Origin of the sequence: Cellulomonas sp. Root485, from assembly GCF_001426705.1 — a bacterium.
Taxonomy (GTDB): domain Bacteria; phylum Actinomycetota; class Actinomycetes; order Actinomycetales; family Cellulomonadaceae; genus Cellulomonas.
Map to the genome: position 1 here is coordinate 112,383 of NZ_LMFC01000003.1, position 57,671 is coordinate 170,053.

Below are 57,671 nucleotides of genomic sequence, written 5' to 3' on the forward strand. Positions count from 1 at the left end.
CGCCCACCTGGGGCGTGACATCGCGCGACGCTGATCCTGCGTTCTGTCGCGCCCTCAGGACACGGCGAGCGACACCGGCGCCGGCGCGGACTCGCGGACCACCAGACGGGTGGGCAGCAGCAGAGGGCTGGGCTTCTCGCCGTCGACGACCGCCAGCAGCACCCGGGCCATCTCGTACCCGAGCGAGCGGATCGGTTGCTGGATCGTCGTCAGGGACGGCTGCGTCAGGTGCCCGATCGGGAGGTCGTCGAAGCCGACGACGGCGACGTCCTCCGGCACCCTGCGACCGTGCTGCAGCAGCGTCTGCAGAGCGCCCGCGGCCATGTTGTCGGAGGCCACCGACACGGCGTCGAGCCCGGGTTCGCGCTGCAGCAGACGCTCCATCGCCGCGGCGCCGCCCTCGCGCGTGAAGTCGGCGTGCTCGACGAGCGTGTGGTCGAGCTGCGCGACCGAGAGCGCGTCGGCGAAGCCGTCCAGCCGGGCGACGGCGACGTGCGTGTCGGCAGGACCGGCGATGGTGGCGATCCTGCGGCGCCCCAGGCTGACGAGGTGCTCGGCGGCGACCCGGCCGCCTCCCCGGTTGTCGACGTCCACGAACCACTCGGGCCGCCCGTGCAACGGGAGCCCTCCGTAGACGGTCGGCAGGCCGGACTTCTCGACCATGCGCTGCAGGGGGTCGTCGCCCCGCAGAGCCATCACCATGATGCCGTCGGCGCGGGGTGGGCGGAGCATGCGCCGCACCCGGTCGTGGCCGCGCTCGGGGTGGCAGAGGAGGAGCTTGAGGTCGAGGTCGGTGTCCTCGAGCGCCGCCGTGACGCCCGCGATGATCCGCCCGAAGAACGGGTCCCCGAAGAGCTCCTCGTTGTGGTCGGACACCGCGAGCACGACCGCGCCGACCTTCTGCCGCGCCAGTGCCTGAGCCGTCACGTTCGGCACGTAGCCGAGCTCGCGCACGGCGCGCTCGACGGCGAGGCGGTTGGCCGCACTGACGTGGGCCGCGTTGTTGATGGCACGCGAGGCCGCGGACCGCGAGACGCCCGCGAGCTTGGCCACCTCGTCGAGGGTGGGCTGTCTGCCGGTCGGCGATGTCATCGATGCCTCCCGCCGGCTCGCTCCGGCGTGAGATTACCGGCTGCAGGGCGTTCCTGTGAACCGCCGCCTGGTTGAGCCTGGAACCGGGAGCGCTTCCGGTCCGCTTCACCCGACTGGGCGACGGCCGCCGGGTGGCATCCGCATGACGCCCTGATCAGCCCTTTCCTGTACACGCGTCCAGTGCTAGCGTCCCTGCTTCCAGGGACTGGAAGCGCTCCCGGTTTCTGGCCATCACCCCGGGCGCGACCCTCTTCTCCAGGAGACACTGTGGTTTCCTCTCACGTCGCGCGGCCCCGACGCCGCGCCGGATGGGTGGCCGGCGCCACGGCGTCCGCCCTCGTCGTCCTCTCCGCCTTCGCATCGTCGGCGACCGGCGCACCGGTCACCGACGAGCACGACTTCCCGGGCGGCGACCCGCAGGGATGGTTCTCCTACGCGAACGCCGGCACGGTGTCCTCCAGCGCCGCCACCGGCGAGCTGTGCGCACAGGTCGACGGTGGCGCGAACCCCTGGGACATCGCGCTGCAGCACGACGGGGTGACGTACGACCGCGACCTCACCTACACGGTCGCGTTCGACGCGCACGCGACCGCTGCGGTCACGGTGCAGATCCAGGGCGGTCCGGCCTACCCCGCCGCGTTCGGCCACCCCGTGGTCCTCGACGGCACGGCGACGCCCCAGCACGTCGAGTTCACCTTCTCCCCGGCGGACTGGCCGACGGCCCCCGGCGAACCGGGATCGCCGGTCGGCGCCGACTGGACCACGACGACGGGTCCGACCTCGTTCCAGCTCGGCGGGCAGTCCTCCGCCTACACGTTCTGCGTCGACAACTTCTCCATGACGTCGGGCTCCGGCACGCCCGACCCCGGCACGCCGGGCACAGTCGTCGACCACGACTTCGCGGACGGCGACCTGGGCGGCTTCAACCTCTACGACTCGGCAGGAGGCGGCACGGCGCGAGCAGGCGCGGACGGCCTGAGCGCCTGCATCGACCTCCAGGGCGGGTACGCGAACCCCTACGAGGCCGGCCTGGAGTACCCGCACATCGACATCGTCGAGGGCACCAACTACGTCCTGGCGTTCACCGCGTACGCCAGCAGCGCGGCGAACATCAACGTCCTCGTCGGTCAGTACGGCGACCCGTGGCACCGGGTGCTCGACACCGCGGCCGCCCTGACGTCCACCCCGACGACGTTCACGTACCCGTTCACCGCCGACGCGTCCTTCAGCTCGGACCCCGCGACCGCGTTCGGACGCATCCAGCTCGAGCTCGGCCGCCGGGCGTCGCCCTACACCTTCTGCATCACGGAGCTGTCCCTCGTCGAGTCGACTGAGGCACCACCGGCGTACGAGCCCGACACGGGCCCCCGCGTCCGGGTCAACCAGGTGGGCTACCTGCCACAGGGTCCCAAGCAGGCGACGCTCGTCACGACGGAGACGGAACCCGTCACGTGGCAGCTCGTGTCCGGCGGCACCTCGGTGGCGTCCGGCACCACCACCCCGCGCGGCGTCGACCCGACCGCGGGCCGGAACGTGCACGAGATCGACTTCAGCAGCGTGGCGACGCCGGGCACGTACGTGCTGACGGCGGACGGCGAGACGAGCCACCCGTTCGACATCGGCGCAGGCATCTACCAGCAGCTGCGGTACGACGCCCTGAACTACTTCTACCCCGTGCGCAGCGGCATCGCGATCGACGGGTCGATCATGGGCGACCCCGAGTACACGCGGGCCGCGGGCCACGTGGGCGTCGCGCCCAACAAGGGCGACACGGCGGTGCCGTGCATCTCGCCGGCCGAGGCGCTGAACCTCTACGGCGACTGGACGTGCGACTACACGCTCGACGTCACGGGCGGCTGGTACGACGCCGGCGACCACGGCAAGTACGTGGTCAACGGCGGCATCGCGGTGGCGCAGCTGCTCAGCACCTACGAGCGGACCCTCTCCGCACCGACGGGCGACGCGGCCGACCTCGGCGACGGCAGCCTCGACATCCCGCGCGACGAGCAGAGCAACGACGTGCCCGACGTGCTGGACGAGGCGCGCTGGGAGCTCGAGTGGATGATGAAGATGCAGGTGCCCGCCGGCCAGCCGCTCGCGGGGATGGTCCACCACAAGGTCCACGACGTCGACTGGACCGGCCTGCCCCTCATGCCGGCGAACGACCCGCAGGAGCGCCGGCTGCACCGCCCGTCGACCGCGGCCACGCTGAACTTTGCCGCCGTCGCGGCGCAGGGTGCTCGCCTGTGGTCGTCGTACGACGCCGACTTCGCGGCCGACCTGCTCGCCGCGGGCCGGATCGCCTACGACGCCGCGGTCGTCACACCCGACCTGTACCAGCCGGCGCCCAACTCCGACCCGAGCCCCGGCGGCGGCCCCTACGACGACGACGACGTCAGTGACGAGTTCTACTGGGCCGCCGCGGAGCTCTACCTGACCACGGGCGAGCAGCAGTTCGAGGACGCGGTCCTCGCCAGCGAGCTGCACACCGCGGACATCTGGTCCGAGGGCGGCATGTACTGGGGCGAGACGGCCGGCCTCGGTCGTCTGGACCTCGCCGTGGTCGAGTCGGAGATCCCCGGACGCACCGCCATCCGCGAGTCCGTGGTGGCCGGCGCGGAGACCTACCTGGCGCGGCAGGCGGCACAGCCGTTCGGCACCGCCTACCCGGGGAACGACGACGGCGTCTACGAGTGGGGGTCCAACTCGGCGGTCCTCAACAACCAGGTCGTGCTCGGCACCGCGTTCGACCTGACGAGCGACCAGCGGTTCGCCGACGCCGTGCTGGAGTCGATGGACTACCTGCTCGGCCGCAACGCCCTCAACAACTCGTACATCACCGGCTACGGGGACGTGTTCTCCGAGAACCAGCACAGCCGCTGGTTCGCCGGCTCGCTGAGCGAGTCCCTCCCCAACCCGCCGCGGGGCTCGGTCTCCGGCGGACCGAACTCGGACGTGGGGACGTGGGACCCGGTCATCGGCGGCCTGTACGGCGCCGACCACATGTGCGCACCGCAGGCCTGCTACATCGACGACATCCAGTCGTGGTCCACCAACGAGATCACCGTCAACTGGAACTCGGCGATGTCGTGGGTCGCGTCCTTCGTCGCCGACCAGCAGGACGGTGACCGGTCGGCTGCGGGCACCGTCGCCTGGATCGTCACGGAGCCCGCCGACGTCACCGCCGTCGACGGCGCTCAGGTCACCTTCACGGTGTCCGCGTCGGGCTCCCCGGCACCGTCGGTGCAGTGGCAGGAGGCCGTCGGCGGCGTGTGGACCGACATCCCGGACGCGACCGGGGCGACGTACACCCTCACCGCTCGCACGGCGCCGACCGGCACCGCTCGGATGGCCAGGGCCGCCGGGCCGGGCCTGCAGTACCGCGCGTACGTCGCGAACAGGTTCGGCGGGGTGTACACCGACCCGGCGACGCTCACGGTGACAGCGGCCGCCGCCCCGACCGCCACGGTCGCTCCGACGGGCCCGGCGCCGACGGCTTCGCCGAGCACGGCGACGCCGGCGACCGGTACCGGCACCCTGGCCACGACCGGCGCGGAGGCGGCCGGCATCCTGGTGGCCGCACTCGTCCTCCTGCTGGCCGGCGCGGGAGCCGTCCTCCTGGCCCGGCGGGCGCGAGTGCACGGCTGACCCACGGGGGGTCCGGACCCGCAGCGGTCCGGACCCCCTCCGCCTGGGAGGATCGGTCACGTGATCCTCCGGTGACGGCCGTGCTGACAGCGCTCGGCACGATGGGGCTCGTCGTCGCCGTCGGCTGGTTCCTGGCGCACCGCCACGTCCTCGGTGACCGCGCCGCGCCCGTGCTCGCGCGGGTGGTCTTCGCGGTCGCGACGCCGGCGCTGCTGCTGACCACGGTCGCGCACGCCGACCTGCACCTGCTGCTCTCGCGGACGGCGGTGGTCACCTGGACGTCGACCGCGACGATCGCGCTCGTCGCGATCGTGGTCCTGCGTGCGGCCTGGCGCCGGTCGGCGGCGGACGTCACGGTCGGCACGCTGGCGTCCTCCTACGTCAACGCCGGGAACGTGGGCCTACCCCTGGCGGTCTACCTCCTGGACGACGCGGTCGCGGTGGTGCCGACTCTCCTCTTCCAGCTCCTCGTCCTTGCCCCTGTGGCGTTCGCCGTGCTCGACGCGCGGTCGGGACCGTTGCGGGGGCGGACGGTCGCGCGACGGACGCTGAGCAACCCGATCATCGTCGGCACCCTCGTCGGCCTGGTCCTGGCGGCGTTGCCGTGGGACCTTCCCGAGGTCGTCTACGAGCCGTTCCGGCTGGTCGGGGCCGCAGCCGCGCCGCTCGCCCTGCTCACGTTCGGGATGTCGCTCGCCCTGCCCCGCACCGTCGACTCGACCGCACCGCGTGGGGACCTCGCGCTCGCCGTCGGCCTGCGCTCGGTCGCGCACCCGGTCCTCGCCTGGGGGCTCGGCACGGCGCTCGGCCTGCCTGCGCACGCGCTGCTCGCGGTCGTCGCGATGGCGTCCTTGCCGACCGCGCAGAACGTGCTGGTCTACGCGATGCAGTACCGGCACGGCGAGGCGCTCGCGCGGGACGCCGGGCTGGTCACGACGGTGCTGTGCGTGCCGGTGCTGCTCGTCGTCGCCGCGACGCTCGGCTGACTCAGGGCAGCCGGGCGCCGTCGGGCACGACGATGCGGTCGTAGACCAGCACGTTCGGCACGCCGGCGAGGCTCGCGTGATGGAGGACCTCGGCGTTCTCCTCGACGGCGACGGCCACCTTGAACGCGAGCTCGAGCGTGGTCCCGACGGCGAGCAGCCCGTGGTTGGCCCACACGACCGCGTTGACGTCGTCACCCAGGAGGTCGGCGCTGCGGCGACCGAACTCGGCGTGCGTCGAGAACTCGAACGGCATCACCGGGACCGGGCCCTTGGCGTAGAGCACCATGTTGAGCAGCACGGGATCGATGGTCCGACCGAGCACGCCGAGCACGTTCACGAAGGTCGACTCGGTGTGCACGATCGCCTGCACGTCAGGGCGACGACGGTAGTGCGCGAGGTGCACGGGCAGCTCCGTCGACGGCAGCATGCTTCCCTCGAGGACGTTCCCGTCGAGGTCGACGACCACCAGGTCCTCGGGTGCCATGAGGTCGTACCGCACGCCGGACGGCGTGATGACGACGGCCTCGTCGCTCAGCCGGACACTGATGTTCCCCTGCGTGTTGAAGTTCAGGCCGGCCCGGACGGACTCGCGGCAGTAGTAGAGGATCTCGTCGCGCACCGGCGCGGTCGCCCGCGCGGCACGGTGGGACTGCAGCATGTCCGGCACCCTTCGATGGATGAATCGTTTCATTGCATTCTGGCGCGACCGGCGCCTCCGGGACGAGGGACCTTCGTCCCTGGGTGCGCCGACGCCCCTGCCGGACGATGTCTGGACCGGCGTGTGGACCCGTCCCGAGCGGCCCCGCGCGCCGGTCCTCCTGCTCACCAGGTGCTGTCGCCGCGGATGACGGCGTCGGACCCGCCGTCGACGAAGACGAGCTGGCCGCACAGGTGCGTGTTCTCCTCGCTGACCAGCCACGCGAGCAGGTGGCCGGGCACCTCGGGGCGCATGTAGCCGTTCAGCGGCATCGGCACCACGTCCGCCATCGCGGCGCGCTGCTCCTCGCTGGCGATCAGGTCGGCTGTCATCGGGGTCTCGACGATCCCGGGTCCGATCCCGTTCAGCGGGATCCCCGCACCGGCCCAGTCGGCCGTCGCCGCCACCCGACGCATCCAGCGACACAGCGCGACCTTGGTCGAGGAGTAGATCAACGCGCCGAGATCCGCGTCGACCAGCTCCTGGGCGCGCGCGAGCGCCTTCGGCTCGTCGCCGGCCAGGGCCAGCTCGACCAGCAGGTCGTCGTGCGGCATCAGGCTCGCCATCGAGCTGGTGAGCGCCGCGCGAGGTTCGGGGGCGCCGAGCAGGAGGGGCCGCAGCCCGTCCAGCGTGGCCAGGCAGCCGTAGAAGTTCACGGCGACGGTCGCAGGGCTGGGCATGGCCAGGCCGGCGTTCGCGATGACGGCGTCGATGGTGCCTCCGCTGAGGGCGCGCACGTCCTCGACCATGGCCGCGCGACCGGCGACCGTCGAGAGGTCCGCGATGACCTCCGCGTCGTGCAGGTCCACGCCGATGACCCGGTCACCGCGTCCACGCAGGATCTCTGCGGTCGCGAGCCCGATGCCCGATGCCGATCCGGTGATGACGACGGTGCGCATGACGACTCCCTCGGGACTGGGCCCGACGCCTTCGGGGGGCCTCATCTCCACGCTAGGAAGGAGCGGGTGCGTCTGCTACGGACCTTCGACCCGGTGCTCGGCGGCGGCCCACTGCCGGTCGGTCGGGCCGCCGGTGGCGCCGGGCTCGTAGCGCCGGAGCTCGAGGCCGCGCGCGCCCACCGCTCGCAGGTCCGCGAGCCCGCCGGACAGTGCCCCGGCAGCCCGCGCCTGCACCAGCACGTTGCCCAGCGCGGCACCCTCGACCGGTCCTGCGACCACCGGCAGACCCGTCGCGTCCGCGGTGAGCTGGCACAGCAGCTCGTTGCGCACTCCCCCGCCGACCACGTGCACCACGCGGACGTCCTTGTCGGCGAGCACCGACGCCTGCCGGACCGCCCGCCGGTACGCGAGCGCGAGCGAGTCGAGGATGCACCGGACCGTCTCGGCCTGCGACTGCGGCGGCGTCTGCCCCGTCCGTGCGGCCTCGGCGGCGATGCGGGCGGGCATGTCGCCGGGCGGCAGGAACGCTGGACCGTCGATGTCGACCACCGTCGTCAGTGCCGGGATCCGGGCTGCTGCCGCGAGCAGGTCGGGCAGGTCGGCGGGGAGCCCAGCCTCGTTCCAGGTGCGGATCGACTCCTGGAGGACCCACAGCCCCATGACGTTGCGCAGGTACCGGACCGTGCCGTCGACCCCGGCCTCGTTGGTGAAGTTGGCCGCGCGGCTGTCCTCGGTGAGCACCGGGTGGTCCAGCTCCAGGCCGACCAGCGACCACGTCCCGCAGGAGATGTACGCGAAGTCCTCGACGGTCGCCGGCACCGCGACGACGGCCGACGCGGTGTCGTGCGAGCCGACGGTCCACACCGGCACGGTCCCGTGCAGCCCGACGTCTGCCCGCACCTGGCCGAGCAGCGCACCCGGGTCGAGCAGCGGCGGGAGCAGCGTGCTGTCGATCCCGAGCCGCTCCGCGAGGTCGGTCGCCCACGTCCGCGTCGTCGCGTCGAGCAGGCCGGTGGTCGACGCGTTGGTCACCTCCGCGACGCGCGCTCCGGTCAGCCAGTAGCCGAGAAGGTCCGGGACCAGCAGGGCCGAGCGTGCCGCGGCGAGCGCCGCGGTGCCCTGCGCGGCGACCAGCTGGAACACGGTGTTGAACGGCTGCACCTGCAGGCCCGTGCGGGCGTAGAGCTCGGGCGCGGGGACCGTCGCGAAGACCGTGTCCGGCACCCCGTCCGTGCGCGCGTCCCGGTAGTGGAACGGGTTGCCCAGCAGGGCGCCGTCGCCGTCGAGGAGCCCGTAGTCGACGGCCCAGGAGTCGATGCCGACGCCGCTGAGCGACCCCGCCTCGCGGCCCGCGGCGCGCAGCCCGTCGAGCACGCCCCGGTACAGCCCGAGCACGTCCCAGTGCAGCGCACCCGCCACCTGCACCGGCCCGTTGGGGAACCGGTTGACCTCGTGCAGCGACACCCGCCCGCCGTCGACGGTCCCGACGATGACCCGCCCCGAGGAGGCCCCGAGATCGACGGCGGCGAACGCGCTCACCGGCAGCAGCCCGCGAGATCGTGGGTTCGGCACGAGAACGTCGGTGCGCACCCCCGACCTCGCGCCGAACCCACGATCTCGTCGCCGGACAGTCGGCTCATCGCAGGAAGGCCGCCGCGACGCCGGAGTCGACCGGGACGTGCAGGCCGGTGGTCTGCACCAGGTCGGGGCCGGTCAGCGCGAAGACCGCCGCGGCGACGTGCTCGGGCAGGACCTCCTTCTTCAGGAGGGTCCGCTGGGCGTAGTAGGCACCCAGCTCCTCCTCGGGCACCCCGTAGGTGGCGGCGCGCTGGGCGCCCCAGCCGCCCGCGAAGATGCCGGATCCGCGCACGACGCCGTCGGGGTTGACCCCGTTGACCCGGATGCCGTACCCACCGAGCTCGGCGGCGAGCAGGCGGACCTGGTGGGCCTGGTCGGCCTTGGTCGCCGAGTACGCGATGTTGTTCGGCCCCGCGAACAGGGAGTTCTTCGAGGCGATGTAGACGATGTCGCCGCCCATGTCCTGCGCGATCATCGCCCGGGCCGCCTCGCGGGCGACCAGGAACGAGCCGCGCGCCATCACGTCGTGCTGCAGGTCCCAGTCCTTGACGGTGGTGTCCAGCAGCGGCTTGGAGATCGACAGCCCGGCATTGTTCACGACGAGGTCCACCCCGCCGAACGCGAGCGACGTCTCGGCGATCAGGCGCGCGATGTCCTCCTCGGACGTCACGTCCGCCTGCACCGCGATGGCCACGTCGGGACCGCCCAAGGAAGCGGCCACCTCGGAAGCCCCGTCGAGGTTGAGGTCCGCGATCACGACGCAGGCGCCCTCGGCGGCGAGCCGCTCGGCGATCGCCCGCCCGATGCCCGACCCGGCGCCGGTCACCAGCGCCACGCGGGTGGCCAGCGGCTTGGGCTGGGGCATCCGCGCGAGCTTGGCCTCCTCCAGCGCCCAGTACTCGATGCGGAACTTCTCGGCCTCGTCGATCGGCACGTAGGTGCTGATCGCCTCGGCGCCGCGCATCACGTTGATCGCGTTGACGTAGAACTCCCCCGCCACCCGCGCGGTCTGCTTGTCCTTGCCGAACGAGAACATCCCCACGCCCGGGACCAGCACGATCGCCGGGTCCGCACCGCGGATCGCCGGGCTGTCCGGGGTCGCGTTGCGGTCGTAGTAGCCCTGGTAGTCCGCGCGGTAGAGGGCGTGCAGCTCCTTGAGCCGGCCCACGACCTCCTCGATGGGAGCGTCCGACGGCAGGTCCACCACCAGCGGCTTGACCTTCGTGCGCAGGAAGTGGTCCGGGCAGGACGTGCCCAGCTCCGCCAGCCGACCCAGCGCCTCCCGGGACACGAAGTCCAGGACCACTGACGAGTCCGTGTAGTGACCGACCTGCGGCTTGTCCGTCGAGGCCAGCCCTCGGATCACCGGCGCCAGCACGGCCGCACGCGCCCGACGCTCCTCGTCGGGAAGCGCAGCGTTCACCACCTCACCGAACGGGTGCGGCCCGGTCTGCGAGGCGATGTACTCCTCGGCGGTCCGCACGATGCGCAGCGACCGCTCCTCGGCCTCGGCCGACGTGTCACCCCACGCGGTGATGCCGTGCCCACCCAGGATGCAGCCGATGGCCTGCGGGTTCTTCTCCTTGATCTCCGCGATGTCCAGGCCGAGCTGGAACCCGGGCCGACGCCAGGGCACCCACACGACCGAGTCGCCGAAGACCTCCGCGGTCAGCGCCTCGCCGTCGGCCGCCGTCGCGAATGCGATCCCCGAGTCCGGGTGCAGGTGGTCCACGTGCACGGCGTCGACCAGCGCGTGCATCGCCGTGTCGATCGACGGCGCCGCACCACCCTTGCCGTGCAGGCAGTAGTCGAACGCGGCAACCATCTCGTCCTCACGCTCGACGCCGGGGTAGACGTCGACCAGCGCACGAAGGCGGTCCAGGCGCAGCACCGCGAGGTTCTTCTCCGTCAGCGTGCCCAGGTCACCACCCGAGCCCTTCACCCAGAGCAGCTCGACGTCGGTACCCGTCACCGGGTCCGTCGCCGTGCCCTTCGCGGAGGTGTTGCCCCCCGCGTAGTTGGTGGTCCGCGGGTCCGCCCCGAGCCTGTTGGACCGTGCGACCAGCTCTTCTGCGACGCTCATGCTCCCCATCCCGCCTGGTTGCCGCCGACGCGCTCGGCGACGATCTTCTCCGCGTACCCCGACGCCTTGTACGCCCCGATCGGGTCGGGGTCGAGTCCTTGCGACTCCCGCAGGTCCGCCAGCAGCGGCCGGACGTCCGTGTTGTACGCGTCCATGACCAGGCCGTTGGCGCCCAGCACGTCACCGGCCGTCTGCGCCGCCAGCAGCGCGTCGGCATCGACCAGCAGCGCCTTCGCCGTGGCCTCCTGCACGTTCATGACCGAGCGGATCTGCCCGGGGATCTTCGGCTCGATGTTGTGGCACTGGTCGAGCATGAAGTTGACCCCGCTCGATGGTGCCAGGGCGCCCGACTGCACGATCTCGTGCATGATCCGGAACAGCTGGAACGGGTCCGCCGAACCGACCATGAGGTCGTCGTCGGCGTAGAACCGCGAGTTGAAGTCGAATGCGCCCAGCCGGCCGGCCCGCAGCAGCTGGGCGACGATGAACTCGATGTTGGTCCCCGGGGCGTGGTGCCCGGTGTCGAGCACGACGAACGCGCGGTCGCCCAGCGCCAGGCAGTGCAGCAGCGACGTTCCCCAGTCGGGGATGTCCATCGCGTAGAACGCGGGCTCGAAGAACTTGTACTCGAGGATCAGCCGGTGGTTCGGGTCGAGCGCCGCGTAGATCTCGGCGAGGGAGTCCGCGAGCCGGTCCTGCCGGGCGCGCAACGAGTCCTGACCGGGGTAGTTCAGGCCGTCCGGCAGCCACAGCTTGAGATCCGTGGAGCCGGTGGCGCGCATGACGTCGATGCACTGCAGGTGGTGCGCGACGGCCTTCGCCCGCACGGTCGCCGACGGGTGCGTCAGCGAGCCCAGCATGTAGTCGTCGTCCTGGAACAGGTTCGAGTTGATCGCCCCGATGGACACGCCCAGCTCCTTGGCGTGCCGCGCGAGCTCGTCGTAGTCGTCGACCAGGTCCCACGGGATGTGCAGGCTGACCCGCGGCGCGACGCCCGTGAACCGGTGCACCTGCGCCGCGTCGGCGATCTTCTCGTACGGGTCGCGCGGGACACCCTGCTGGGCGAACACCTTGAACCGGGTGCCGGAGTTGCCGAACGCCCAGGAGGGGAGCTCGATCGTCTGCTGTCGGAGGACATCCTGGATGGTCATGCGCGGAGCTCCTGGGGGTGGGTGGCGAGGCCGGCCGCACGCAGCTGGTCCTCCAGGTGGAACACCTCGTCGAGGACCTGGAAGCCCTCGTCCGGGTTGCCGTCGTCGACGAAGAACTCGCTCATCTCGGCCTGCCAGCGCGGGTTGACCGCGGTCCGGGTCATCGCCTGCTGGGCAGCGGCGTAGTCGTCGGTCTCGAGGTAGCCGACGAGCAGGCCGTCACCGGACAGGAAGAGCGAGTAGTCCCGCCAGCCGGTGTCACGCAGGGCCTCGAGCATCTCGGGCCACACGGCCGCGTGCCGGGACCGGTACTCGTCCAGCCGGTCGGGCCGGACGCGGGAGACGAAGCACACGCGGGTCATGCGCCCACCTTCCTCGTATCGACGTTGAAACGATTCACGCACTCTAAGTAAGCGTTTACCGCCATGTCAAGGGTAGGCCCGGGAGGGCGTCGCCGGGGAGCCTCTGCTTGAAACGGATGAATCGATTCATTATCGTGCACCGTACGCGACCGGCCGGGGAGCCACAAGAGTCGTGGTGCAGCGAGGCACCCACGACCCCCGTCGCCGGGCAACTACCATCGGGCGCACGCGCGATGGTTCCGACGGAGAGGACGACGGTCGATGTCGACGACGACACGAGGACGCGCAGACCGCCGACCCTCCATCACGGACGTCGCCAAGCGGGCCGGCGTGTCCGTCGGCACCGTCTCCAACGTCCTCAACCGCCCCGACCAGGTCAGCGACAGCACGCGCGACCGCGTGCTCGTGGCCATCGAGGAGCTGCAGTTCGTCCGCAACGCCTCCGCCCGGCAGCTGCGCGCAGGGACGATCCAGACGGTCGGCGCCATCGTGCTCGACATCGCCAACCCGTTCTTCACCGAGGTCGCCCGCGGGGTCGAGGACCGCCTGGCCGCCGACGAGTACACCCTCATGCTGTCGTCCTCCGACGAGGACCCCGAGCGCGAGGCCCGGTACCTGCGGCTGTTCGAGGAGCACGGCGTGCAGGGCGTCATGGTCACCCCGTCCGCCGGCTCGCTGGACGGCCTGCTCGCGCTGCGGGACCGCGGCATCGACGTCGTCCTGCTCGACACCACGTCCCCCGTCGACGACATCTCCTCGGTCGCCGTCGACGACGTGCGCGGCGGCGCGCTGGCCGTCGAGCACCTGGTCAGCCTCGGGCACACCCGCATCGCGTTCATCAACGGGCCGCAGACCATCAAGCAGTGCGTCGACCGCCGCGAGGGCGTCCTCGCCGCGCTCGCCGCCGCCGGGCTGGATCCTGCCGACGCGCTCGTCGAGATCACCATCGGCTCGCTGAACGCCGAGGGCGGCGAGGACGGGGTCAACCGGCTCCTCGACGCCGACGGCGACCGGCCGACCGCGATGTTCTGCGTCAACGACCTGACCGCACTGGGCGCCCTGCGCGCGCTGCGGGCCCACGGCGTCGCCATCCCCGCCGAGATGGCGGTGGTCGGGTACGACGACGTCGTCTTCGCCTCGATGCTCACCGTGCCGCTGACGTCCGTGCGCCAGCCGACGCACCAGCTGGGCTGGACCGCCGCCGACCTGCTGCTGCGCCAGCGCTCGGAGGGCGCGTCGTTCCAGCACCAGCGCATCCAGTTCCAGCCGGAGCTGGTGGTCCGGGGCTCGTCTGACCCGTCCGCCTGAGCCCGGCGTCCCGCGGCCCACGTCTCCTCGGCCGAGCTCGGTGTTTCGCGCCCAGTTTGGTGTCTGGAGCCACCGAGCTCGGCGCGACACACCGAGCTCGCGTGGGCAGCGAGGCCGAGGGCCGGACGGGACGGTGGTGGACGGATCGGGAGGCAAGCGCTTACCGTGGCGTTGAGTCGATTCATGCAGGCAAAGGAGCCGGACGTGACGGAGCAGGGCACGCTGAGGGTCGCCATCGTCGGAACCGGGGCGATCGCGCACGCGCACGCCGGGGTGCTGGCGCTCGACCCGCAGGCATCCGTCGTCGCGGTCGCTGACCCCAGCCCGGTGGTGCGCGACGCGTTCGCCGACCAGTACGCGGTGGCCGGCCGGTACGACAGCCTCGACGCACTCCTCGCCGCGGAGGCCGTCGACGTCGTGCACCTGTGCACCCCTCCTGGCCTGCACAAGGACCAGGCGATCGCCGCCTTGCGCGGTGGGGCCCATGTCGTCTGCGAGAAGCCACCGGTCCTCTCGCTGGCGGACCTGGACGCGGTCCTGGCGGTCGCGCGCGAGGTCGGCCGCGAGTACGCGGTCGTGTTCCAGCAGCGCACCGGGACCGCAGTGGGTCACGTGCAGCGGCTGCTCGCGGACGGCACGCTCGGTCGCCCGCTCGTCGGCGTCTGCCACACGCTCTGGTACCGCAAGCAGGAGGACTACTACGCGGTGCCGTGGCGCGGGAAGTGGGCCACGGAGGGTGGCGGGCCGCTCCTCGGGCTCGGCATCCACCAGCTCGACCTGCTCGCGTTCCTCCTGGGCGAGTGGGCCGAGGTCGACGCCCGCGCGTTCCGCCTGGACCGCGACCTGGAGACCGAGGACACGTCGACGGCGGTGATCCGGTTCGCCAACGACGCCATCGTGTCCGTGCTGACCACCGCGCTGGCGCCGCGCCAGGTCAGCTACGTGCGGGTGGACACCACGCTGGGCACGGTCGAGGTCGAGCACCTCTACGGTCATGATGCCCGCGCGTGGCGACTCACCCCTGCCCCGGCCCGGACCGGAGGAGACCCGGACGCGACGCCCGCGTCGTGGACCCTGCCGGTCGACGACGAGCCCTCCGGCCACACCCCGCTGCTCCGCGCGGTCTACTCGGCGCTGCGCTCCGGCGACCCGCTCCCAGCGGTTGCGGCGGACCCGCACCGGTCGCTGGAGCTGGTCACCGCGATCTACGCCTCGGCCACCCTGGGCCGCCCGGTCACCAAGGCCGACCTCGCCCCAGGCAGCACCCTGCGCGACGGCTTCCTGCACGGCATCGAAGACCTCCGCCCCGCATGACGTCCGCCACCCCCGCAATGTCCGCACTCGGTGGGGTTCAGACCCGCACGAGTGCGGACGCAACGACTCTCGAGCCAGCAACGTCCGCACTCGATCGCGCTCCGACCAGCACGAGTGCGGACGTCCGGTGGGCACCGGATCCCCTGTTCACCGATCCGCTGGGGGCGCCTACCGATCCGACCGTCGTCGAGGGGCCCGACGGCACCTGGTGGATGTTCGCGACGCAGCGCAGGGTCGACGACGACGGGCCCGGGGTCCGCTGGGTGCACGGGACGGACATCGCGGTCGCGACGAGCGACGACGGTGGGCTGACCTGGACGCGCCGCGGGGTGGTCGACGGACTGGACCCGGGCGAGGGCCGCAACACGCTCTGGGCACCCGAGGTCGTGTTCGCCGAGGGGCGCTTCCACCTGTTCGTCAGCTACATCACGGGGGTCCCGGAGCAGTGGGCCGGTCACGAGCGGCACATCCTGCACCACGTGTCCGACGACCTGGTGACCTGGGAGTACCGCGGAGTCGTGCCGCTGAGCTCGGACTACGTGATCGACGCGTGCGTCGCGCCGACGCCCGACGGCTACCGGATGTGGTTCAAGGACGAGGCGGCGGGCTCGACCACCTGGTGCACCGACTCCGTCGACCTGGAGACCTGGGGGCAGTCGCGGCCGGTGATCGAGGGGCGCCCGCACGAAGGCCCGAACGTGTTCACGCTCGGTGGGTGGCACTGGATGATCGTCGACGAGTGGCGCGGCCAGGCGGTGTACCGGTCGGACGACCTGTCGCGGTGGACCCCCGACGGGCACATCCTGGTCGAACCGCGAGGGCATCACGCGGACGTCGTCACGACCGACGACGAGGCGTGGATCTTCTCCTTCATGCACGACGTGTCACCGTTCGGTGAGACCGGCGCGGGCGAGGAGCGTGCGACGCGACCGGCCTCCATCAAGGTCGCCGTAGCCCGCGTCGTCGACGGCCACCTGGTGTGCGACCCCCACGAACCTGTTGACCTAGACCTACGACGAGCAGCGAGGACCCGATGATCCAGTACGGCGGCGACTACAACCCTGAGCAGTGGCCGCTGGCCACCCGCATCGAGGACGTCGGGCTCATGCAGCAGGCCGGCGTCACGCTGGTCAGCGTCGGCATCTTCAGCTGGGCGCAGCTGGAGCCGCGCGAGGGTGAGTTCGACTTCGGCTGGCTGGACGACATCCTCGACCGGCTCCACGAGGCCGGCATCAAGGTCACGCTGGCCACCGCCACCGCGAGCCCGCCGCCGTGGCTGACGCGCAAGCACCCGGAGTTCCTGCCGGTGCTCGCGGACGGCACGGTGCTGCACCCGGGCGGTCGGCAGGCGTACCGGGTGTCGTCGCCGGCGTACCGCGAGTACGTGCTGGCGATGACGCGGACGATGGCGGAGCGGTACGGCACGCACCCGGCGCTGGCGCTCTGGCACGTCGACAACGAGCTGGGCTGCCACGTCCCGCACGACTTCTCCGACGACGCCGCGGCTGCGTTCCGGCGTTGGCTGGCGGACCGGTACGGCACGGTCGAGGCGCTCAACGACGCCTGGGGAACGGCGTTCTGGTCGCAGCGGTACGACGACTTCGACGAGGTGCTGCCCCCGCGCAGCGCCCCGACGTACCCGAACCCGACGCAGCAGCTGGACTTCGCGCGGTTCTCCTCGGACGAGCTGCTGGTGCACTACCGGGCGTTGCGTGACGTGCTGCGGGAGGTCACGCCCAACGTGCCGACGACCACGAACCTGATGCTCTCCACGGGCACGAAGTGGATGGACTACTTCTCCTGGGCCGACGACCTCGACGTCATCGCCAACGACCACTACACGCGCGCCCACGACCCGGAGGCCCACATAGAGCTCGCGTTCAGCGCGGACCTCACGCGCGGGGTCGCCGGCGGTGACCCGTGGATGCTCATGGAGCACTCGACGAGCGCGGTGAACTGGCAGCCGCGCAACCGCACCAAGCGTCCGGGCGAGATGCTCCGGCACTCGCTCGCGCACGTGGCCCGCGGCGCCGACGCGGTGATGTTCTTCCAGTGGCGCCAGTCCGCCGCGGGGGCGGAGAAGTTCCACTCGGCGATGCTCCCGCACGCGGGGACGGACACCGACGTGTGGCGCAACACGGTCGCGCTCGGTGAGGCGCTCACGGCGTTGAGCGAGGTGGAGGGCAGCCGCGTGCACGCCCGGGCGGCGATCGTCTTCGACTACCCGGCCTGGTGGGGCACCGAGCTCGACAGCCACCCGTCGGCCGCGGTCACCTACCCGGACCGGGTGCTCGCGCACTACCGCGCGCTGTGGCAGCGGAACGTCACGGTCGACGTCGTGCGCCCATCGGCGGACCTGTCGGGGTACTCGCTGGTCGTCGTGCCCGCGCTGTACCTGGTCACGGACGCCGACGCCGCGAACATCGCCCGCGCAGCCGAACGGGGCGCGTCGGTGCTGGTCACGTACTTCTCGGGCATCGCCGACGAGCACGACCACATCCGCCTCGGCGGCTACCCGGGCGCCTTCCGGGAGCTGCTGGGGGTGCGCACCGAGGAGTTCTGGGCGCTGCAGGACGGTGAGGTCCTGACGCTGGATGACGGCACGCCCGCCGACCTCTGGTCGGAGCAGACCCACCTCGCGCCGGGGACGTCGGCAGTGCGCACGTTCGCCGACGGCGACCTCGCCGGCTGGCCCGCGCTCACGCGGCGACCCGTCGGGGCGGGGGCCGCCTGGTACCTGGGGACACGCCTCGACGCCGACGGGCTGCAGGGCGTGACGGACGCGCTGATCGCGGAGGCGGGTCTGACGCCGGAGCACGACGGGGTCGAAGCCGTCCGTCGGGTCGCCGACGACGGACGCTCGTGGCTGTTCGTCCTCAACCACTCCACGGACGAGGTGAAGGTCCCGGCATCGGGTCACGAGCTGCTCCGCGACGAGGCCGCGCCGGGTTCGGTCATCGTCGCGCCGGGTGCGGTCGCGGTGGTCCGGGAGGGCTGACCGGCCGCGTCGTCTCCGCGTGCCGCACCGTCCGAGCCTGGCTACTGTGCCCCGAATGCCCTCAGGGGCATGCCCGGGCCACGTCAGGGCCGATCCACACGGACGAGAGGACTTCTCAGTGAACACGGTCAGCAAGGTCAGCAGAGCGCTCGCCGCGGCAGCGCTCGCCACCGCCGGACTCTTCGCGGGTGCCTCCGCCGCGAGCGCGCACACCACGACGGTGGACGCGGTCATTCAGGTCAACGGCGAGTGGAAGGCCTATGCCACGCTGAACACCGGCACGGGCATCCTGTGCGTCCGTGCATACCACTCGGTGCCTGGCGCGACGGCTTACGCGTCGGTCGTGGCCGGGAACGGCCAGCACGGCGCGGTCCTGGACCGCGGTGGAGACTCCGACCGGAGCTGCACGCAGCTCTACGGGTACTACCACGGGCAGTACGCGACCCTGTTCGTGGAGTTCATCAACTCGGCCGGACAGCAGACGGTGAAGAACGTGGGCTTCTACTACTGACACGAGCGGCCGGAGCTGGGCCTGGCGGTCATCTGCCCAGGTCCAGCTCCAGCCACTGCGCCAGGTCCTCGATCTCGGCGTCGACCGCGGCACGGGCATCGGCGGTCCACGGCTCGTCCTCGTGCACGGCGTTGACCCGCAGCACACCTGCCTTCAGGTCGGCCGTCGCGTCGACCTTGCCCACCAGCCGGTCACCGACGAGCACGGGGAGCGCGTAGTAGCCCCACCGGCGGGAGGCGACCGGCTTGAACATCTCGAGGATGTAGTCGAACTCGAAGATGTCGGTCATGCGCTTGCGGTCGTGCAGGAGCAGGTCGAACGGGGACAGCAACGCCGCCCGGCCCTCGAAGGGCACGTCGAGCTGCGCAGGGTCCACCCGCCACTCGCCCCGGACGCCCTCGACGACGGCAGGCTCACCGGCCTCCGCGACGTCGACCGGCTCGACCGGCTGCTCGGGCCCGCGCCGCCGCGCGATGCCGAGCGCCGCGAGCCGGCGTTCGTCGCGGACCCGGAACGCCTCCTCCAGCGGAACCGGCGGCACGGGCGGGTAGACGCGCTCCGCCAGGTCCCAGAGCCGGTCGCGCCCGGTGCCCCCGGCCGGGGCGACGTCGCCCATCTGCACCATCAGACCGAGCAGCATCTGGACGTTGCGGTTGTTGTTCCAGCCGGTCGACTTCCACGGCCGCACGCACGTGTCGGGCAGCTCGCTGATCGGCAGCGGCCCGTCGGCACGCAGGATCTCGAGGATGTCCTGCCGGCAGCCCTCGTTGTCCGCGACCCACTGCCGGTTGGACCGCTGCCAGTCCTTGAGCCGGTCCCCCACGCCGGGCCACACCGCCATCTCGGCGCGGTAGAGCGCGATGTCCTGCGCGACGCGCAGCGTGCCGCGGTACTCGAGGATCGACTGCTGGTCGACGGCGTCCTCGAGCTCACGCGGGTCGTACGCCGAGCCGATCCGGCTCCACAGGACCAGGTCCGCGCTGGGCGCGATCGCACTGGTCGGGTTCAGCAGGAGGAGCCACAGGTCGTGCACCGTCTCGTGCACGTCCGTCGGCCGGTCCGCCGTCAGGCGCTGGGCACGCACCGCGATGCGGCGGGCGTCGGCACGGGTGAGGTGGTGCACGCTCGGCAGACTAGGCCTGGCCACCGACAGATGTTTCGATGGTCGCCATGGGTGCACTGACGATGGAGTCCCTCCACAAGACATATGGCGAGGTCCGAGCGCTGCACGACCTGTCGATGGAGGTGCGGGCCGGTGAGATCGTCGGCTTCGTCGGCTCCAACGGGGCGGGCAAGTCGACGACGATGCGGATCGTGCTCGGCGTGCTGGAGGCCGACTCCGGCGAGGTGCGCTGGGACGGCCGGCCGATCGACCTCGCGGTCCGGCAGCGCATCGGGTACATGCCCGAGGAGCGTGGCCTCTACCCGCGGATGAAGGTCAGCGACCAGCTGGTCTACCTCGCGCGGCTGCACGGTCTGGACCCGTCGTCGGCGAAGGCCGCGATGGAGCACTGGACGGAGGTCCTCGGCATCGCGGAGCGGCGCGGCGACGAGATCCTCAAGCTGTCGCTGGGCAACCAGCAGCGCGTCCAGCTGGCCGCGGCGCTCGTGCACTCCCCCGACATCCTGGTGCTCGACGAGCCGTTCTCCGGTCTGGACCCCGTCGCGGTCGACGTGATGAGCGGGGTGCTGCGCGAGCAGGCCGCGGCGGGCGTGCCGGTGCTGTTCTCGTCGCACCAGCTCGAGCTCGTCGAGTCCCTGTGCGACCGCGTCGGGATCATCAAGAGCGGATCGATGGTGAAGTTCGGCGGGATCGAGGAGCTGCGCCGCACGGACGACCGGCGATGGGTGGTCGACGGCCCACCGGCGACCTCGTGGATCACCGCGGTGCCGTCGGCCCAGGTGGTCTCGACGCAGGGGCCGCGGACCGTGGTCGAGGCGCGGGGGCAGTCCGCCGACGGGGTCGACCAGGAGATCCTGCGCGCGGCGATGGCAGCCGGTCCGGTGCACGAGTTCAGTCTCCTGCGACCGTCCCTGACCGAGCTGTACCGGCACGTCGTGACGGCCGACTCCACCACGACCGACCGAGAGACGGTGTCCGCATGAACCCCCGCCCGAACGTCGTCGAGATCTCGAACGGCGCCGCCATCCGGCTCATCGCCGGGCGCGAGATTAGCACCCGCGTGCGGTCCAAGGCGTTCGTCTGGACCACCGTCGCGCTCGTCGCCGCCGTCGTGCTCGGTGGGGTCCTGCTGCACTTCGTCGGGTCGCAGTCCGACACCGCCCAGAAGGTCGGCGTGACTCCCGAGGCGTCGGGGGTCGCCGAGCAGCTCGTCGCCCTCGGCTCGGTCCTGGGCACCACGATCGAGACGCAGGGCGTCGAGTCCGCCGAGGCCGAGGCGCTGCTGAAGGACGGGACCGTGAGCGCGGTGGTGACGGGTACCGACCCCCTGACCGTCCTCGTGCACACCGAGCTGCCCGACGCGCTGGCGCCTGTGCTCGGGTCGCTCGCGCAGCAGGAGGCGCTGTCGTCGGCGGTCACCGAGCTCGGCGGCGACCCGGGCGAGGTCGGCCGCGAGATCGCTCAGGCCGCCCCCGACGTGACCGCGCTCGAACCCGAGCCGGAGCGCGACAATGCGCAGGTCGTCGCCGGGTTCGTCGCGGGCATCCTGTTGTTCATCTCCCTCATGACCGCCGGTCAGCTGGTCGCGCAGGGCGTCGTCGAGGAGAAGTCGTCGCGCGTCGTGGAGCTGCTGCTGGCGACCGTGCGGCCGTGGCAGCTCATGGCCGGCAAGGTGCTGGGCATCGGGGTCATCGGGCTGACCCAGGTGGTGCTCGTCGTCGGCGCCGGTGCGGGCACGGCGGCGGCGCTGGGCCTCGTCGACGCCAGCTCGATCAACCTGGGCGTCACGGCACTCTGGGTGATCATCTGGTTCGTCGTCGGCTTCACGATGTACGCCCTGGCGCTCGCCGCCCTCGCGGCGCTGGTCTCGCGGCAGGAGGACGTCGGCTCGGTGACCGCCCCCGTCATGACGCTGATGATGATCCCGTACCTCATCGGCGTCAGCATCGCGCCGTGGGACCCGGACAACCCGCTCGTCGTGGTCCTCAGCTTCGTGCCGTTCTGCGCCCCGATGCTCATGCCGATCCGGATCGCGCTCGGGGAGGTGGCGCCGTGGGAGGTCGCACTGTCCCTCGGGCTCTCGCTGGCGCTGATCCCCGTGCTGGTCTGGCTGGCGGGCCGGATCTACTCGAACGCCGTCCTGCGCAGCGGCGGCCGGGTGAAGTTGAAGGACGCGCTGACGGCGTCGTAGGCGTTTTCGCAGGTCAGGTGGGTGTTCACCGGAGTCATTCGGGGGTTGCATCTGGACGCATGTCCCAGAGAGGATGCCCGACATGTCCGCTCCCCCGCCGCCCGATGTCGTCGAGCCGTTGCACCCGTCCGGCATCGCGGAGGCGGCGACGGTGCTGGCGGCCGCCCTGGCCGACGACCCCGGATTCGTCCACCTGTTCCCCGTGCGCGCCCGGCGAGAACGCGAGCTGCGCGCGATGTACCGGATGACCCTCTCCGACTCGGTGCAGCACGGCCACGCCTTCGTGACTCGGCTGGACGGCATGGTGACCGGCGCGATCGCTCTCTACCCTCCGGGTACCTACCCGATGACCCCCGCCCGCTGGTGGCGTCAGGCGTTCCGGATCGTGCGGATCGCCGTCAACACCCGCGAGCACAGCCTCGGCATCATCAAGTTCGGCGACGTCACGTCCGCCGGCGTGCCGTGCGACTCCTGGTACGTCGAGGCGCTCGGGGTGCGGCCCGACCTGCAGCGCGCCGGTCGCGGCAAGCGGCTCATGGCCACGGTGTTCGGGCTCATCGACGACGCCGGGGCACCGTCCTACCTGGAGACCACCAAGCCCGACAACGTCGGCTACTACACCGCCCTCGGGTACAACCCGGTGAAGTCGCGCGTGCCGCTGGGCGACCCCGACAACGGGCCGTGGATCTTCCCGATGCGCCGCGAGGTTGTCGGTACCGGCGTCTAGCGTCTGCTCGCGGACGTCCGACGTGACCTTCCAGGTGACATCAAGATCCGGCGTCCCGATGCCGACTGACAGTCGTGATCCGTGACGCCGCCCGCAGGTCGACGCTCTCCGCCGTGGGGATCGCGCTCCTGGTCCTGACCTCGGCAGGCTGCGCGACTCCTGCGCCCGCATCGAGCGCCGAGCGCGGTGGCTGCCGCACGGTCGCCCCGGACGGGGCGTCGGAGGCCGCGCGGGCCTACGCCGACGCGGTGAACGCGGCCACACCCGCCTGGACCGCGGTCAGCGACACGCTCGTCGGACGAGGGCACACGCACCGCCGTGACCTGCGGAGCCAGATCAACGCCGACACGCCGTTCGTGGAGGCGTTGGAGGCGATCGACTTCCCACCGGAGGCGGCGCAGCAGGGTGCGGAGCTCATCGCCGCCGTCCGGGCCTACGACGAGTTCCTCAAGACCACCTACCGGGCCTACGGCTTCCCGTCCGACCAGCCCGAGGACAACGCGCGACTCAACGAGACCCGCGCGCAGAGCTCGTCGCACCTGCGGGACGCCCTGGGTCTGCCCGGCTCGACGTGCTTCCTGACCCGCCCCTGAATTCCGGGCGCGCCCGCTCGTGACCACCCCCTACTCTCACGCGATGCGCACGCTGCCCACCTCGTTCGACGCCACCACGGTCGACGCCATCGACGCCCTGCTCGACGACGTCGTCCGCGTCGAGGGCGTCCGCGTGCTCGCGGCGGTCGAGAGCGGCAGCCGCGCGTGGGGCTTCCCGTCCCCCGACAGCGACTACGACTGCCGGTTCGTCTACGTGCGCAGCGCAGCGGACTACCTGAGCCCGTGGGCCCGTCGTGACGTGGTCGAGTGGGCGCCCGACGGGTTGCTCGACGTCAACGGCTGGGACCTGAAGAAGGCGGTCCAGCTGCTGCTCAAGGGCAACGCGGCCATCACGGAGTGGCTCGGCTCGCCGATGGTCTACCGGTCGGAGCCCGGGTTCGTCGACGAGTTCCTCGCCCTGGCCGACCAGGTCGGGGACCGCTCGCTCGTCGGACGGCACTACGTGAGCGTCGGGCGCCAGCAGTGGGCGCGGTTCGGCGGCGACGACGGGACGATGCCCCTGAAGAAGCTCTTCTACTCGGTGCGGCCGGCCCTCGCGGTGCGCTGGCTCGACCAGCACCCGGGTGCCGCGTTCCCGCCGATGACCCTCGGGGCCCTGGCGGCGCAGACGGACCTGACCGCCGCGCAGCGCGACGCGATCGACGAGCTCGTCGCGCGCAAGGCCGTCACGCGGGAGATGGGCGCCGGCGCTGTGCCCCCCGTGCTCGCGGCGTTGGTGGCCGTCGAGCTGCGCGACCGGCCGTGGTTCGAGGATCGGCGCACCGACCTCGTGGCCGCCCGGGCGCTCGCCGCGGACTTCTTCCGCCGCGCGGTGCGGACGTACGCCGCGTGACCGATGGTGTCGGACCCGGCTGCGACCATGAGCCGTGTCCTTGCTGCTGCTCCTCGACGACCCGTCGCGCGCGGGCGTCGTGGAGCTGCAGTCACTGACAGACCAGGGTGAGCCCGTCGGCGGCTCGGTCGCCGTCGCCGCCGAGGACCTCGTCGACGTCGTCCGCGAGCGCGAGGCGGGCCGTCCGCGGTGGGTGTGGGACGACACGTCGCGCCGCTACCCGCCGCTGCTGGCCGCGGGGGTTCGTGTCGAGCGGTGCCATGACCTCCGGCTCTGCCACGCGATCCTGCGGCGGAGCGTCTACGCGCAGTCGTCGACGCTGGCCGCTGCGCCGACGGGGCCGTGGGACGGGCCGCGGGTTCCGCCGCCCGTCGAGGGCAGCCTGTTCGACGACGCCGGACCGGTGGAGACCGCCGACTCACGCGAGGAGCTGCTGCGGCAGCTCGACGCGGTCGCGGGGGCCGACGAGCCGGGCCGCCTGCGGCTGCTGCTGGCCGCCGAGTCCACGGGCGCGCTGATCGCCGCCGAGATGCAGCACGACGGCATGCCGTGGAGCGTCGAGTCGCACGACGCTCTGCTGACGGAGATGCTCGGTCCTCGCCCCCGAAGCGGACGACCGGCGAAGCTGGAGGCGCTGGCCGACCAGGTCCGAGACGCCCTCGGGCAACCGTCGCTCAATCTCGACTCACAGCCGGACCTGCTCCGCGGTCTGCGCGCGGCGGGCTGCGACGTGGAGTCGACCGGGAAGTGGGAGATCGAGCAGCTCGACCACCCGGTCAAGGAGCCCTTGCTCGCGTACAAGAAGCTCGCCCGGCTCCTGAGCTCCAACGGCTGGGCGTGGATGGACACGTGGGTGCACGACGGCCGGTTCCGACCCGACTACGTGCCCGGCGGCGTGGTGACCGGGCGCTGGGCGACCAGCGGCGGCGGCGCGCTCCAGCTGCCCGCGAGCATCCGCGCGGCCGTGCGCGCCGATCCCGGCTGGAAGCTCGTCGTGGCGGACGCCGCCCAGCTGGAGCCGCGGGTGCTCGCCGCGATGTCCGGCGACGGCGCCATGGCGGCGGCCGGCCGGCACGCCGACCTGTACCAGGGGGTGGTCGACGCGGGCATCGTCGAGACCCGGTCCGAGGCCAAGTACGCGATGCTCGGCGCGATCTACGGCGCGACGACCGGCCCGTCCGCGGTCCTCATGCCCCGGCTGACCAAGGCGTACCCGCGTGCGGTCGCTCTGGTCGAGGCGGGGGCCCGCGCCGGGGAGCGCGGTGACATCGTCTCCACCTGGCTCGGTCGCACGTCCCCGCGTCCCGACGCCGCCTGGCAGGCCGAGCTTGCTGCGGCCTCCGCCGAAGGGGCGGGGGCCGACGACGTCCGCGCGGCACGGCGGCGCGGTCGCGACTGGGGGCGGTTCACGCGCAACTTCGTCGTGCAGGGCACCGCGGCGGAGTGGGCGCTGTGCTGGATGGCGTCGCTGCGGCGTCGGCTCCTGCTCGTCGACGGGCGGCCGCACCTGGTGTTCTTCCTGCACGACGAGGTCATGGTGCACGCGCCCGCGGACGTCGCCGACGCGGTTGCGGTCGCGGTGCGGGAGGCCGCCGTCGAGGCCGGACGGCTGCTGTTCGGGGACACCCCCGTGGACTTCGCGCTGAACTTGGCCGTGGTGGACAGCTACGACCAGGCGAAGTAGGTCAGTGGCTCAGGATCAGCTTGAGGGCGATGACGAGCAGCCCGAAGCCGGCCGCCAGAGCCGTCTCGCCCACGAGCGGAGCGCCACGGACCCCCGCGCGGTGGGCCGCGAACGCCGCGACGCCCGCCAGCATCGCGACCGTGAACCAGAGGGCGAGGAACGCGGAGTTCGCGACGGTCATGCCGAGCAGCCGACCGATGACGAAGACGACCAGCACCGGGAGGCTGCCCAGGAGCACCCCGGTGTTGTTGCGCAGCGCGTGCCGGAGCCGGTGGTGGGCGCTGTGGTCGGTGTCCTCGAAACGCCCACCGATGGCGTCCGCGTAGACGTGCGCGAGCCAGTAGGTCACCGAGACCAGGGCGGTCGCCAGGGCCACGAGCTCGCCGGTCTGCGCCCCCGCACTCGTGGCGGCCAGGACGACGCTCGAGACGAGTGCTCCGTAGAGCATCTCCGCCGGGCCCTTGCTGTGCAGGAACCGCCCCACCCGGCTCACGCGCTCGTCCACCGTCACTCCACCCTCCGCCGTCGGACAACGTCCCTATCGTGTCCTACGCCGGAGCGAGCCGGTTGCCGCGCCCAGGACACGAGAGCGCTCGCCGGATACGGTCGAGGAACGCAACGGCGCGTGGACGACTCGACGGGGGCCTCTGATGGACGATCTGCTCAATGCACTCAACGGACAGGAACGCGACCTCCTCCGCGAGACGGAACCGGCCCGCATGGCCGAGCTCGACGAGGACCAGCTGATCAGGCTGCACTCCCGCATCAGGCGCGCCCGGAAGAAGACCCAGAAGAACTACCGCCGTCAGGCCAGTGCTGGGGTCGAGGAGCACGGCGGTCGTGGTGTCTCGCGACCCAAGAACACGCAGGCCGCGCAGAAGGCGGAGGTCTTCGAGGACGCGCTCGCCCGCGTCAGCGGGCTCCTGCAGGCCCTCGCCGCCGAGGCAGCCGAGGCCCTCAAGCAGGAGCGGCTCGCCGCTGCCCGCGCGAACCGGTCGACCGGACCGGGCAGCGACAGCCCTGCCGCGGCGGGCGTCGGCCCCGGCGAGGCCCGCAGTCACAGCCAGACGACGGGCGGCACGAAGCGCGACGCGTCGTCCCAGGCTCAGGGCGCCCGCCGCCAGGCGAAGAGCGACAACCGCTGACGTCAGGTCGACGTCGGCCAGGTCTGGAGCCGGCCGCACATCCCGTAGCGTCGCGGCGCGGGGTCGGCGTCGACGCCCGAGACGGTGCCGCGCGCCAGGTGGGGGGCGACGCCGCGGAACAGCCCTTCGAGCGCGGCCGCTGTGCTCTCGCTCTCCGGGTAGACGGTGCGCGTCCACGTCTCCTGCCAGCGCGGAGCGAAGGGTCGGGCCAGCCGGGTCGCGGCCTCGTGGAGCGACGCGAGGGCGGCCGGGCCGAGGCGGTGGACCGCGGCACGGAGCTCGGCGTACCCCTCGAGCGCGAGGTCGCGGCGTCGGCGGGCGGCTGCGGCGATCTCGTCGTCGGACGCGCCCACGCCCGGGAGGGTCGCCGCCTCGCGGTAGGCGGCGGGGTCGGCGAGGACGGCCGCCGGGAAGGTCAGGACGGCGTCACCCGCTTCCGGCAGCCCGGCGTTCGACATGAGGACCAGCACCTCGAGGTCACCGTCGTTGACGGCGCGGTGCACGACCCCGGGCCCGAACGTCACGATCGACCCGGGGCGCAGCGGGTGGGCCGCGAACCCGGACGGGCCGAGGGTGTGGACGGAGCCGGTGCCGGCGAGGACGACGTACGCCTCCGAGGACACGACGTGCAGGTGCGGCGACCCGCTCCCGGCCCGGCCGACGCCGTCGGACGCGGGCCAGTCGTACACGCGCAGATGGCTGACCGAGACGCCACCGGGAAGTCCGCTCATCGGACGAGCATCCCCTGTCGCGACGGGCGGGTCGACGGGCCGGTCGTCCTCATGCCGAGATCGCCTCCGTACCGAGGGTGGCGAGGGCAGCGGCCGACGTCGGGTCACCGGCGCCGTCGGCGATGACGACCGCGTACCGGAACCGCAGGGTGTCGCCGGGGGCGAACGGGACCTCGGTGGAGAAGAACGGCGCCGGGTTCAGGCAGCCGAACTGCTCGGTGCGGGCGAACCACTGCGGGGTGTCCGTGCCGTCGACGATGACGACGGTCGAGGAGCCGCCGGTGCCGTCGTGCCGGCCGACGAACCCCATCCACGGCCCGCGGGTGCCCCGGGCCTCCTCCCCTCCGGAGAAGTCGGGGGCGAGCAGGGTCCCGCCGGTGAACGACCGCGGCCCACGCCAGAACAGCCCGCCGTAGCCGGCGTTCTCCCGCCCGCGGGTGGTGGGCGACCCGATGGTGAGGTCGTCGGCGGACACGTTGGTCATCGTCGTCTCGAACGTCAGCACCCAGGCGTCGTCGCGACCTGCCGGCACCACGAACCCGAGGGTCCGCTGCTCGTCGATCACGTGCTCGCGGGCCTGCGTGTGCCAGGCGAGGGTGTGCGTGAGGTCGACTCGACCCGGCGACACGCGAAGGTCGGTGAGCGCGACGTGGTCCATCGACCCGTCGTTCTCCAGCTGCACGTACCCCTGCCCGTGCACGTACGTGGGCCCGCCCCAGAAGTTGTGCTCGCCCACCACCGGCAGCGACCAGGCGATGCCCTTGTGCCAGACGTGGTCGTGCGGGCGGAAGGCGGTGACCAGGTCGCCGCGGCGCGTGCGGACGGGGTGCACGTAGGGGCGCGGGCTCTCCAGCTGCACGTCGGTGGGGACGTAGACGTACTGCGCGAGGGTGGTGCCGTCGAGGACGACGTCGAGAGCCCGGCCGACGTCGTGCAGGGCGGAGAGCGTCACCGGTCCGCCTCGAGCGAGACGCCGAGGTCCAGGTCGCCGATCGTCACCGGCAGGCCCGTGACCAGCGACTGGTTGGCCGCGATGCCGACCGAGACCGCTCGCAGCCCGTCGAGGTACCCCGCCGGGCGGCCGAGGGCGTCCTCGGACACCCGCAGGTGGCGTCGGAACACGTCCTTGAGCAGGATCGCGTCGCCGCCGCCGTGCCCACCGATGCCGTCCGGGATCGGGTACGCGGTGGCCCGCTCCCAGTGCTTCTGCACCAGCAGCCGCTCACCCTCGGGCCGCAGCGCGTCGCCGAGCGAGGTCGGGGTGGCCGACGGGTCGAGCAGCGCGTTCCCCTCCTCGTCCAGTGCGATCGCCCCCCGCTCGACGACCTCGAGCTCCGCGCGGCCGGCCGTGCCGTTGACGGTGACGCGGTAGCCCTCCCAGGGGCTGTGCGCGTTCAGCGAGTAGGTCAGCGTGGCGCCGCGCCGGTAGTCGACGAGGAGCGCCATGTTGTCCTCGATGGTGATGCCGGGGCCGAACACGTCCTGGTCGCGCAGGTAGCCGTCGTGCTGCTCGGCGTCGAGGTACAGCGACTTCAGCCGCGGGTCGGCCGTGAGGTCGAGCGTGAAGGGGTCGCCGACGACGCCGGTGCCCCGGGCGGGGCGGGGGCCCAGCCCGCGGTCGGCGGCGTTGCGGTCGCCGTAGAACTTCAGGCCGCCGCGGGCATACACGCGGGCCGGGACGTCGCCGATCCACCAGTTGACCAGGTCGAAGTGGTGGCTCGACTTGTGCACCAGCAGGCCGCCGGAGTTCTTCTTCTCCCGGTGCCAGCGGCGGAAGTAGTCGGCGCCGTGCACGGTGTCCAGCGCCCACTCGAAGTGCACGGAGGTGACCTCGCCGATCTCGCCGGACGCGATGACCTGACGCAGGGAGGAGTTGCGCGGGGCGTAGCGGTAGTTGAACGTCATGACGATGTCCCGGCCGGTCTCCGCGACCGCGCCGGTGATCCGCCGGCAGCCCGGCCGGTCGACGGTCAGCGGCTTCTCGACGACGACGTCGGCCCCCGCGGCGAGCGCGCGCGCGACCAGCTCGGCGTGCGCGTGGTCGGGGGTGGTCACGACGACGACGTCGACGGACTGCTCCGCGATCATCTTCTCGAGGCCGTCGGGCGCGTACTGCGGCAGCCCGGCGGGTCGGCCGAGAGCCTCCGAGACGACCCCCTCGTAGTGGTCCATCCGGCCCGGGTTGGTGTCCAGCAGCGCCACGAGGGTCGCGACGTCGGCGTGCTCCCCGGCGATCGCGTCGATGTACATGCCCGCGCGGTGCCCGGTACCGGCGACCGCGTACCGCCGGTGCTGGCCCTCGGGCGCCGGGGCGAACTCCGGGACGACACCCGGGCCGGCCGACGTGCTGCTGCTCGATGCGGGACGCGGTGCGGTGGGGTTCTGGTCGCTCACGGGTGTCCTCGGTGTGTGTCGTCGCCTCGTTGCGACGGACCTGCGGAAAGCGTTGTCCGTCGGTAGGTAGCCTAAGCGGTGGACCTGTTGTTGCACAGAGGAGATCCGATGTCCGCGCGAGCCACCGTCCTGCTGCACCCCGACTTCCGCGTGGGCGTGATCGACCGCCGCCTGTTCGCGTCGTTCGTCGAGCACCTCGGGCGCGCCGTCTACACCGGCATCTACGAGCCGGGGCACACGGCCGCCGACGAGCACGGCTTCCGCCAGGACGTCGCCGACCTGACCCGCGAGCTGGGCGTCAGCATGGTCCGGTACCCGGGCGGCAACTTCGTCTCCAACTACGTCTGGGAGGACGCCGTCGGACCCGTCGAGGACCGCCTGCCGTTCATCGACCTCGCGTGGCGGACCATCGAGCCCAACACCGTGGGTACCGACGAGTTCCTGCAGTGGGCCGAGCGCGAGGGCATCGAGCCGATGATGGCCGTCAACCTCGGCACCCGCGGCGTCGCTGCTGCGGCGGCACTCGTCGAGTACTGCAACGGCGAGGCCGGGTCGCGCTGGGCCGACCTGCGGATCGCCAACGGCCGCGCGGAGCCGTACGGCGTGCGGCTCTGGTGCCTCGGCAACGAGATGGACGGCCCGTGGCAGATCGGGCACAAGGACGCCGACGAGTACGGCAAGCTCGCCGCCGAGGCCGGCAAGGCCATGCGGCTGGTGGACCCGTCGATCGAGCTCGTCGTCTGCGGGTCGTCGTCGATGATGATGGACACCTTCGGCTCCTGGGAGCAGACCGTCCTCGAGCACACCTGGGACGTCGTCGACCACCTGTCGATGCACGCCTACTACGAGGAGCTGGACGGCGACCGCGCCTCGTTCCTTGGGTCCGGCACGTCGATGGACCGGTTCATCCGCCGCGTCGTCGCGTCCGCGGACGCCGTCGCCGCCCGCCGCCGCTCCGACAAGGTCGTCACGATCTCGTTCGACGAGTGGAACGTCTGGTACCTGCAGTCCCGCTTCCCCGGCGAGAAGAACCTGCCGCTGCAGCGCGACGCCCCGCGCATCATCGAGGACGTGTACTCCGCGCTCGACGCCGTCGTCGTCGGCGACCTGCTGGTGACCCTGCTCAACCACGCCGACCGCGTGCCCGTCGCGTGCCTCGCCCAGCTGGTCAACGTCATCGCGCCGATCATGACCGAGCCCGGCGGCCCCGCCTGGCGCCAGCCGACGTTCCACCCCTTCGCGACCACCGCGCGCCTCGCCCGCGGGATCGCCCTCGACCTGCGCGTCTCGGGTCCGTCGATGACGACCACCGCGCACGGCGAGGTTCCCGTGGTCACCGCCGCCGCGACCCTCGACGGGTCCGACGTCGCGCTGTTCCTGGTCAACCGGTCCGCCGATCCCGTCGAGGTCGAGCTGTCGCACCCCGGCGTCACGCTCGCGCTGGGTCGCGGCGTGCAGGTGACCGCCGACGACGAGCCCGCGGTCGAGGGCCCGGAGCACGCGGCTGCCGTCGCCGAGCGCCACGTCTCCGAGGTCGACGGCCCCGCGCCGGCGACGGGCAGCACCGTGGTGACCTTGGCTCCGGAGTCGTGGACCGCCCTACCGGGCACCCTGACCCGCGCCTGACGCTGCAGCGAGCCCGGCAGCCGTCGCCGAGCTCGGTGGTTCGCGCCGAGCTCGGTGGTTCGAGCTGCCGAGCTCGGCGCGAACCGCCGAGTTCGCCCACCGCAGAGTGCCCACGCGGTGCGACTATCGACAGATGAGACGCCTCGGGCTCGCGGTCGGGTGGCTGCTCGGCCTGCTGGCTGCCGGCCTGGTGGGCTTCGGGATCGCCGCGAGCCTGAGCCCGAAGCCGGCGTCCGTGGTGATCCGCCGCCGGTTCGACCGCAACGGTGCCGAGCGGCTGACCGCGACCGCGCCGTTCGTCCCCGGGCACGTGGTCTCCACCCTCGACCTCCCCTACCGTTCGGGCGACCCCGACGCGCGCCTCGACGTGCACCGCTCCACGACGCCCGGCGCCGGGCTCCCGACGATCATCTGGGTGCACGGTGGCGCGTGGCTGTCCGGCAGCAAGGACCACATCGCCAACTACCTGCGCGTGGTGGCGGGCGGCGGCTGCACGGTGGTCGGCGTCGGCTACTCGATCTCCCCCCGGGCCACCTACCCGACCGCTGCGCTGCAGCTGCTCGACGCCCTCGCGTACCTCACGGAGCACGCCGACGAGCTCGGCGTCGACGCGCAGCGGCTCGTGCTGGCGGGCGACTCGGCGGGCGCGCAGATCGCCTCCCAGGTGGCCGGCATGGTGACCAGTCCCGCGTACGCCGCGTCCATCGGCGCCCACCCACGGATCCGACCGGACCAGATCGCCGGGACGGTGCTCTTCTGCGGGGCGTTCGACATGTCGCTCGCCCGAGGCCTGCGCGGCCGGAACCGCCTGTTCGTCGACTCGGTGATGCGGTCGTTCACCGGCACCCTCGACTACCTCGACGACCCCCGCTTCTCCGGCATCTCCGTCGTCGAGCACCTGACCGCCGAGTTCCCGCCGACCTTCGTTTCATGCGGCAACGCCGACCCCGGAATCGGCCACACCCTGTCGCTGATCGCCACGCTCGAGCGGCTCGGCGTCCCGCACGAGGCACTCCTCTTCGACGCCGACCACGTCCCGCCCCTGGGGCACAACTACCAGTTCCGGCTGGGCACCGACGCCGGCCAGGAGGCCCTGGCCGAGATCCAGCGGTTTGTCGGGGGCCTGCGCTGATTCAGGGTGAGGTGGTCTCGTGCGGCGGCACCGCGACTTCTGCGCCGTCCTGCGAGGAGAGCGCGGTGGAGACAAGTGCAGGCGGGACGTCCTGTTCCACCGCCTCTTGCGACGGTTCCGGACGCAGCTTCGGCGGTGTGGCCGACCACGCCTTGAGCTGCTGCATCACCTCGAGGTAGAAGACATCGACCCCCGCAAGTACGGAGTCGATGAACGCCCCACGTCCGCGCCCGCGCTTCGGCCCCATGGCTACGGACATCGCAACCCGGAACGATTTGATGTCGCGGGCCGGGTCCGCGATGAGGCTGGCTGGATTCTCCCGCACCACACGGAGCAGTTCGGCGGCGCCTGGACCCCGCGCGTGCATGGCGAAAGCCTCGACGCGAACGGTGTCTGGAGCAGACTTGAGCTGCCGCGCGAGCCAGTTAACCCTGGTCGTGGGCCGGCCCTCCCGTGGTGAGTCGATGTCGACGTGACACGTCACGCTGCTCGCGCGGAGGTCGGATGTGATGACGAGATCGCCGGCCGTGCCGGGAATGCGGATTGCTCCGACAAGCTGGCCGGTGGTCACGAGGCTCCCGACAAGAGACTGCGTGCGTAGTTGTGGCTCCGCCAGCTCCTTCCGCGAGAGGACCGGGACCACCTCTGCGCCGAGCTGGCGGCCCAGGCTCAAGCATGCAAACCGCAGCAGTGCGTCGAATCGCGCAGCGACTTCACCCACGCCTTTGTCAGTAGCCCGCAGCGTGCCGGCTCGGACCGACTCTCTGACACTGACCCAGCTCTCGCCCATATCGTCGAACTCGAGCGCACCCGAGCGGGGATGCTCGAGATATCGAATGAGCTCTCCGAGAATCCACGCTTGGTCTGGATCCGCGACACCGCGGAACTCCTTCTGCATCACGGCCTCTGCTAGGACCTGCGTCCAGGACAAGTGGTGCAGCGCGACCTTCCGAAGCTTCCGCTTATCCACCTTCGTCGGGTGCTGCCCGGCTACGGCCGGTATCTCGTTCGAGATCGTGATGACCGCGTCGAACCCCTGCTCGCGCGCAATGTCGAGGTACGACTCGAGCTGCGGCACCGCAAGTTCGTTGGCGCCGGTCTTGACCTCGACCAGTGCCGTCCAAGCCTTCTGGCCACGCCGAACGCGGATGAGGCCGTCGGGGTAGAAGCGAGATTCTCCGAGCAGAAAGGGGACCTCGATGAACGTCTCAACCGCACCGGCCGGAGCCCCGAACGGTTTGGTCAGGGATCTGCCGAACTCACGCACCGCAGTCATGACAGCGAGGAGTGCCGACGTCGCTCGGCGCTCCTGCTCATCGGCTCCGTTGATTCCCGACGTCGGAATCAGTCGCGCTTCGTGCCAATTCTCCTCGACCACGTCAGCTCCTTTGCTCGCCGCCAAGACGAGGCTAGCGAGGAATCGGCAGGAACTGAGGAAAGGTTCGAAGATTGCTTACCCGGGCGATTCCGGTCAGACGTGCGGTGGCCGAGAATGACGCGGCTGCGTTCGCGCCCCCGACCCGTCAGCGTCAGCCCTGGCGGACCGACGCGCGGTGCTCGACCGCCACGACGGCCAGGGACAGCAGGCCCGGGACGATGACGGCGAGCGGCGCGAGCATCCACACCATGACCGCGCACAGACCGAGCGCGACGACGAGCAGGACCGTTCCGGTGAGGTCGTCGCCGGTGCGCTTGGCGGCGGTCTGCACGATCGCCCCCCACCTGGCTCCGGGTGACCAGCCGGCGGCCGCCCTCAGCGTGATGACGAGCAGGACGGCGACCAGGAACACGGTCGCGACGCGGACCCCGGTGCCGCCGGGCATCCCGCCGACGCCGATGAGCTGCAGGTTGAACAGGAGGACCAGCAGCAGGACCGGCATGCCGATGGACACCAGCCAGACGCCCCGGCAGGCGGCCGTGAAGTCCTCCCAGAGCGCCGCGACGGTGTCGGGTCGACCGTCGAGGTGACGGCGCACGTGGGACACCCCGGCGGCGAGCGCGGGGACGGCCGTGATGATCGGCAGGCTCAGCACCGAGACGCCGAGGCCGACCAGGAGCGCCTCGCTGAACAGCCCGAACCGCCCGCCGCCGAGCAGCGGCTTCTGGTCGGGACCGGGCGCGGCGTCGTCGGCGGGACGCGTCGTGGTGTCCTCCGGGGACGGGTCCGCGGGGCGGCGGGAGTCGTCGTCGGGAAGCGGGGTGCTCATGGCTCCCACTCTCACACGCTCCTCTGGGTCCACGACGCCTCCGGCTACCGCCATCAGCCCTTGAGCCCCTGCGTCGCCACGCCCTCGACGAGGTACCGCTGGAACACGAGGAAGAACAGCATGACCGGGACGAGCGCGAGGACGGCCATGGCCATCTGGGCGCCGTAGTCCGACGTCGTGGTCTGGTCGACGAAGAGCCGCAGCGCGATGGGCAGCGAGTACAGGTCGGGCTTCTTCAGGTAGAGCAGCGGCCCGAAGAAGTCGTTCCAGGACCAGATGAACGCGAAGATCGCGCTGGTGACCAGGGCGGGCTTCATCAGGGGCAGCATGATCGAGCGGAAGATCCGCACGTGCCCGGCGCCGTCGATGCGTGCGGCCTCGTCGAGCTCACGCGGCAGGTTGCGCATGAACTGGACCATGAGGAAGACGAAGAACGCCTCGGCCGCGAGGAACTTGCCGATCAGCAGCGGGACGAACGTGTCCACCAGGCCGAGCCGGTTGAACACGATGTACTGCGGGATGATCACCACGTGGAACGGCAGCAGGAGCGTGCCGATCATCAGGGCGAAGAAGACGTTGCGCCCGGGAAAGTCGATCCGCGCGAAGGCGTAGGCGCTGATCGAGCAGGACAGGGTGATCCCGATGACGGAGCCGACGGCGAGGATCGTCGAGTTCATGAAGAACGTCCAGAACGAGACGCCCCCGATGCCCTCGATGGCCTTCTGGAAGTTGGCCACGGTGAAGTCGGTGGGGATGAGGCTCACGTTGCCGACGATCTCGCTCGACGGCTTGAACGAGGACATCAGCATCCACACCGCGGGGTAGAGCACGATCACGATCAAGGCGAGCGAGCACAGGTGGAAGATCAGGGCCCGGCCGCGCTTGCGGTTCTTGGTGGACTGACGCAGCCGGGCGCTGTCCTGCGAGCTGACGAGGTGGTCGGAAGTCGAGGTGATGGTGCTCATCACTTGCCCTCCCCGGAGTAGTGGACCCAGCGCTTCGAGCTCCAGAAGAAGACGGCCGCGAGAGCGCCGACGACGATCACGAGGATCCAGGCCATCGCCGAGGCGTAGCCCATCTGGAAGTCCTGGAAGCCGCGGAAGTAGAGGTACAGCGTGTAGAAGAGGGTGGACCTCGCCGGTCCGCCGGTGCCGTTGGAGATGATGAACGCGGACGCGAAGATCTGGAACGCGTGGATCATCTCGAGCAGCAGGTTGAAGAAGATCACCGGCGAGAGCATCGGCAGCGTGATCCTCAGGAACTTGCGCGAGGCTCCGGCGCCGTCGACCGACGCGGCCTCGTACAGCTCCTGCGGGATCTGCTTGAGCCCGGCCAGGAAGATGACCATCGGCGCACCGAACTGCCAGACGGTCAGCAGGATCAGCATCGGCATCGTGCGCTCCGGGTCACCGACCCAGCCGCCGGCGGGGAAGCCGAGGAACTGGCCCACCTGGTCGACGATGCCGTTGTCGATGAACATCGCCTTCCACACGATCGCGATGGAGACCGAGGCCCCGATCAGCGAGGGTGCGTAGAACGAGGAGCGGTAGAACCCCTTGCCGCTGAACGCGTTGTTCAGGAGCATCGCCACCGCCAGCGCGGCGAGCAGCTTGATCGGGGTCCCCAGCACGACGTAGGTGAGAGTGACCTTCCACGCCTGCTGGTAGTTCGGGTCGGAGAACAGACGTGTGAAGTTCTCCAGGCCGATCCACTCGGGCGGTGCGAAGAGGTTGTAGTTCGTGAACGCCAGGTACAGCGAGGCGATCATCGGGCCCGCGGTGAGCAGGACGAACCCGAGCAGCCAGGGGCTCAGGAAGGCGTAGCCGGCCAGGGACTCGGTCCGCTTGCGGTGCTTGCGGGCCGCGGTGTGCGCGGCCGTCGAGGGGCCCGTTGTCGGAGCCTCGGCAGTGAGGGTCACGAGCGTGATCCGTTCGTCGGTTGCGATGTACTGGCGGCGCGATGGCCGCGTGGGGGGTGGGCCGCCCGCCGTGCGGGCGGGCGGCCCACCACCGGTCACTGGGTGGAGAGCTCAGCCTCAGCGAACCACTGCTCGGCGAAGTCCTCCGGCGTGATGGTGCCGTACCCGAGCTCCTCGGCCAGGGTCCGCCACTTCGACTCGATCGTGCCGAAGCCCTTGACGGGGATCGGGGTGGACTCCGTCACCTGCTCGGCGATCTTCTCCTCGTACGCGATCACCTGGGCGTCGACGCTGCCCTCGGTCGTGTCGACGGCGGCACGCTGCTCGTCGTCGGCGGGGACACCCTTCGAGGTGCCGAAGATCGTCCCGACCTCGGGGTCGGTGAGCAGGAAGTTGATCAGCGTCGCGGCCTGCTCGGGGTACTTGGTGTTGGCCCCCGAGGACAGCAGCATGGACGGCTTGAAGAAGAGCGCCTTCTCGCCGGGCTCGATCGACGGGATCTGCGCCATGGCGAGGTTGTCCGTGCCCGAGTCGGCGACGTAGCCGGCCAGGAAGTTGTCCCAGCTCATCTCGGACGCCGTCTCGTTGACCGTGAAGCCGCCCTTCGGTGCGAGGGACACGTTGCGGTCGACGGGGAAGACCAGCTTGTCCGCCCGCAGGTCGGCCGTCAGGTCGAGGAACTCGACGATCTCGGCCTCGTCGAAGCCGAACGTGCCGTCCTCCTCGAACGGGGTGATGCCCTTCTGCAGGAGCCACTGGATGAAGAACCAGAACGTGCCCGTGTAGTCGGTGCCGCCGTACAGTCCGTAGCCGTCGGCCGTCTTCTCGCCGGCCTCGGAGACCTCGGCGATGAACTCGTTGTAGTCCTCCCACGTGTACTCGGCCTCGTCGGGGAACGTCGCCCCGGTCTGCTCGATCACGTTGGGGTTCTGGAACATCGCGAACGTGTTGGTCGACGTCGGGATGCCGATCATCTTGTCCTCGAGGACGCCCGCCTGGGTGAGCGTCTCGTCGAAGCCGGAGAGGTCGATCGTGCCGTTGTCCACCCACTCCTGCAGGTCGAGCAGCTGGCCGTTCTGGTTGAACTCACGCAGGTACGACAGGTCGAACTGCATGACGTCCGGGAGGGCGCGGCCGGCGGCCTCGGTGGAGCGTGCCGTCCAGTAGTCCGGGAACGCCGCGAAGCTGGTCTGGACCGTGATGTACGGGTACTTCTCCTTGAAGAGCGCGAGCGCCTCGTTGTACCGGGCGGCCCGGTCGTCGTTGCCCCACCACGTGAAGTTCAGGGTGACGGGGGACGTGTCGGGTCCGGTGGAGCTGGCCGTCGGCTCGCTGTCGCCGGAGTCGCCGGAGGAGCAGGCGGTCAGGGCGAGGGCGGCGACGGCTGCCACGGCGGCGGTCTTCCAGATGATTCGCTTCATCGTCGTTGAGCCTCCTTGCTCGAAGGTGTGAAAGCGCATTCCGGACGTTAGGCGAGCGTTCGAGCGACTGTCAACGAATCTCGCTGAATCGTTACAAACGCGTTGCCCTCGGGCCGACGGTGCCACACTCGGACGAGGTCGCCGCCTCGCGACGAGTCGATGGCTGCCGGTAATGTATCGTTTCAATCCTGTGCTGCCCGACGATGCGCCACACACCCTGGAGTCCCCGGTGACCGACCGTCAGATCCCCTCGTGGTCCGAGCTCAAGCCGCTGCTGCGACCCAAGCCGCTGGTCCTGAACGGCACCGAGCGACGTCTCGCGGACGCGCTGACCATCGCCGACCTGCGCACGGTCGCCCGCAAGCGCACCCCCCGCTCGGTGTTCGACTACACCGACGGCGCCGCCGAGGCCGAGATCAGCCTGCGCCGCGCACGGCACCTGTTCCGGGAGCTGGAGTTCCAGCCGTCGATCCTGCACGACGTCTCCCACGTCGACCCGACGACGGACATGATCGGCACCGCTTCCGCGCTCCCGTTCGCGTTCGCCCCCACCGGGTTCACGCGGATGATGAACCACGAGGGCGAGCGTGCGGTGGTCCGGGTGGCTCAGCGCCGCGGCATCCCGTACGCGCTGTCCACGATGGGCACCACGTCCATCGAGGACGTCGCGGCAGCGGGGCCCGAGGCGCGCAAGTGGTTCCAGCTGTACGTGTGGAAGGACCGCTCCGCCGGCGAGGACCTCATGGCCCGGGCCAAGGCCGCCGGGTACGAGGCGCTCATGCTCACCGTCGACGTCCCCGTCGCCGGCGCCCGGCTGCGCGACGCCCGCAACGGCTTCTCGATCCCGCCCGCACTGACCGTCAAGACCGTCGTCGACGCGGCCACCCACCCCGCGTGGTGGCTGAACCTGCTGACCACCGAGCCGCTCACGTTCGCGTCCCTGTCCTCCTGGTCCGGGACCGTCGCGGACCTGCTGGACAAGCTGTTCGACCCGACCATGACCATCGCGGACCTGGAGTGGATCCGCGCGTCCTGGGACGGCCCGCTGATCATCAAGGGCATCCAGACCGTCGAGGACGCCCGCCGGGTCACCGACGCCGGCGCCGACGCCGTCGTGCTGTCCAACCACGGCGGCCGCCAGCTGGACCGCGCCCCCGTGCCGCTGCGCCTGCTGCCCGACGTCGCCGAGGCCGTCGGGGACCGCACCCAGGTCTGGGTCGACACGGGGATCATGTCCGGCGCCGACATCGTCGCCGCCCTCGCGCTCGGTGCCGACGCGACACTGGTCGGCCGCGCGTACCTGTACGGCCTCATGGCCGGCGGCGAACGCGGCGTCGACCGCACGGTCCAGATCCTCGAGCGCGAGATCCGCCGCACCATGGCCCTCCTGGGCGTCTCCACGGTCAAGGAGCTCGGCCCCCAGCACGTCCGCCTCCCCTGACCCCACCCCCGCAGCGTCCGCACTCCATCGGCCTCGACCCCGCAGGAGCGCGGACGTTGCTGTGCGTGCACGCGGGACGTCCGCGCAGAGGCGGGCTGGAGTCCGACGGAGTGCGGACGCTGCGGTCGGAGCAGAACGACGGCCGCCCCGGGTGAGAGGAGTCACCCGGGGCGGCCGTCGTGTTGCTCCGGTCAGCGCGTGACCTTGACCTTGAGCTCCGGGCTGCTGGTGGAGCCCAGCGGGTTGGACAGCTCGGCGCGGTAGACGTGCGTCCCGACCGCCCGGCCGCTGACCGTGGTGACCGCCTTCTGGGCGGTGGAGCCGTTCGCGGTCAGCGACTGGGTGTCGATGAGCACGCCGTCCTCGTAGAGCCGGTACTCGGTGGCGTTGGTCCCCCACCACAGGTTGGTGGTCAGCGTGTAGGTGCCGTCACCGTCCCAGTTGTCGTGGCTGAGGACCGGGGTGCCCGGGTTGGCCGCGGTGACCTTGACCGTCAGCGGGGCCGTCGTCGTCGACCCGTGCTGGTTGGTCAGCACCGCGGTGTACACGTAGGTGCCGTTGCGCTTGCCGGCGATCTGGAACGCCGCCGACTGGGCGGCCGGAGTCGCGTCGACCAGGTCACGCGTCGCGATCTCGACCCCGTTCTCCAGCAGCGTCACGGTCTGGGCGTTCTGGCCCCACCACAGGTTCACGGCGACCGTGTAGCTGCTGTCGTTGTCCCAGTTGTCGCTGGAGAGCACGCCCTTGGCCGGCTTGGCAGTCGCCGGTCCCGGCACCCGCTCGTCCGGGCCCGAGGCGGCGCCCGTGTAGACGATGCTCGGCTTGGCCGGCGTCGCCATCCCGTCACCCAGGAAGTAGCCCGTGTGCGGCGGCTGGTTGTAGCCGGTGTTCTGCCACGCGACGCCCAGGCGGTACACCGGGTCGGACTGCAGGGTGCGCAGCCGGTGGTCGGTGCGGTCCACGGTGGTGGCGATCCGGAGGGCCGACGAGTCGGCCAGGCGGGTCACGATCTCCTCGCGCCAGTCGCCGAACAGGTCGGCCTGCAGGGCGGGGGTGCCCTTGGTGCCGTTGTCGGAGAGGGTGCCGGTCGCCCGGTAGATCTCGTCGGCAGTCTCGGTCGACGGGTTCCACTTCGCGATCGTCGGGACGCCCGTGAGCGCCGTCGAGTCCCAGTCGTGGTCGGTGATCTCCCGCAGGAGGTCCCCGTCCCACCAGGTGAGGAAGTTCGCCGCGGGGATGGTGGTGCCGAGCAGCGAGCCGTCGGCTGCCCGCAGCTCCCCGTCCCGCGAGTTCCAGACACCGTTGCTCACCACGGCCCACGACTCTGCGCCGGGATGTGCGGCGTCGATGTCGCCGGAGGCTCCGCGACCGGTGTCGGCGGTGGCCGGCATCGACCAGAGCACCTCGCCGGTCGCGGCGTCGCGGAATGTGGCACCGATGCCCTTGCTGTGTGGCGCCTCCTCGTGGACGGCGAACACCTCGAGCCCGGGACGGTCCGGGTCGAGGTCGCTGACGTGCAGCGCGTCCCCGTGCCCGAGCCCGGTGCTGTAGAGCACGGTCCCGTCGTCGTCGATCGTCATGGAGCCGAAGACGATCTCGTCCTTCTGGTCCCCGTCGACGTCGGCCACGGACAGGTTGTGGTTGCCCTGCCCGCGGTACTGCTCACCGGCGACGTCGGAGTCGAACGTCCACCGCTTCACCAGCTGCGAGCCGTCGAAGTCGTACGCCGACACCACGGTCCGCGTGTAGTACCCGCGGCTCATGAGCAGGCTCGGGTGCTCACCGTCGAGGTAGGCCACACCGGCGAGGAACCGGTCGACCCGGTTGCCGTACGCGTCGCCCCACGCGCCCACGTCTCCGCGCGGCGGGGTGTAGTCGATCGTGTCGATCGCCGCCCCCGTCGCACCGGAGAACACCGTGAGGAACTCCGGCCCGGTCAGCACGTAGCCACCACTGTTGCGGTAGTCCGCCCGCGCGTCGCCGATGACCGTGCCGAGGCCGTCGACGGTGCCGTCCGCGGTCTTCATGCTGACCTCGGCCTTCCCGTCACCATCCAGGTCGAACACCTGGAACTGCGTGTAGTGCGCGCCCGCCCGGATGTTCCTGCCCAGGTCGATGCGCCACAGGCGCGTGCCGTCCAGCTCGTAGGCGTCGACGTACACGTTGCCCGTGTACCCGCCCTGCGAGTTGTCCTTGGAGTTGGACGGGTCCCACTTCACGACGATCTCGTACTGCCCGTCGCCGTCGACGTCCCCGACCGAGGCGTCGTTGGCGTTGTACGTGTACGGCTGGCCGTCCTTCGTGTACGCGTCGGCGGGCTTGTCCAGCGGCACGTCGAGGTGCTGGCTGTCCCAGACGCGGAACTCGCCGGTGGCCCACCGCTCGATGCCGTCGACCACGGAGCTGACCCGGTAGACGTCATCGACGCCGCCGCCGGCGTCGAGCAGGTTGGTGCTCGTCGTGACGGGCATGGTCGTGATCCTGCGACCGTCCCGGTACACGTGGAACGCGATCGAGTCGGGGTCCAGGCCGAGCTGACGCCAGCCGAGATAGACGCCGCCGTCCGTGGCGACGGCGACGGGCGACCGGTCCAGCCGCTCGGCCTGCCGGGCCAGGGTGGTGACGGCCGGCGTGGTCAACGCGTCCGACTGCGCCGAGACGCCGCCCGCGTTCACCGAGGCCACGCGGTACGTGTACTCGATGGTCGTGAGCACCGTGGTGTCCGTGTAGGTGGGACCGTTCGCGCGGCCGACCACGACTAACGTGCCGTCCTTTGCCTGCCGGAGCACCTGGTAGAACAGCGCACCGTCGGCCGCGTCCCACGTGAACGTGACGTCGTTCTTGTTCACCGCACCCAGCGTCAGCCCGGTCGGCACGGCGGCCGTCGGGACGTCGGGGTCGACGGTGGTCACGTCGAGCGTGTCGGTCGGCACCGACTCCAGACCGCTCGGGTCGAGGGCCACGACGTGGTACTCGTACGCCAGGCCGACGTCGGGGGTCGTGTCGACGAACGTCGTGGTCGTGACGTCGCCGAGCGCCTCCGCTGCGGCGGCCCCGGCGGCCTTCCGGTATACGCGGTACCCGGCCGAGTCGGCGGTCCCCGTCCAGCTGAGCGAGACGTTCACCGACGAGCCGTCGATGCTCAGGTCGTCCAGCACCAGGGCGCTCGGCGCCAGCAGCAGCGGCGTGATCTCGATGCCGTTCAGCCGGCTGGAGGTCCCCGTCATCACCAGGTTGAGCTGCCCGTCGGTGACGAGCACCGGCTGGCTGACCTTCTCCGACACCGACCCCGCGCCCGCGTTCGAGGCGCCGAAGTCCTTGCCCTCGAGCTGCACGTTGGAGCGGCTGGTGCCGATCCAGTCGCCGTTGTACGTCTTGACGGCGTAGCTGCCGTCCGGCACGTCGACGGCGAACACGTGCGCGGTGCCCGGCAGCAGGAAGTCGCGCTGCAGGTTGTTCGGCGGCGGCGTGAAGTTGATGCCACGGTCGCGGCCGCCCAGGCCCGTCGGGTCCAGCCAGCCCCAGCCGATCTCCGGGGTGTAGCGGGAGAGCTGGCTCGCCTCCGTGTATCCCGGCATGAGCGGGCTGCCCGCCAGCTGCACGTCGAACTTGTACAGCGCGGCCTTCGTCGTGACGCGCACGGCCGCGGACGGTGCCGACGGTCCGCGGCCGTTCACCGCGACCACCCGCAGGTCGTACGACGCACCCTCGACCAGGCCGCCGATCGCCGCCTGCGGGAGGGTCGACGTGGCGACGAGCGCGTAGGCGTCGTCCCCGTCCGCGGCGGCCTTGCGGAACACCTGGTAGATGTCCGCACCCTCGCTCGCGGTCCAGGTGAGCTGGACCCCGGCGTTCGAGACGCTTCCGGCGACGACCCCGGTCGGTGCGGCCGGCACCTGAGCGGGTGGCTCGACGTCGACGACCTCGTCGGCCAACGGGATGTCCAGGTTCGTGATGTCCGTGGCGACGAGTCGCCCGAGCTGGATCGCGCCGTACTCCTGGAAGTGGGTGTCGTCGACCGTGCCGGTCGGCCGGTTCGGGTACACCCCCGCCGGGACGTGCAGGAAGACGCTCGTCGACGCCTCCGGCCCGATCTCGTCGAGGTACGCGCGGCTGGATGCCGACAGGTCCACCAGCGGCGTGCCGGTCTCGGTCGCCAGGGCGGTCGCCGCGGCGACGTACTCCGGGAACGAGACGTTGAACTTCCCGGTCGCCGCGTCGAAGCTCCGACGGGACACGGGGGTCACGATCACGGGCTGCGCTCCGCGTTGCACCGCGCCGTCGACGAACGTCCGCAGGTACTCCGCGTAGTCGTCCGGGGCGGCGAACCGGTCGTCGACGCCGTAGGTGGCGTCGTTGTGGCCGAACTGCACGAACAGGTAGTCGCCCGGCTTCACCAGGCGCAGGACCTCGTCGAGGCGGCCCTGGCTGATGAAGTTCTTCGACGAGCGACCGCCGATCGCGCGGTTGTCCACCGTGACGTCGTCGGACAGGAACCGGCCGAGCATCTGGCCCCAGCCGGCCTGCGGCGCATAGTCGGCCGTGTAGGTCTGGACCGTCGAGTCGCCCGTGATCCAGACCGTCGGCTCTCTGCCGGGCGCCCGCGGGCTCTGCGCCGCGATCCGGAGCTGGTTGAGCTTCGGCGCCGACCCGGCGAAGTCGAGGTTGAGCTGGCCGTCGACGACAGCGATGTCGAACGACATCTCCAGGAACTGGCCCGCCGGCTTCGACGTCGCGGCGACCTTCGCCATCTGCTCGGCGGTGATCGCGACGTCAGTGGCCTCGGTGGCGTCGCCCGCGACCAGGCTGACCGTGTAGTCGCCGTTGGGCAGGTCGACGACGAGCTCCGTGTCGCCCACGCTCACGAAGTCGGAGCGCAGCGAGTCGGCGGTGCCGCGGTCCGTCGCGGTGACGGCACGGGTGTCGACGAAGCCGTACCGCGTGGTCGCGCTGTACGCGCTGGTCGCGTCGAGGCGGATGGCATCAGGGACCAGCGCCCCGCTGCCCAGGTCGAAGTCGAGGACGGCCGGGACCGTCGGGGCGGTCGGCAGGCTGCTCACCGCAGCTGCCGACGGCACGGACAGGCCGGCCGCGTCGATCGCCTGCACGCGGTAGAAGTGCAGGGTCGAGGTGTCGACCGCGTCGGTGGTGACCACGTCGCGCGCGTTGGTCCGCGCGATCTCCGTGTAGGTGCCGTCGACCGCGTCGGACCGCGACACCGCGTACCCGGTGGCGCCCGCCACCTCGTTCCAGCGCAGCGTGACCGCGTCCGGCGTCACGTGGGCCATGCGCACGGAGGTCGGCGCGGCGATCGTCGAGGTGCCGGGCTCCGGCTCCTCGGGGGTCGTGCCGGTCTGCGCGACGACGATCGAGCTCACGTAGCCGCCCGCGCCGCTGCCGGTGATGCCGATCGTGAGCTGCCCGTCGGCGACCGTGGCGGGCCAGGTGCCGGAGACGGTCGCCACCTTGGTGCTCAGCGAGCCGCCGCCGGCACCCTCCAGGGTCACGGTGGTCTTGGTGGTGCTGCTCCCCGCGAGCAGGTCGCCCGAGCTGACCGTCACGTCGTACGTGCCGTTGGGCACGTCGAGGACGAACGTCCACGCGGTGGCGAGCACGAAGTCGCGGTCGGCCGGGTCCTCGGCACCCCGGTCGCGGGAGATCGGCGTGACGCCGTCCGCCGGCACGATGCCGAACCCGGTCGCCGCGCTGTAGCGGGTCGCGTCCGTCACCTGCTGGTAGCCGTCGGCCACCGGGCTCGTCGCGGTACCCAGGTCGAACTTCCAGCTGGTCGGCGCGTCCGCTGCCGCGGCGGGCAGACCTCCCGCGGCGACCAGGGCGGTCGCCGTCGCTGCGGCCAGGAGCACGCGGGCGCTGCGGCCCTTGTGCGGAGCCGGTCGTCCCTCGTCGTGCACGCGCGTCGAACGCATGGCATCACCCTTTGTCTCGTCGTTGAGAGCGCACCGGCTCCGCGTCTTGGAACGATTCACCGGAGCAAGCAGGATCATTCGTACAGGCGCTCTCCGGGCTCGCGCAAGGGTTTCGGGCAAACTGGGGAAAGCGCTCGCCGTCTGGTCTTTCCGCGACGACGCCGTCAGGGCGGGACGCGTCACCCGTCCGCCGGCACCCCGCACGCGGTCCGGATGAACGCGAAGAGCGCGGTCCGCAACGCCTCGCTGGAGGGCAGGTAGAACACCGGCTGCTCCACCCCGTCCACCCGCGTGTGCACCCCGAAGAACGTCCCGCGCTTGTCGTCCGCGACGGCGTGCAGGTCGCACCTGCCCGCGATCGTCGGAAGGATCACCGCGCCGGCGCCGCCGGCGGTGTCGACGGTGACGGGCCAGGTCACGGCTCCACCGGGTGGCGCGAACAGCACCGTCCGGTCCACCTGCGTGACCTCGACCCGCGGGCCGCCGGCCACCGGTTCGACCTCGAGCCGGACGTTCGCGACCAGGGTCCCGTCGACGTCGCTCGTGGTGATCGCGTCCGCCAGCGCGAGCGTCGCCCCCTGCGCGACCGCGACCCCCGCGCAGTCCTCGCCGTGGATCCTCGCCAGGTGCCCCTGCGGATCGGTCGGCTCGGCGACGATCGTCGACCGCGCACCCGCGTCGTCCGTCAGGTCGACCTCCGCGCGGGCCGCCCCCGCCGCGTCGTCGTCGCAGACCGGGTCACCCAGCGCCACCGAGAAGTCCCGGTCCACCCCGGCCCGCAGGATCCTGCCCTTGTCCGTCGCCGCGACCCCCTCCACGTCGGGCGTCGTCAGCCGCACGCCCGTGACCGAGACGTCTCCCGGACCGGCGTTGGTCACGCGCACCTGCACCACCCGCTGCGCCCACGTGCTGCGACCCTGCCGGATCTCGACGCTGATCCCGGCGAGCACGTCCGTCGGGATCGGGGTCGCCGTGGGCGCCGGCTCACCGGTGGTGCACCCGGCCACGACGAGCGCGACGACGGTCACTGCTGCCACCCGCCACCGTCCGGCCATCCCCCGATGGTGCCGCAGGTCAGGCGCGTGCGGGAGTCAGGTCCCGGCGCATGACGAAGTTGGTCAGCGCGACCCCGCGCAGCACGGGCCGCTGCTCGACCACGACCGAGAACCCGTGCGCCTCGAAGAACGGCCGCGCGGTCAGGCTCGCGTGGGTGCTCAGCTCGACGGCTCCGAGCTCGCGCGCGGTGCTCTCCGCCCACTCCAGCAGCGCCGACGCCACCCCCCGCCTGGCGAACGCGGGGTCGACGAACATCATGTCGACATAGCCGCGCTCGTCGACGTCGGTGAACCCCGCCACGGAGCCGTCGACCTCCGCGACCCGGGTGCGCGACGCTCGGCGCCGGGCATCCCACCCGGCCGGATCGATCTCGTCGCTCGCCCAGGCAGCGACCTGCTCCGGCGTGTAGTCGCGGGCGGCGGTCACCCGGATCGCGCGCCGGAACACGTCGAGCGTCGCGGGGCCGTCGGACTCGGCGTAGTCGCGCAGGATCACGAGCGACGAGTCCCCGCGGCGAACGGGGCACCGAGCTCGGTGAACGTCGCGCCCTCATCGGCCACACGTGCGCACCACGCCTCGACGTCGGCGATGACCGGATGCCGGGCGCCGCCCTCGTCGAGCCACTCCACGAAGGCGTCCGGCACGGGCAGCGGGTCCGGACCGGTCCGCACCGCCTCGAGCACCCGCAGGAACGCGCCGGTGTCCGCGACCGAGCACCGCAGGGTGACCGGCGGGTGGGCACGCGCGGTGAGCAGCTGGGTCAGCAGGTCAACGCGGCCGCACCGGATCCGGCGCGTGCCGCGCGGGGACGACACCTCGAGCTCGTCGGTCTCGTACAGCAGGGTCACCGTGCCCAGCGTGCCGCGGACGGTGACGCGCGCAGGCGACCGTTCGGGTGCGCAGAGGGTCAGCCCTGCCGCGACGCGGACCCCCGACCGGGTCTCGATGACCACGGCCGACGTGTCGTCCGCCTCGATCGGGTGCGCCCGGTGCAGGTCGAGCCGCACGTCGGTGACGTCCTGCGCCGTGCGCGCGCCCGCGAGCAGGAGCGCCGTGGCGATCGCGTGCGCGAGCGGGTTGGTGACCACCCCGTCCACCACCTCGACACCGTCGAGGGTGCGCCGGCCGGCCCACCGCGCGCGCTGGTAGTAGGCCGCGGTCCGCACCCAGGTGCCGACGGCGCCGACCCCGGTGATCTCCCCCAGCTCGCCGGTGGCGACGATCCGGGCGACCTCGTCGACCGCACCGGAGCCGAACGTCTGGAACCCGACCTGGCACAGCCGTCCGGTCTGCTCGACCACGGTCAGCAGCTCGGCGTGCTCGGCCAGCGACGCGGTGGTCGGCTTCTCCAGCAGCACGTCGCAGCCTGCCCACAGGGCCGCGGACGCGAGCGCGAGGTGCGTGTGGATCGGCGTCGCGATGACCACGACGTCCGGCCGGGCCTCCGCGAGGAGCGTGTCGAGGTCCGGGTACCACGGCACGTCGCCGTCCAGCGGACGCGGGTCCACGAGGGCCGAGAGCGTCGCGATGCCGCGTTCCTGCAGGTCCTCGACCCTGCGGACGTGCGAGGCACCGTGACCGTGGATGCCCACCACCGCGACGGTCGGCAGCGCGGTCGCCGTGGGCTGCCGCGCGTCGCTCACCGTGTGCACGGTCATCCCCAGGCCTGCGCGGCGAGTCGTCCCGCCTCGTCGGCACCGAGAGCCCGGTCCACCACGACCGCGGCCAGCCCGACGTCGAGGCGGTCACCCTCGGCCACGTCGACCACCTGGTCCCAGGCGAGCGCGGGCCCGGCTCCGACGTACTCGGCCACCCGGGCGAACCACGGGCGCAGGTGCGCGGGGTCCTGGACGAGCAGGACCGTCGTCGTCGCACCCTCGCGGCGCTGCACGAACGCGAGCCACGGCGACAGGCTGCCGTGCACCGCCTCCTCGCCGACGAGCCCGTCCCCGAGCACCGTGGTGACGTCCGCCGACGGCAGCCGCCAGAAGATGCCGCCGTACCCGGCGCTCGGCCGGCCGTTGGTGCCGGGGCTCTCGATCCGCAGCGGTCCGTGCGCGGCGTGCAGCACGCTGGACCAGCGCAGCACGTACCCGCGCCCGTCCGCCAGCGGCGACGCAGACAGGCGGCGGTCCTCGGCGAGCAGCGGCCGGTCGCGCTCGTCGCGCCACTCGACCTCGTCGACCAGCGCCGCGCCGTCGTCGTCCAGCCGCGGGCCGCCGCTGACCTGACGGCCGTGGTTGGGCAGCAGGGTGGGGCCCTCGTCGCGCAGGAAGGTGCGCCCGCCCCAGTAGTTGGTGCCGTTGACCACGGGCACCGCCATGGACACGCCGTAGTGGTGGCGATGGTCGACGGGGCTGGTCTCGGTCAGTGCCGTGCCGCCCGCCGAGTGCACGGGGTGCAGGTACGGGCGCGGTGCGTGGACGCCGGGCACGCGCTCGCCGGAGACGTAGCGGGCGAGCGGGACGGTCGACGAGCTCCGCGCGGTACCACGCAGCAGGTAGGAGCCGAGGTCGGCGGTCCAGCCGGCCGCGGTGAGCTCGGGAACCTCCGGACCGACCGGGTCCGTCGCCGTGCGTCGTCCCAGCCGCGCGGCCGGTGGCACGGGTCCGGTGCTGGCCCGGACGGCGAGGACGGGCTCGATCAGCGCCGGGGTCGGGTCGAGCGTCTCGCCGCCGACGAGCGAGCGCAGGTGCGCCCACGCCTGCCGGCCGAGCTCGGCCTGGGGCACGGTCGCGGTGGTCAGCGAGGGTGTCGCGAACCGGGCCAGCTCGATGTCGTCGAAACCCGTGATGGACACGTCCCCGGGGACGGCGACGCCGAGCTCGTTGAGCCGGGCGAGCAGCCCGAACGCGACGAGGTCGTTGTAGGCGACGACCGCGGTCGCGCGCGACGCGAGCACGTCCTGCGCAGCGGCGTACCCGGACTCGACCGACGAACCCGCGGGCCGCTCGCTGAGCCGCACGTCCTCGCGACGGGCCGCCGCGACCCGCAGGGCGTCGAGGCGCGCGCCGTGCGACGCGCTGTCCGTGGGACCGGCCAGGTAGAGCAGGTGGCGGTGCCCGAGGCCGGTGAGGTGCTCGACGATCTGGTCGATGCCGGCGGCGTAGTCGATGGCCAGCGTGGGTGTGGTGCCGTCGGCGGCACGGTTGACGACGACCACCGGGCGGATCTCGGGGAGCAGCGCGCGCAGCGTCTGCTCGGGCATGCGCGGGGAGACCAGGACGAGCGCGTCGCAGCGCAGCCGCGCGTCGAGGGCGATGCGCTCCTCGTCGGCCGCGTGCTCGGCGGTGTCCGCCACCAGCACCCGGTAGCCCTCCTCGGCGGCAGCCGACGCGACGCCGCGCAGCACCTGCTGGAACATCGGGTTGGCCAGGTCGGGGACCACCACGGCGACCGTGTTGGTGCGCCCGAGCGACAGGCTGCGCGCGGTGTTGCTCGGCCGGTAGTGGAGCTGCTCGGCCACCTCCCGGACCCGCGCCGCCAGCTCGGGGTCGACCGTGGACCGGCCGTTCATGACCCGGGACACCGTCGCCCGGGACACGCCCGCGGCGTGCGCGACCTCGGCGATGGTCGACGCGCTGCGCGTCCACCCGTTCTGCGTCACTGCAGCCTCCCGCGGTCACCTGTGAGCCACCTAGGTGAGGGCGGCTCCGCGCCGAACATACACCACGGGAAACCGGTTCCCAACCCGTTCCACGGGTGCTACGGTACCGACCGAGGAACCGGTTTCTCACCGGATCCTTATCGCGAACACAGTGAGGTGATCGACGACATGTCCGTAGTGACAGAGCTGCGCAAGACTGCCAAGGGCGCCAAGGCCGCGCCCTCGCGGCGGGGCTTGCGCAACGGCGACGGGAAGGCCGCAGCAGTGTTCCTGCTGCCGTGGTTCCTGGGCCTGGGGCTCATCACGATCGGCCCGATGATCGCATCGGGCTACCTGTCCTTCACGGACTACAACCTGCTCCAGCCGCCGCAGTGGACCGGCCTGGAGAACTACACGCGGCTCTTCGAGGACCCTCGGCTCCTCAACTCGCTTCGGGTCACGTTCACGTACGTGTTCACGGCGGTGCCGCTCCAGCTGCTCGCCGCCCTGGCGCTCGCGCTCATCCTGGACCGCGGCCTGAAGGGCCTTCCCTTCTACCGCTCCGTCCTCTACCTGCCCTCGCTGCTCGGTGGCTCGGTCGCCGTCGCGATCCTGTGGCGTCAGGTGTTCGGTATCGACGGCCTGGTGAACCAGTTCCTGGCGCTGTTCGGCATCCAGGGCAAGGGCTGGGTGTCCGACCCGGAGACCGCGCTCTGGACCCTCGTGCTGCTGCACATCTGGACGTTCGGCGCTCCGATGATCATCTTCCTGGCCGGACTGCGGCAGATCCCGGAGATGTACTACGAGGCGGCCGCCATCGACGGCGCCGGCGTCGTGCGCAAATTCCGGTCGATCACTCTCCCGCTGCTCACGCCGATCATCTTCTTCAACCTGGTGCTCCAGGTGATCGGCGCGTTCCAGAGCTTCACACAGGCGTTCGTGGTCTCCGGCGGAACCGGCGGCCCGGCCGACTCGACGATGTTCTACACGCTCTACCTGTACCAGAAGGGATTCACAGCCTTCGACATGGGGTACGCCTCCGCCATGGCCTGGCTGCTGGTGCTCATCGTCGCGGTGATGACCCTGATCAACTTCTTCGCCTCCAAGTTCTGGGTCTTCTACGATGACTGAGGTCCACGTGCGCACCACGCCCACCGACGCCACTCCCTCTTCGAGCTCAGCCCAGCGCATCTCCGCGCTGGCCGACGAGGCGCCGCCCGTCCGCTACCGGTCCCCGTGGCCGGACCGCAGGCGCGCCGCGCTCAAGCACCTCGGCCTCATCGCGCTCTGCGCGCTGATGCTCTACCCGCTGGTCTGGCTGCTGGTCAGCTCGTTCAAGCCGACCGACCTGATCTTCCGGGACGTGTCGCTGATCCCCTCCGAGGTCGACTGGACCAACTACTCGGAGGGCTGGAACGCGCTGCAGTACCCGTTCAGCCGCTACCTGATGAACTCAGCGATCATCGTCCTCGGGTCGCTGCTGGGGAACCTGGTCGCCTGCTCGATGGCGGCGTACGCGTTCGCGCGGCTGGAGTTCCGCGGTCGCAAGCTGTGGTTCGCGGTCATGCTCATGTCGATCATGCTGCCGATCCACGTGATCATCGTGCCGCAGTACATCCTGTTCGCGAAGCTGGACTGGATCAACACGTTCCTGCCGCTGATCGTCCCGAAGCTGCTGGCCACGGACGCGTTCTTCATCTTCCTCATGGTCCAGTTCTTCCGCGGCATCCCCCGGGAGCTGGACGAGGCAGCCCGCCTGGACGGCTGCGGGCACGGGCGCATCTATCTGCGGATCATGCTCCCGCTCTCGCTGCCGGCGCTGGCCACCACGGCGATCTTCACCTTCATCTGGACGTGGAACGACTTCTTCAGCCAGCTGATCTTCCTCGTCAGACCGGACATGTACACCGCTCCGGTTGCTCTGCGCACCTTCCTGGACTCCACGGGCGCCAGCTCGTGGGGCCCGATGTTCGCGATGTCGATCGTCTCCCTCATCCCCGTCTTCCTCGCCTTCCTCTTCGGCCAGAAGTACCTGGTCAAGGGGATCGCGACGACGGGCATCAAGTAGCAGTTCTGTGCAGTTCTGTTCCGCCGGCCTTTGACAGCACACCGTCGTCCTCGTCAACCAAGGAGAACCATGCGCCGCCCCCGTTCATCCGTCCGCGCAGGAGCCCTGCTGGCCATCGCGGCCCTCGCCCTGACCGCCTGCGCCGGCTCGACCGACGAGCCGGCCGCCGAGCCCACGTCCTCGGGCCCGCCGGAGCCCGTCGAGATCCGCTTCTCCTGGTGGGGTTCGGACACCCGCCACGAGCTGACCCAGCAGGTGCTCGACAAGTTCACGGAGAAGTACCCCCACATCACCGTGGTCCCCGACTACACCGACTGGAACAGCTACTTCGACAAGCTGGGCACCTCGGTCGCCGGTGGTGACGCCCCCGACGTCATCACGCAGGAGGAGCGGTTCCTCAACGACTACGCCTCGCGTGGCGTCCTGGCCGACCTCAACGAGCTGGGCCTGGACACGTCGAAGATCGACGAGAACGTGCTGCAGTCCGGCACCATCGACGACGCCCTCTACGGCGTGGCCACCGGGGTGAACGCGTACTCGATCATCGCCGACCCGGCTGCCTTCGCGGCTGCGGGCGTCGAGATGCCCGACGACACCACCTGGACGTGGGAGGACTACGTCGACATCGCCAACGAGATCAGCGCCAAGACCGGCGGGACCATCTACGGCGCGCAGGACTACGGCTTCAACGAGCCCGGCTTCTCGATCTTCGCCCGTCAGCGCGGTGAGTCCCTCTACACCGAGGACCACAAGCTGGGCTACGACGACAAGACCCTCGCCGACTGGTGGCAGTACTCGCTCGACCTGCAGGCCGGTGGCGGTGAGCCCGACGCTGCCAAGACGGTCGAGGTCGACGCCGGCGGGCCGGAGCAGTCCCTCGTCGGCACCGGCACGGGTGCCATGTCGTGGTTCTGGACCAACCAGCTGACCGCCATCACCAACGCCTCGGGCAAGGAGCTCAAGCTGCTCCGCGTCCCGGGCGAGTCCGAGGAGAAGCGGACCGGCATGTACTTCAAGCCGGCCATGTACTACTCCGTCTCGGCGAAGTCCGAGCACCCGGAGGAGGCCGCGCTGCTGGTCGACTTCCTGCTCAACGACCCCGCCGCCGGCGAGATCCTGCTCTCCGACCGTGGCCTGCCGGCCAACACCGACGTCCGCGCCGCGGTGCAGGACAAGTTCTCGCCGACCGACAAGCAGGCCGCCGAGTTCCTGGCCGACCTCGAGGACGAGATCGTCGACGGCCCGCCCGTCCCGCCCGTGGGCGCCGGTCAGGTCGCGGAGATCACGCGCCGCATCAACCAGGAGGTCCTGTTCGGCCGCCTGAGCCCGGCCGACGCGGCGAAGCAGTACACGCTCGAGGTCGAGGCCGCGATCGGCGGCTGATCACCTCTGCACCGCGACGTCCGCACGACCGAGCCCCCCTCCGCTCGGACGTGCGGACGTCGCGCTGTCTGCCCCCGGCAACGTCCGCACATCCGGTCGTCCAGACGCGCGAATGTGCGGACGTTGCCACGCCGACGGAGCCTGCGTCCGCGGATTCGGTCGTTCCGACGCTCGAAGGTGCGGACGTCCGAGGAAGGGGGAGCGCCCTAGCCGGGTGGCGTCAGGGCGTCGTACGCGGCGTCGATGTCGTCCGCGTCGAGGATCGTGGGGTTCAGCGCCGCCTCGGGATCCGGCGTGACCTGCTCGGCGAGCCACCGCTGCGTCTCGGCGTCGAGCGCGTCGTAGTCCTCGAAGGCGGCCTCCAACGCGGGGAACAGCCCGGCCTCGGTCGCGCGATAGCGCTCGGGCACCGAGGTCGGGTCGACGATGCGGGTCAACGCGATCCGTGCGCGTTCGTCGATGGTGAGGATGCCCGCCTCGGTGTCCGCGTCGAGCGCGGAGACGGGAGGCATCGGCGCCGCGTCCGGGCCGGCGCCGACCGGTGCGACCGGCGCGGTCGACGGAGCCGGTGCGGGCGGTGTCGTCGGTGCTGCGACGGCGGCCACCCGCACCGGTGCGGTCGGCGTCGTGGCACCCCCGGCATCGATGACCGCTGCGGCGGTCTCGGGCCGGTCGACGAGAGCGCCCACGCCCCACGCCGAGCCGACGAGTGCCAGGACGCTCAGGCCGATGACGGCAGGACGACGCACGCGCATGAGGTCCCCGGGCTCGAGATCCCGGCGGTCGCCGGTTCCCGACATCGTGGCGGGCGGCCGATCGGCTCCGCGACCGCCGGACGGGTGGGGCGCCACCCCTGGCTGTTCAGGCGCTGTCGCGGATGCGGAGGGTGGGCTCGAAGATCGTCGACGTGACGCGGCGGCCGGGGTCGGCGATGGTGTCCAGCAGGATGCGGGCCATCTCCGCGGCCATCTCCTCGATCGGCTGCCGCACGGACGTCAGCGCGGGCCGCGAGAGCGCGCCGACCGAGCTGTCGTCGAACCCGATGACCCGCACGTCGTCCGGCACCCGCCGGCCGGCGGCCTGGAGCGCCTCGATCGCGCCGAGCGCCATGAGGTCGTTCGACGCGAACACCCCGTCGAGGTCCTCGTACGCGTCCAGCAGCGACGCCATCGCGGCGACCCCGCTCTCGTAGGTGAAGTTGCCGCCGACGGTCGGGACGAACGCCTGCCCGTGGCGGGCCATCGCGTCCTGGAACCCGGAGAGCCGGTCCTGCGCCGACGGCACATCGAGGGGACCCGAGATCGCGGCGACGTGCCGGCAGCCGCGGGCCACGAGGTGCTCGGCGGCGAGGCGCGCGCCATCGCGGTTGGCGACGTCGACGAAGCTCAGCGGGATCGGCCGGCCGGGGCGCGCGAACACGACGGCGGGCAGCCCGGCGTCGACGAGGAGGCGTGGCATCGGGTCGTCGCCGCGGGTGGAGACGACGAGCGCGCCGTCCGCGTTGCCGTTCCGCAGCGAGGAGATGACGCGGGCGCGGTCGGCGTCCGTCTCGGCGAGCATGAGGATCGGGTCGACGTCACGCGGGCGCAGAGCGCGCAGCATGCCGCCGACGACGCGGCCGAAGAACGGGTCGGCGAAGTCGATGGTCGACGGTGAGCCCTGCTCCTCGACGCCGGACACCACCACGATGACGGCTCCGGTCCGCCGGGTGACCAGCGACCGCGCGGCGAGGTTGGGCACGTAGCCGGTGGTCGCGATGGCCTCGCGGACGACCGCCTGGATGTCGGCGGCGACCCGGCGCTGGCCGTTCACCACGCGCGACACCGTGGCGCGCGAGACGCCGGCCACGCGGGCCACGTCCTCCAGGGTGGGCGCCCCGGAGCCGGAGGTGCCGACCGGCAGGCCGCTCGGCGGCGTCGCCTCGAGCGTTCCCGACGGACTCGACGCCACGCGCGCGGCGGTGCTCGCGCTCCCCGCCCCGGGCTCGTCTGCCATGCGCGTCAGGCTACCAGGGTCGGAGAGCGCTCTCGCGAAACTGGAGCCAACCCGGGCGTCACGACGGACCCTTCTCCCGTCACGGCCACTGTACGAGCGGGTGAAATCGGGTATACGGTCCCTTCCGGGAGCCAGAAGGGCACATCCCGACCCCTCGAGCACGATGCCGTCGACCCGAACGCGGATCTGACGGTAGAGCGCTCTCCCACGCACCACCGGCAACTCAGCTCGACGACGAACTGCACGCCCGGCGCACCGGATCGACGACGAGGTCGACTGCGGACCGACCTCCCGTCCCCTGCCACGGGCCAGCCCCGGAGGAGACACCTGTGTTCACGACCACCACCCACCCCCCTGCCAGGACCGCCCCGCCGCCCGGCCGCAGCCGCCGCCTGCTCGGCGTCCTGGCCGCCGCCGCGATCGTCGCGGCCGGCATCGGCACCGCGGCCACCGCCCAGGCCGCGCCCGTCCTGCTGTCGCAGGGCAAGACCGTCACGGCCTCGTCCACGGAGAACGCCGACTACACACCGGCGTCCGCCGCGGTGGACGGCAACGCCGGCACGCGCTGGGCGAGCACGCCGTCCGACGCGCAGTGGCTGACCATCGACCTGGGAGCGACCGCGCAGGTCGAGCAGGTCGTCCTGACCTGGGAGGCGGCCTACGGGTCGGGGTACCAGATCCGGACCTCGGACAACGGCACGTCCTGGACGAGCATCTACACCACGACCACCGGCAAGGGCGGCAAGGAGACGCTGAACGTCACCGGCAGCGGCCGGTATGTGCAGCTGCTGGGCACCAAGCGGGCCACCGGCTACGGCTACTCCCTGTGGGAGGTGCAGGTCTACGGCACCCCGGGCGGGACCCAGCCGCCGACCGGCACGTGCGGGACCACCAACGTCGCGCAGGGCAAGACCGCGACCGCATCGTCCTCCGAGCAGGGCGCCGGTACGGCCGCAGGCCTCGCGGTCGACGGCAACGCCGGGACGCGCTGGGCGAGCACGTTCGCCGACAACCAGTGGTGGCAGGTGGACCTCGGCGCGAGCCAGGCCGTCTGCAACGTCACGCTGAGCTGGGAGGGCGCGTACGGCAAGGCGTTCCGCGTCCAGGGCTCGGCCAACGGCACGACGTGGACCACGCTGTCGACGGTCACCAACGGCACGGGCGGCACGCAGTCGATCGCGGTCAGCGGCAACGCTCGGTACCTGCGGCTCGACCTGCAGACCCGCGGCACCGGCTACGGCTTCTCGCTGTGGGAGGTGTCCGTGAGGACAACGGGCACGCCGACGCCCGACCCGACGACACCCGGCCCCGACCCGACCGGCCCCGCGGACGGCAAGGTGCGTATCGCGGGCAGCCAGGGCAACTGGGCGCTGCTGGTCAACGGCCAGAACTGGGTCACCAAGGGCATGACCTGGGGCCCGGCCCCGGCCGAGTTCCCGCAGCACGCGGCCAACCTCAAGGCGATGGGCGTCAACACCATCCGCACGTGGGGCACGGACGCAGGCTCGAAGGTCCTGTTCGACGCGGCCGCGGCCGCGGGCATGCGGACGGTCGCGGGCTTCTGGCTCGCTCCCGGCGGCGGCCCCGGCTCGGGCGGCTGCCCGAACTACGTCACCGACGCGACGTACAAGACCAGCTCGATGAACGACATCGTCACCTGGGTCACGGCGTACAAGGACCACCCGGGCGTGCTCATGTGGAACGTCGGCAACGAGTCCCTGCTGGGCCTAGGCAACTGCTACTCGGGCGCCGAGCTCGAGGCACAGCGCACCGCGTACGCGACGTTCGTCAACGACGCCGCCAAGCGCATCCACCAGATCGACCCGACCCACCCGGTGACGTC

The 57,671-nt window shown here is 71.5% G+C and carries 46 protein-coding genes (2 of these 46 cut by a window edge); 22 read left to right on the forward strand and 24 right to left on the reverse strand.

Annotation, left to right across the window (positions count from 1 at the left end; translation table 11 throughout):
* Positions 1-34 carry the 3' end of a hypothetical protein gene (locus ASD16_RS14285; RefSeq protein WP_055918735.1) on the forward strand. 425 nt of this gene lie to the left of the window's left edge, so only the last 34 of its 459 coding nucleotides appear in the window; the start codon falls outside the window, past its left edge; its stop codon occupies positions 32-34.
* Positions 35-54: 20 nt separating this feature from the next.
* On the opposite strand, the gene ASD16_RS14290 is transcribed toward ASD16_RS14285, so the two are convergent.
* Positions 55-1,092 (reverse strand): LacI family DNA-binding transcriptional regulator, encoded by a 1,038-nt coding sequence (locus ASD16_RS14290; protein WP_082570892.1) that lies wholly within the window; start codon positions 1,090-1,092, stop codon positions 55-57.
* A gap of 267 nt (positions 1,093-1,359) precedes the next feature.
* Between ASD16_RS14290 and ASD16_RS14295 the strand changes: the two genes are divergently transcribed.
* Positions 1,360-4,740, forward strand: a complete 3,381-nt coding sequence (locus ASD16_RS14295; RefSeq protein ID WP_055918740.1) for a glycoside hydrolase family 9 protein — start codon at positions 1,360-1,362, stop codon at positions 4,738-4,740.
* A gap of 80 nt (positions 4,741-4,820) precedes the next feature.
* Complete coding sequence (locus ASD16_RS14300) at positions 4,821-5,726, forward strand: AEC family transporter (RefSeq protein WP_200942962.1); 906 nt, start codon at positions 4,821-4,823, stop codon at positions 5,724-5,726.
* A 1-nt stretch (position 5,727) separates the two neighbouring features.
* On the opposite strand, the gene ASD16_RS14305 is transcribed toward ASD16_RS14300, so the two are convergent.
* From ASD16_RS14305 to ASD16_RS14330, 6 genes are all read right to left on the reverse strand, one after another.
* Positions 5,728-6,384, reverse strand: a complete 657-nt coding sequence (locus ASD16_RS14305) for a class II aldolase/adducin family protein (RefSeq protein WP_055920495.1) — start codon at positions 6,382-6,384, stop codon at positions 5,728-5,730.
* 164 nt (positions 6,385-6,548) lie between these two features.
* Positions 6,549-7,322: an SDR family oxidoreductase gene (locus tag ASD16_RS14310; RefSeq protein WP_055918746.1), complete on the reverse strand. Its 774-nt coding sequence runs from the start codon at positions 7,320-7,322 to the stop codon at positions 6,549-6,551.
* A 75-nt stretch (positions 7,323-7,397) separates the two neighbouring features.
* Positions 7,398-8,861: a rhamnulokinase family protein gene (locus tag ASD16_RS14315; protein ID WP_055920498.1), complete on the reverse strand. Its 1,464-nt coding sequence runs from the start codon at positions 8,859-8,861 to the stop codon at positions 7,398-7,400.
* A gap of 97 nt (positions 8,862-8,958) precedes the next feature.
* The gene (locus tag ASD16_RS14320; protein ID WP_235523317.1) at positions 8,959-10,983 is read right to left on the reverse strand and encodes a bifunctional aldolase/short-chain dehydrogenase; all 2,025 of its coding nucleotides are present in this window, start codon (positions 10,981-10,983) and stop codon (positions 8,959-8,961) included.
* On the reverse strand, positions 10,980-12,134 hold the full coding sequence (rhaI, locus tag ASD16_RS14325; protein ID WP_055918752.1) for an L-rhamnose isomerase: 1,155 nt from the start codon (positions 12,132-12,134) through the stop codon (positions 10,980-10,982). Before rhaI ends, ASD16_RS14320 begins: the two co-directional genes overlap by 4 nt.
* Complete coding sequence (locus tag ASD16_RS14330; protein ID WP_055918755.1) at positions 12,131-12,496, reverse strand: L-rhamnose mutarotase; 366 nt, start codon at positions 12,494-12,496, stop codon at positions 12,131-12,133. The genes rhaI and ASD16_RS14330 overlap by 4 nt, the downstream gene beginning before the upstream one ends.
* 261 nt (positions 12,497-12,757) lie before the next feature.
* On the opposite strand from ASD16_RS14330, the gene ASD16_RS14335 reads away from it, so the two are divergent.
* The 5 genes from ASD16_RS14335 (at position 12,758) to ASD16_RS14355 (ending at position 18,627) form a co-directional block, all read left to right on the forward strand.
* Entirely contained in the window at positions 12,758-13,804 is a 1,047-nt protein-coding gene (locus ASD16_RS14335) for a LacI family DNA-binding transcriptional regulator (RefSeq protein WP_055918758.1), read from the forward strand.
* Positions 13,805-14,008: 204 nt separating this feature from the next.
* Positions 14,009-15,118 carry a Gfo/Idh/MocA family protein gene (locus ASD16_RS14340; protein ID WP_235523319.1) on the forward strand — a complete coding sequence of 370 codons (1,110 nt, stop codon included), beginning with the start codon at positions 14,009-14,011 and terminating at the stop codon, positions 15,116-15,118.
* Positions 15,119-15,330: 212 nt separating this feature from the next.
* The gene (locus ASD16_RS14345; RefSeq protein ID WP_200942963.1) at positions 15,331-16,155 is read left to right on the forward strand and encodes a hypothetical protein; all 825 of its coding nucleotides are present in this window, start codon (positions 15,331-15,333) and stop codon (positions 16,153-16,155) included.
* A complete protein-coding gene (locus tag ASD16_RS14350; protein WP_055918764.1) occupies positions 16,152-18,116 on the forward strand; it encodes a beta-galactosidase in 1,965 nt (654 codons plus the stop codon). Before ASD16_RS14345 ends, ASD16_RS14350 begins: the two co-directional genes overlap by 4 nt.
* 118 nt (positions 18,117-18,234) lie before the next feature.
* Positions 18,235-18,627, forward strand: coding sequence for a hypothetical protein (locus tag ASD16_RS14355; protein ID WP_055918767.1), 393 nt, complete (start codon positions 18,235-18,237; stop codon positions 18,625-18,627).
* Between the two features lie 28 nt (positions 18,628-18,655).
* Here the strand turns inward: ASD16_RS14355 and ASD16_RS14360 are convergent, their stop codons facing one another.
* On the reverse strand, positions 18,656-19,750 hold the full coding sequence (locus tag ASD16_RS14360; RefSeq protein ID WP_055918770.1) for a DNA glycosylase AlkZ-like family protein: 1,095 nt from the start codon (positions 19,748-19,750) through the stop codon (positions 18,656-18,658).
* Between the two features lie 47 nt (positions 19,751-19,797).
* Here ASD16_RS14360 and ASD16_RS14365 point away from each other — a divergent pair, with 47 nt between their 5' ends.
* The 6 genes from ASD16_RS14365 to ASD16_RS14390 all read left to right on the forward strand — a co-directional run bounded on the left by ASD16_RS14365 (position 19,798) and on the right by ASD16_RS14390 (position 25,798).
* The gene (locus tag ASD16_RS14365; protein ID WP_055920504.1) at positions 19,798-20,733 is read left to right on the forward strand and encodes an ABC transporter ATP-binding protein; all 936 of its coding nucleotides are present in this window, start codon (positions 19,798-19,800) and stop codon (positions 20,731-20,733) included.
* On the forward strand, positions 20,730-21,941 hold the full coding sequence (locus ASD16_RS14370; protein ID WP_055918773.1) for an ABC transporter permease: 1,212 nt from the start codon (positions 20,730-20,732) through the stop codon (positions 21,939-21,941). The genes ASD16_RS14365 and ASD16_RS14370 overlap by 4 nt, the downstream gene beginning before the upstream one ends.
* A gap of 82 nt (positions 21,942-22,023) precedes the next feature.
* Positions 22,024-22,668: an N-acetyltransferase gene (locus ASD16_RS14375; protein ID WP_235523320.1), complete on the forward strand. Its 645-nt coding sequence runs from the start codon at positions 22,024-22,026 to the stop codon at positions 22,666-22,668.
* Positions 22,669-22,742: 74 nt separating this feature from the next.
* Positions 22,743-23,261 carry a hypothetical protein gene (locus ASD16_RS14380; RefSeq protein ID WP_055918778.1) on the forward strand — a complete coding sequence of 173 codons (519 nt, stop codon included), beginning with the start codon at positions 22,743-22,745 and terminating at the stop codon, positions 23,259-23,261.
* A gap of 43 nt (positions 23,262-23,304) precedes the next feature.
* Positions 23,305-24,114, forward strand: a complete 810-nt coding sequence (locus ASD16_RS14385) for a nucleotidyltransferase domain-containing protein (RefSeq protein ID WP_055918781.1) — start codon at positions 23,305-23,307, stop codon at positions 24,112-24,114.
* A gap of 34 nt (positions 24,115-24,148) precedes the next feature.
* The gene (locus ASD16_RS14390; protein WP_055918784.1) at positions 24,149-25,798 is read left to right on the forward strand and encodes a bifunctional 3'-5' exonuclease/DNA polymerase; all 1,650 of its coding nucleotides are present in this window, start codon (positions 24,149-24,151) and stop codon (positions 25,796-25,798) included.
* 1 nt (position 25,799) lies between these two features.
* Here ASD16_RS14390 and ASD16_RS14395 read toward each other — a convergent pair whose 3' ends face one another.
* A complete protein-coding gene (locus ASD16_RS14395) occupies positions 25,800-26,303 on the reverse strand; it encodes a hypothetical protein (protein ID WP_157453954.1) in 504 nt (167 codons plus the stop codon).
* A gap of 145 nt (positions 26,304-26,448) precedes the next feature.
* On the opposite strand from ASD16_RS14395, the gene ASD16_RS14400 reads away from it, so the two are divergent.
* Entirely contained in the window at positions 26,449-26,943 is a 495-nt protein-coding gene (locus ASD16_RS14400; protein ID WP_055918790.1) for a hypothetical protein, read from the forward strand.
* Positions 26,944-26,945: 2 nt separating this feature from the next.
* Here the strand turns inward: ASD16_RS14400 and ASD16_RS14405 are convergent, their stop codons facing one another.
* From ASD16_RS14405 to ASD16_RS14415, 3 genes are read right to left on the reverse strand one after another with little or no spacing between them, the layout of a single operon-like run.
* Complete coding sequence (locus ASD16_RS14405) at positions 26,946-27,674, reverse strand: cupin domain-containing protein (protein WP_055918794.1); 729 nt, start codon at positions 27,672-27,674, stop codon at positions 26,946-26,948.
* A gap of 49 nt (positions 27,675-27,723) precedes the next feature.
* Complete coding sequence (locus ASD16_RS14410; RefSeq protein WP_055918797.1) at positions 27,724-28,626, reverse strand: PmoA family protein; 903 nt, start codon at positions 28,624-28,626, stop codon at positions 27,724-27,726.
* Positions 28,623-30,068 (reverse strand): Gfo/Idh/MocA family protein, encoded by a 1,446-nt coding sequence (locus tag ASD16_RS14415; protein ID WP_055918801.1) that lies wholly within the window; start codon positions 30,066-30,068, stop codon positions 28,623-28,625. The genes ASD16_RS14410 and ASD16_RS14415 overlap by 4 nt, the downstream gene beginning before the upstream one ends.
* Before the next feature lie 108 nt (positions 30,069-30,176).
* On the opposite strand from ASD16_RS14415, the gene ASD16_RS14420 reads away from it, so the two are divergent.
* The gene (locus ASD16_RS14420; RefSeq protein ID WP_055918804.1) at positions 30,177-31,694 is read left to right on the forward strand and encodes an alpha-N-arabinofuranosidase; all 1,518 of its coding nucleotides are present in this window, start codon (positions 30,177-30,179) and stop codon (positions 31,692-31,694) included.
* A gap of 133 nt (positions 31,695-31,827) precedes the next feature.
* Complete coding sequence (locus tag ASD16_RS14425; protein ID WP_055918805.1) at positions 31,828-32,826, forward strand: alpha/beta hydrolase; 999 nt, start codon at positions 31,828-31,830, stop codon at positions 32,824-32,826.
* 1 nt (position 32,827) lies between these two features.
* Here the strand turns inward: ASD16_RS14425 and ASD16_RS14430 are convergent, their stop codons facing one another.
* From ASD16_RS14430 to ASD16_RS14450, 5 genes are all read right to left on the reverse strand, one after another.
* A complete protein-coding gene (locus ASD16_RS14430) occupies positions 32,828-34,204 on the reverse strand; it encodes a hypothetical protein (protein WP_055918808.1) in 1,377 nt (458 codons plus the stop codon).
* Positions 34,205-34,355: 151 nt separating this feature from the next.
* Positions 34,356-35,033: a hypothetical protein gene (locus ASD16_RS14435; protein WP_082570894.1), complete on the reverse strand. Its 678-nt coding sequence runs from the start codon at positions 35,031-35,033 to the stop codon at positions 34,356-34,358.
* A 53-nt stretch (positions 35,034-35,086) separates the two neighbouring features.
* Complete coding sequence (locus tag ASD16_RS14440) at positions 35,087-35,998, reverse strand: carbohydrate ABC transporter permease (protein WP_082570895.1); 912 nt, start codon at positions 35,996-35,998, stop codon at positions 35,087-35,089.
* Positions 35,998-36,864: a carbohydrate ABC transporter permease gene (locus ASD16_RS14445; protein ID WP_369817991.1), complete on the reverse strand. Its 867-nt coding sequence runs from the start codon at positions 36,862-36,864 to the stop codon at positions 35,998-36,000. The genes ASD16_RS14440 and ASD16_RS14445 overlap by 1 nt, the downstream gene beginning before the upstream one ends.
* Before the next feature lie 182 nt (positions 36,865-37,046).
* On the reverse strand, positions 37,047-38,372 hold the full coding sequence (locus tag ASD16_RS14450; protein ID WP_055918814.1) for an ABC transporter substrate-binding protein: 1,326 nt from the start codon (positions 38,370-38,372) through the stop codon (positions 37,047-37,049).
* 229 nt (positions 38,373-38,601) lie between these two features.
* On the opposite strand from ASD16_RS14450, the gene ASD16_RS14455 reads away from it, so the two are divergent.
* A complete protein-coding gene (locus tag ASD16_RS14455; protein WP_055920513.1) occupies positions 38,602-39,813 on the forward strand; it encodes an alpha-hydroxy acid oxidase in 1,212 nt (403 codons plus the stop codon).
* A 191-nt stretch (positions 39,814-40,004) separates the two neighbouring features.
* Here the strand turns inward: ASD16_RS14455 and ASD16_RS22385 are convergent, their stop codons facing one another.
* The 5 genes from ASD16_RS22385 to ASD16_RS14480 form a co-directional block, all read right to left on the reverse strand.
* The gene (locus tag ASD16_RS22385) at positions 40,005-45,740 is read right to left on the reverse strand and encodes an SGNH/GDSL hydrolase family protein (RefSeq protein WP_304438008.1); all 5,736 of its coding nucleotides are present in this window, start codon (positions 45,738-45,740) and stop codon (positions 40,005-40,007) included.
* Between the two features lie 179 nt (positions 45,741-45,919).
* Positions 45,920-46,795, reverse strand: a complete 876-nt coding sequence (locus ASD16_RS14465; protein WP_157453955.1) for a hypothetical protein — start codon at positions 46,793-46,795, stop codon at positions 45,920-45,922.
* A gap of 19 nt (positions 46,796-46,814) precedes the next feature.
* Positions 46,815-47,291: a GNAT family N-acetyltransferase gene (locus ASD16_RS14470; protein ID WP_055918820.1), complete on the reverse strand. Its 477-nt coding sequence runs from the start codon at positions 47,289-47,291 to the stop codon at positions 46,815-46,817.
* On the reverse strand, positions 47,288-48,439 hold the full coding sequence (locus ASD16_RS14475; protein ID WP_235523322.1) for a Gfo/Idh/MocA family protein: 1,152 nt from the start codon (positions 48,437-48,439) through the stop codon (positions 47,288-47,290). Before ASD16_RS14475 ends, ASD16_RS14470 begins: the two co-directional genes overlap by 4 nt.
* Before the next feature lie 11 nt (positions 48,440-48,450).
* Positions 48,451-50,403 carry a DUF6807 family protein gene (locus tag ASD16_RS14480; RefSeq protein WP_055918826.1) on the reverse strand — a complete coding sequence of 651 codons (1,953 nt, stop codon included), beginning with the start codon at positions 50,401-50,403 and terminating at the stop codon, positions 48,451-48,453.
* A 168-nt stretch (positions 50,404-50,571) separates the two neighbouring features.
* On the opposite strand from ASD16_RS14480, the gene ASD16_RS14485 reads away from it, so the two are divergent.
* From ASD16_RS14485 to ASD16_RS14495, 3 genes are all read left to right on the forward strand, one after another.
* Positions 50,572-51,513, forward strand: coding sequence for a carbohydrate ABC transporter permease (locus ASD16_RS14485; protein ID WP_055920521.1), 942 nt, complete (start codon positions 50,572-50,574; stop codon positions 51,511-51,513).
* Positions 51,506-52,450, forward strand: coding sequence for a carbohydrate ABC transporter permease (locus tag ASD16_RS14490; RefSeq protein ID WP_082570896.1), 945 nt, complete (start codon positions 51,506-51,508; stop codon positions 52,448-52,450). Before ASD16_RS14485 ends, ASD16_RS14490 begins: the two co-directional genes overlap by 8 nt.
* A 69-nt stretch (positions 52,451-52,519) precedes the next feature.
* The gene (locus tag ASD16_RS14495; RefSeq protein WP_055918829.1) at positions 52,520-53,833 is read left to right on the forward strand and encodes an ABC transporter substrate-binding protein; all 1,314 of its coding nucleotides are present in this window, start codon (positions 52,520-52,522) and stop codon (positions 53,831-53,833) included.
* Between the two features lie 206 nt (positions 53,834-54,039).
* Here ASD16_RS14495 and ASD16_RS14500 read toward each other — a convergent pair whose 3' ends face one another.
* Positions 54,040-54,582 (reverse strand): hypothetical protein, encoded by a 543-nt coding sequence (locus ASD16_RS14500; protein ID WP_157453956.1) that lies wholly within the window; start codon positions 54,580-54,582, stop codon positions 54,040-54,042.
* Between the two features lie 112 nt (positions 54,583-54,694).
* Positions 54,695-55,828, reverse strand: a complete 1,134-nt coding sequence (locus ASD16_RS14505; protein WP_082570897.1) for a LacI family DNA-binding transcriptional regulator — start codon at positions 55,826-55,828, stop codon at positions 54,695-54,697.
* A gap of 329 nt (positions 55,829-56,157) precedes the next feature.
* On the opposite strand from ASD16_RS14505, the gene ASD16_RS14510 reads away from it, so the two are divergent.
* Positions 56,158-57,671: the 5' portion of a discoidin domain-containing protein gene (locus ASD16_RS14510; protein ID WP_055918835.1), read on the forward strand. Its footprint extends 1,123 nt past the window's final position; the window shows 1,514 of its 2,637 coding nt (coding positions 1-1,514); it begins with the start codon at positions 56,158-56,160; its stop codon lies beyond the right edge, outside the window.

Excerpts from the sequence above, each read along its gene's own strand:
- ASD16_RS14490 (WP_082570896.1), top strand. The coding sequence starts at position 51,506 with ATGACTGAGGTCCACGTGCGCACCACGCCCACCGACGCCACTCCCTCT.
- rhaI (WP_055918752.1), bottom strand. The coding sequence starts at position 12,134 with ATGACCATCCAGGATGTCCTCCGACAGCAGACGATCGAGCTCCCCTCC.
- ASD16_RS14400 (WP_055918790.1), top strand. The coding sequence starts at position 26,449 with ATGGACGATCTGCTCAATGCACTCAACGGACAGGAACGCGACCTCCTC.
- ASD16_RS14335 (WP_055918758.1), top strand. The coding sequence starts at position 12,758 with ATGTCGACGACGACACGAGGACGCGCAGACCGCCGACCCTCCATCACG.
- ASD16_RS14305 (WP_055920495.1), bottom strand. The coding sequence starts at position 6,384 with ATGCTGCAGTCCCACCGTGCCGCGCGGGCGACCGCGCCGGTGCGCGAC.
- ASD16_RS14370 (WP_055918773.1), top strand. The coding sequence starts at position 20,730 with ATGAACCCCCGCCCGAACGTCGTCGAGATCTCGAACGGCGCCGCCATC.
- ASD16_RS14465 (WP_157453955.1), bottom strand. The coding sequence starts at position 46,795 with ATGGCCGGACGGTGGCGGGTGGCAGCAGTGACCGTCGTCGCGCTCGTC.
- ASD16_RS14375 (WP_235523320.1), top strand. The coding sequence starts at position 22,024 with ATGTCCGCTCCCCCGCCGCCCGATGTCGTCGAGCCGTTGCACCCGTCC.
- ASD16_RS14350 (WP_055918764.1), top strand. The coding sequence starts at position 16,152 with ATGATCCAGTACGGCGGCGACTACAACCCTGAGCAGTGGCCGCTGGCC.
- ASD16_RS14365 (WP_055920504.1), top strand. The coding sequence starts at position 19,798 with ATGGGTGCACTGACGATGGAGTCCCTCCACAAGACATATGGCGAGGTC.
- ASD16_RS14290 (WP_082570892.1), bottom strand. The coding sequence starts at position 1,092 with ATGACATCGCCGACCGGCAGACAGCCCACCCTCGACGAGGTGGCCAAG.
- ASD16_RS14420 (WP_055918804.1), top strand. The coding sequence starts at position 30,177 with ATGTCCGCGCGAGCCACCGTCCTGCTGCACCCCGACTTCCGCGTGGGC.
- ASD16_RS14435 (WP_082570894.1), bottom strand. The coding sequence starts at position 35,033 with ATGAGCACCCCGCTTCCCGACGACGACTCCCGCCGCCCCGCGGACCCG.
- ASD16_RS14425 (WP_055918805.1), top strand. The coding sequence starts at position 31,828 with ATGAGACGCCTCGGGCTCGCGGTCGGGTGGCTGCTCGGCCTGCTGGCT.
- ASD16_RS14345 (WP_200942963.1), top strand. The coding sequence starts at position 15,331 with ATGTTCGCGACGCAGCGCAGGGTCGACGACGACGGGCCCGGGGTCCGC.
- ASD16_RS14330 (WP_055918755.1), bottom strand. The coding sequence starts at position 12,496 with ATGACCCGCGTGTGCTTCGTCTCCCGCGTCCGGCCCGACCGGCTGGAC.
- ASD16_RS14385 (WP_055918781.1), top strand. The coding sequence starts at position 23,305 with ATGCGCACGCTGCCCACCTCGTTCGACGCCACCACGGTCGACGCCATC.
- ASD16_RS14495 (WP_055918829.1), top strand. The coding sequence starts at position 52,520 with ATGCGCCGCCCCCGTTCATCCGTCCGCGCAGGAGCCCTGCTGGCCATC.
- ASD16_RS14505 (WP_082570897.1), bottom strand. The coding sequence starts at position 55,828 with ATGGCAGACGAGCCCGGGGCGGGGAGCGCGAGCACCGCCGCGCGCGTG.
- ASD16_RS14405 (WP_055918794.1), bottom strand. The coding sequence starts at position 27,674 with ATGAGCGGACTTCCCGGTGGCGTCTCGGTCAGCCATCTGCGCGTGTAC.
- ASD16_RS14485 (WP_055920521.1), top strand. The coding sequence starts at position 50,572 with ATGTCCGTAGTGACAGAGCTGCGCAAGACTGCCAAGGGCGCCAAGGCC.
- ASD16_RS14310 (WP_055918746.1), bottom strand. The coding sequence starts at position 7,322 with ATGCGCACCGTCGTCATCACCGGATCGGCATCGGGCATCGGGCTCGCG.
- ASD16_RS22385 (WP_304438008.1), bottom strand. The coding sequence starts at position 45,740 with ATGCGTTCGACGCGCGTGCACGACGAGGGACGACCGGCTCCGCACAAG.
- ASD16_RS14450 (WP_055918814.1), bottom strand. The coding sequence starts at position 38,372 with ATGAAGCGAATCATCTGGAAGACCGCCGCCGTGGCAGCCGTCGCCGCC.
- ASD16_RS14320 (WP_235523317.1), bottom strand. The coding sequence starts at position 10,983 with ATGAGCGTCGCAGAAGAGCTGGTCGCACGGTCCAACAGGCTCGGGGCG.
- ASD16_RS14440 (WP_082570895.1), bottom strand. The coding sequence starts at position 35,998 with ATGAGCACCATCACCTCGACTTCCGACCACCTCGTCAGCTCGCAGGAC.